General features: G+C 29.4%; 51 protein-coding genes and 1 CRISPR repeat array (1 of these 52 running past the window's edge). Of the genes, 3 read left to right on the top strand and 48 right to left on the bottom strand.

Annotation, left to right across the window (positions count from 1 at the left end; genetic code table 11):
* The first annotated feature begins 47 nt into the window (after positions 1 to 47).
* A CRISPR array of direct repeats spans positions 48 to 347; the repeat unit is 36 nt; unit sequence GTTTGAATACTATCTGAATTTACACTACTCTCAAAC.
* Positions 348 to 416: 69 nt separating this feature from the next.
* The 6 genes from csn2 to ACO5J6_RS00030 all read right to left on the bottom strand — a co-directional run bounded on the left by csn2 (position 417) and on the right by ACO5J6_RS00030 (position 8759).
* Positions 417 to 1097 (bottom strand): type II-A CRISPR-associated protein Csn2, encoded by a 681-nt coding sequence (gene csn2, locus ACO5J6_RS00005; RefSeq protein ID WP_485641233.1) that lies wholly within the window; start codon positions 1095 to 1097, stop codon positions 417 to 419.
* Positions 1094 to 1399 (bottom strand): CRISPR-associated endonuclease Cas2, encoded by a 306-nt coding sequence (gene cas2, locus ACO5J6_RS00010; protein ID WP_314114767.1) that lies wholly within the window; start codon positions 1397 to 1399, stop codon positions 1094 to 1096. The genes csn2 and cas2 (ACO5J6_RS00010) overlap by 4 nt, the downstream gene beginning before the upstream one ends.
* Positions 1400 to 1403: 4 nt before the next feature.
* On the bottom strand, positions 1404 to 2276 hold the full coding sequence (cas1, locus tag ACO5J6_RS00015) for a type II CRISPR-associated endonuclease Cas1 (RefSeq protein ID WP_485641234.1): 873 nt from the start codon (positions 2274 to 2276) through the stop codon (positions 1404 to 1406).
* A gap of 14 nt (positions 2277 to 2290) precedes the next feature.
* Positions 2291 to 6310 (bottom strand): type II CRISPR RNA-guided endonuclease Cas9, encoded by a 4020-nt coding sequence (gene cas9, locus ACO5J6_RS00020; RefSeq protein WP_485641235.1) that lies wholly within the window; start codon positions 6308 to 6310, stop codon positions 2291 to 2293.
* 614 nt (positions 6311 to 6924) lie between these two features.
* Positions 6925 to 7467, bottom strand: a complete 543-nt coding sequence (locus ACO5J6_RS00025) for a peptidylprolyl isomerase (protein WP_485641647.1) — start codon at positions 7465 to 7467, stop codon at positions 6925 to 6927.
* A gap of 311 nt (positions 7468 to 7778) precedes the next feature.
* The gene (locus ACO5J6_RS00030) at positions 7779 to 8759 is read right to left on the bottom strand and encodes a DUF4300 family protein (RefSeq protein ID WP_485641236.1); all 981 of its coding nucleotides are present in this window, start codon (positions 8757 to 8759) and stop codon (positions 7779 to 7781) included.
* 264 nt (positions 8760 to 9023) lie between these two features.
* Here ACO5J6_RS00030 and ACO5J6_RS00035 point away from each other — a divergent pair, with 264 nt between their 5' ends.
* Positions 9024 to 9515, top strand: a complete 492-nt coding sequence (locus tag ACO5J6_RS00035; protein WP_485641237.1) for a TlpA family protein disulfide reductase — start codon at positions 9024 to 9026, stop codon at positions 9513 to 9515.
* Between the two features lie 217 nt (positions 9516 to 9732).
* Here ACO5J6_RS00035 and groL read toward each other — a convergent pair whose 3' ends face one another.
* From groL to rlmB, 12 genes are all read right to left on the bottom strand, one after another.
* On the bottom strand, positions 9733 to 11361 hold the full coding sequence (gene groL, locus ACO5J6_RS00040; protein WP_485641238.1) for a chaperonin GroEL: 1629 nt from the start codon (positions 11359 to 11361) through the stop codon (positions 9733 to 9735).
* A gap of 147 nt (positions 11362 to 11508) precedes the next feature.
* Complete coding sequence (gene groES / locus ACO5J6_RS00045) at positions 11509 to 11772, bottom strand: co-chaperone GroES (RefSeq protein WP_485641239.1); 264 nt, start codon at positions 11770 to 11772, stop codon at positions 11509 to 11511.
* A gap of 136 nt (positions 11773 to 11908) precedes the next feature.
* Positions 11909 to 12733, bottom strand: coding sequence for a hypothetical protein (locus ACO5J6_RS00050; RefSeq protein WP_485641240.1), 825 nt, complete (start codon positions 12731 to 12733; stop codon positions 11909 to 11911).
* Between the two features lie 281 nt (positions 12734 to 13014).
* Entirely contained in the window at positions 13015 to 13698 is a 684-nt protein-coding gene (locus ACO5J6_RS00055) for a B3/B4 domain-containing protein (RefSeq protein WP_485641241.1), read from the bottom strand.
* A gap of 128 nt (positions 13699 to 13826) precedes the next feature.
* On the bottom strand, positions 13827 to 14909 hold the full coding sequence (locus ACO5J6_RS00060) for a M24 family metallopeptidase (RefSeq protein ID WP_485641242.1): 1083 nt from the start codon (positions 14907 to 14909) through the stop codon (positions 13827 to 13829).
* A gap of 299 nt (positions 14910 to 15208) precedes the next feature.
* Positions 15209 to 16831: an NAD(P)/FAD-dependent oxidoreductase gene (locus ACO5J6_RS00065; RefSeq protein ID WP_485641243.1), complete on the bottom strand. Its 1623-nt coding sequence runs from the start codon at positions 16829 to 16831 to the stop codon at positions 15209 to 15211.
* A 124-nt stretch (positions 16832 to 16955) separates the two neighbouring features.
* Positions 16956 to 18173 carry a BaiN/RdsA family NAD(P)/FAD-dependent oxidoreductase gene (locus ACO5J6_RS00070; protein ID WP_485641244.1) on the bottom strand — a complete coding sequence of 406 codons (1218 nt, stop codon included), beginning with the start codon at positions 18171 to 18173 and terminating at the stop codon, positions 16956 to 16958.
* A gap of 399 nt (positions 18174 to 18572) precedes the next feature.
* Positions 18573 to 19508, bottom strand: coding sequence for a branched-chain amino acid transaminase (locus ACO5J6_RS00075; protein ID WP_485641245.1), 936 nt, complete (start codon positions 19506 to 19508; stop codon positions 18573 to 18575).
* 104 nt (positions 19509 to 19612) lie between these two features.
* Positions 19613 to 20734 carry a tRNA 2-thiouridine(34) synthase MnmA gene (gene mnmA, locus ACO5J6_RS00080; protein WP_485641246.1) on the bottom strand — a complete coding sequence of 374 codons (1122 nt, stop codon included), beginning with the start codon at positions 20732 to 20734 and terminating at the stop codon, positions 19613 to 19615.
* A gap of 135 nt (positions 20735 to 20869) precedes the next feature.
* Complete coding sequence (locus tag ACO5J6_RS00085; protein ID WP_485641247.1) at positions 20870 to 21625, bottom strand: class I SAM-dependent methyltransferase; 756 nt, start codon at positions 21623 to 21625, stop codon at positions 20870 to 20872.
* A gap of 269 nt (positions 21626 to 21894) precedes the next feature.
* Positions 21895 to 24579: a leucine--tRNA ligase gene (leuS, locus tag ACO5J6_RS00090; RefSeq protein ID WP_485641248.1), complete on the bottom strand. Its 2685-nt coding sequence runs from the start codon at positions 24577 to 24579 to the stop codon at positions 21895 to 21897.
* 259 nt (positions 24580 to 24838) lie between these two features.
* The gene (gene rlmB / locus ACO5J6_RS00095) at positions 24839 to 25537 is read right to left on the bottom strand and encodes a 23S rRNA (guanosine(2251)-2'-O)-methyltransferase RlmB (protein ID WP_485641648.1); all 699 of its coding nucleotides are present in this window, start codon (positions 25535 to 25537) and stop codon (positions 24839 to 24841) included.
* 263 nt (positions 25538 to 25800) lie between these two features.
* Here rlmB and ACO5J6_RS00100 point away from each other — a divergent pair, with 263 nt between their 5' ends.
* Entirely contained in the window at positions 25801 to 26319 is a 519-nt protein-coding gene (locus tag ACO5J6_RS00100) for a hypothetical protein (RefSeq protein ID WP_485641249.1), read from the top strand.
* Between the two features lie 143 nt (positions 26320 to 26462).
* The gene (locus ACO5J6_RS00105; RefSeq protein WP_485641250.1) at positions 26463 to 28259 is read left to right on the top strand and encodes an endonuclease/exonuclease/phosphatase family protein; all 1797 of its coding nucleotides are present in this window, start codon (positions 26463 to 26465) and stop codon (positions 28257 to 28259) included.
* 79 nt (positions 28260 to 28338) lie between these two features.
* Here the strand turns inward: ACO5J6_RS00105 and ACO5J6_RS00110 are convergent, their stop codons facing one another.
* The 30 genes from ACO5J6_RS00110 to ACO5J6_RS00255 all read right to left on the bottom strand — a co-directional run.
* Complete coding sequence (locus ACO5J6_RS00110; RefSeq protein WP_485641251.1) at positions 28339 to 29133, bottom strand: DUF4198 domain-containing protein; 795 nt, start codon at positions 29131 to 29133, stop codon at positions 28339 to 28341.
* Between the two features lie 109 nt (positions 29134 to 29242).
* Positions 29243 to 29662: a hypothetical protein gene (locus ACO5J6_RS00115; RefSeq protein WP_485641252.1), complete on the bottom strand. Its 420-nt coding sequence runs from the start codon at positions 29660 to 29662 to the stop codon at positions 29243 to 29245.
* A gap of 111 nt (positions 29663 to 29773) precedes the next feature.
* Complete coding sequence (locus ACO5J6_RS00120) at positions 29774 to 30703, bottom strand: metal ABC transporter substrate-binding protein (protein WP_485641253.1); 930 nt, start codon at positions 30701 to 30703, stop codon at positions 29774 to 29776.
* Between the two features lie 26 nt (positions 30704 to 30729).
* A complete protein-coding gene (locus ACO5J6_RS00125) occupies positions 30730 to 31623 on the bottom strand; it encodes a metal ABC transporter permease (RefSeq protein ID WP_485641254.1) in 894 nt (297 codons plus the stop codon).
* Between the two features lie 129 nt (positions 31624 to 31752).
* Complete coding sequence (locus ACO5J6_RS00130; RefSeq protein WP_485641255.1) at positions 31753 to 32442, bottom strand: metal ABC transporter ATP-binding protein; 690 nt, start codon at positions 32440 to 32442, stop codon at positions 31753 to 31755.
* Between the two features lies 1 nt (position 32443).
* Complete coding sequence (locus tag ACO5J6_RS00135; RefSeq protein ID WP_485641256.1) at positions 32444 to 33343, bottom strand: metal ABC transporter solute-binding protein, Zn/Mn family; 900 nt, start codon at positions 33341 to 33343, stop codon at positions 32444 to 32446.
* A complete protein-coding gene (locus ACO5J6_RS00140; RefSeq protein WP_485641257.1) occupies positions 33343 to 33933 on the bottom strand; it encodes a DUF6162 family protein in 591 nt (196 codons plus the stop codon). Before ACO5J6_RS00140 ends, ACO5J6_RS00135 begins: the two co-directional genes overlap by 1 nt.
* Positions 33934 to 34245: 312 nt before the next feature.
* The gene (locus tag ACO5J6_RS00145) at positions 34246 to 35055 is read right to left on the bottom strand and encodes a diacylglycerol kinase (RefSeq protein ID WP_485641258.1); all 810 of its coding nucleotides are present in this window, start codon (positions 35053 to 35055) and stop codon (positions 34246 to 34248) included.
* A gap of 45 nt (positions 35056 to 35100) precedes the next feature.
* Positions 35101 to 35565, bottom strand: a complete 465-nt coding sequence (ybeY, locus tag ACO5J6_RS00150; protein WP_485641259.1) for an rRNA maturation RNase YbeY — start codon at positions 35563 to 35565, stop codon at positions 35101 to 35103.
* A gap of 1 nt (position 35566) precedes the next feature.
* Positions 35567 to 37621 (bottom strand): HD family phosphohydrolase, encoded by a 2055-nt coding sequence (locus ACO5J6_RS00155; RefSeq protein WP_485641260.1) that lies wholly within the window; start codon positions 37619 to 37621, stop codon positions 35567 to 35569.
* A 13-nt stretch (positions 37622 to 37634) separates the two neighbouring features.
* Entirely contained in the window at positions 37635 to 40097 is a 2463-nt protein-coding gene (locus ACO5J6_RS00160; protein WP_485641261.1) for a helicase C-terminal domain-containing protein, read from the bottom strand.
* 272 nt (positions 40098 to 40369) lie between these two features.
* Positions 40370 to 40648: a CRISPR-associated endonuclease Cas2 gene (cas2, locus tag ACO5J6_RS00165; protein WP_485641262.1), complete on the bottom strand. Its 279-nt coding sequence runs from the start codon at positions 40646 to 40648 to the stop codon at positions 40370 to 40372.
* A gap of 1 nt (position 40649) precedes the next feature.
* Positions 40650 to 41384: a type I-B CRISPR-associated endonuclease Cas1b gene (gene cas1b, locus ACO5J6_RS00170; RefSeq protein WP_485641649.1), complete on the bottom strand. Its 735-nt coding sequence runs from the start codon at positions 41382 to 41384 to the stop codon at positions 40650 to 40652.
* A 22-nt stretch (positions 41385 to 41406) separates the two neighbouring features.
* Positions 41407 to 41670 (bottom strand): Dna2/Cas4 domain-containing protein, encoded by a 264-nt coding sequence (locus tag ACO5J6_RS00175; RefSeq protein WP_485641263.1) that lies wholly within the window; start codon positions 41668 to 41670, stop codon positions 41407 to 41409.
* 30 nt (positions 41671 to 41700) lie between these two features.
* Complete coding sequence (cas3, locus tag ACO5J6_RS00180) at positions 41701 to 44127, bottom strand: CRISPR-associated helicase Cas3' (RefSeq protein WP_485641264.1); 2427 nt, start codon at positions 44125 to 44127, stop codon at positions 41701 to 41703.
* 99 nt (positions 44128 to 44226) lie between these two features.
* The gene (gene cas5 / locus ACO5J6_RS00185; protein WP_485641265.1) at positions 44227 to 45003 is read right to left on the bottom strand and encodes a CRISPR-associated protein Cas5; all 777 of its coding nucleotides are present in this window, start codon (positions 45001 to 45003) and stop codon (positions 44227 to 44229) included.
* Positions 44978 to 45868 (bottom strand): type I-B CRISPR-associated protein Cas7/Cst2/DevR, encoded by an 891-nt coding sequence (gene cas7i, locus ACO5J6_RS00190; RefSeq protein ID WP_485641266.1) that lies wholly within the window; start codon positions 45866 to 45868, stop codon positions 44978 to 44980. The genes cas5 and cas7i overlap by 26 nt, the downstream gene beginning before the upstream one ends.
* Positions 45869 to 45870: 2 nt before the next feature.
* Entirely contained in the window at positions 45871 to 47619 is a 1749-nt protein-coding gene (locus ACO5J6_RS00195; protein WP_485641267.1) for a Cas8a1 family CRISPR/Cas system-associated protein, read from the bottom strand.
* A gap of 24 nt (positions 47620 to 47643) precedes the next feature.
* On the bottom strand, positions 47644 to 48375 hold the full coding sequence (cas6, locus tag ACO5J6_RS00200; RefSeq protein WP_485641268.1) for a CRISPR-associated endoribonuclease Cas6: 732 nt from the start codon (positions 48373 to 48375) through the stop codon (positions 47644 to 47646).
* A 144-nt stretch (positions 48376 to 48519) separates the two neighbouring features.
* Positions 48520 to 49083: a ribonuclease M5 gene (gene rnmV, locus ACO5J6_RS00205; RefSeq protein ID WP_485641269.1), complete on the bottom strand. Its 564-nt coding sequence runs from the start codon at positions 49081 to 49083 to the stop codon at positions 48520 to 48522.
* A gap of 15 nt (positions 49084 to 49098) precedes the next feature.
* Entirely contained in the window at positions 49099 to 50589 is a 1491-nt protein-coding gene (locus ACO5J6_RS00210; RefSeq protein ID WP_485641270.1) for an aminoacyl-histidine dipeptidase, read from the bottom strand.
* Positions 50590 to 50823: 234 nt separating this feature from the next.
* Positions 50824 to 50973, bottom strand: a complete 150-nt coding sequence (locus ACO5J6_RS00215) for a hypothetical protein (protein ID WP_485641271.1) — start codon at positions 50971 to 50973, stop codon at positions 50824 to 50826.
* Between the two features lie 83 nt (positions 50974 to 51056).
* Positions 51057 to 52139 carry a DNA polymerase IV gene (dinB, locus tag ACO5J6_RS00220; protein ID WP_485641273.1) on the bottom strand — a complete coding sequence of 361 codons (1083 nt, stop codon included), beginning with the start codon at positions 52137 to 52139 and terminating at the stop codon, positions 51057 to 51059.
* Between the two features lie 185 nt (positions 52140 to 52324).
* The gene (locus ACO5J6_RS00225) at positions 52325 to 53008 is read right to left on the bottom strand and encodes an ABC transporter ATP-binding protein (protein WP_485641275.1); all 684 of its coding nucleotides are present in this window, start codon (positions 53006 to 53008) and stop codon (positions 52325 to 52327) included.
* On the bottom strand, positions 53001 to 54164 hold the full coding sequence (locus ACO5J6_RS00230; protein WP_485641277.1) for an ABC transporter permease: 1164 nt from the start codon (positions 54162 to 54164) through the stop codon (positions 53001 to 53003). Before ACO5J6_RS00230 ends, ACO5J6_RS00225 begins: the two co-directional genes overlap by 8 nt.
* A gap of 9 nt (positions 54165 to 54173) precedes the next feature.
* Positions 54174 to 55604, bottom strand: a complete 1431-nt coding sequence (locus ACO5J6_RS00235; protein WP_485641279.1) for a S1C family serine protease — start codon at positions 55602 to 55604, stop codon at positions 54174 to 54176.
* Positions 55605 to 55912: 308 nt separating this feature from the next.
* Entirely contained in the window at positions 55913 to 56419 is a 507-nt protein-coding gene (locus tag ACO5J6_RS00240; RefSeq protein WP_485641280.1) for a hypothetical protein, read from the bottom strand.
* 35 nt (positions 56420 to 56454) lie between these two features.
* The gene (locus tag ACO5J6_RS00245) at positions 56455 to 56730 is read right to left on the bottom strand and encodes an FtsB family cell division protein (protein WP_485641282.1); all 276 of its coding nucleotides are present in this window, start codon (positions 56728 to 56730) and stop codon (positions 56455 to 56457) included.
* Between the two features lie 17 nt (positions 56731 to 56747).
* Positions 56748 to 57209, bottom strand: a complete 462-nt coding sequence (gene nrdR / locus ACO5J6_RS00250; RefSeq protein ID WP_485641284.1) for a transcriptional regulator NrdR — start codon at positions 57207 to 57209, stop codon at positions 56748 to 56750.
* Positions 57210 to 57234: 25 nt separating this feature from the next.
* Positions 57235 to 57671: the 3' portion of a PTS sugar transporter subunit IIA gene (locus tag ACO5J6_RS00255; RefSeq protein WP_485641286.1), read on the bottom strand. The gene runs 31 nt beyond the window's last position; the window shows 437 of its 468 coding nt (coding positions 32-468); its start codon lies off the right edge, out of view; its stop codon occupies positions 57235 to 57237.

Consider the following 57671-nt stretch of genomic DNA (forward strand, 5'->3'; position numbering starts at 1 on the left):
TTACACTACTCTCAAACTCTCCGGTTATTTCTATACTATTTCCTAAAGTTTGAATACTATCTGAATTTACACTACTCTCAAACAAGATTATGAAGTAATAGATTCGGATGCTTGTTTGAATACTATCTGAATTTACACTACTCTCAAACTATTAATCTATCTATTTCTCTACCTCTTACGTTTGAATACTATCTGAATTTACACTACTCTCAAACATGAAAATAGTAAAATTACTGAAGCTATAAGTTTGAATACTATCTGAATTTACACTACTCTCAAACTTATATCCTGCAAAAGAAAATGAACCTGCTGTTTGAATACTATCTGAATTTACACTACTCTCAAACCTCAAATTTATTTTTAAGGGAAAACAGTTTTCGTCATTACGTAACGCTGAAATTCAGATAATATCTAATTTATGAAAGATTTATCTCACATAAATCATTATCTATAATAAATAATTTCTCTTCATTATTTATTATATCAGGTTTTTGATTTTCTACAAACAATAATTTTATTTTTTTATAAAAACATTCTCTACATAATGCTACAATATCATCTTTTTCCAAAAAAATATGAAAATTGACTAATACAAAAATTTCTTTTTTCAAAATTCTTGATACTAAATCAATATATTCTAAAATTTCTTCTATTTTATTTGAAAAACACAAAGAAAGTTTCACAGACAATAATTTAAATATTTCTTTTAAGTCTAATCCTTCTATTATTTCTAAAGGATAATCATATTTTTCTATTAAACAATAAATGTATTTTAATAAATTACTCTCCATATTTTTAGTTTCTAATAAAAATTCACTATCTATAGATAATTCTTCTAATTCATGATAAATTTTATTCAATATTTTCTTATTATTTACATCTAAATCAAAAATATCTTTTATTATATCAACTTTATTATGAATTTTCAATTCAGTATTTTTATCAAACAGAGAAAATTTACCTTCATTTCCATTAATTTGTTTAATAATTTCTTGAATAAATTCCACAAATTTTTTCTTATTTTCTACTACTAATAAATTTACTTTATTTTCTTCAAAAATTATCTCATTATTCAAATCTTCATTTATTAATTTCATAAAAACACCAGTCTTTCAGTTGTATCTAAAACTTCATTTCTATTTTCACCTAATAACATGTATAATTTTGAATATTGCTTTTCAGTTACTAATAATATTTGAATTAATCCTTCTTCAGGTTTATTCTTTTCAAGATTACTTATTAAAGTGTTTGTTGTTGTGGCATTTAAAGCTAATTTTACATAAACAGACTCCTGCAACATCATAAATCCCATTTTTATTAAAAATTTTCTGAATCTGGTATATTCTTTTCTATTTTTTTCTGTAAGAGTAGGTAAATCAAAAAATAATACTATTCTCATAAACCTATAGCTCATCTTTAGGAAACCTGATTAGAGATATGTCATTTTCATTTAATGAATCAAATATACTCTTACAGAAAATTTTTATTGCATTAGTCATATGCTGTTGTTTTCCTTCTACTATAACTTCTTTATTTAATATACCTAATATTTGGATTTTTTCTTCTTTTTCAAATTTTTCTAATTTCATTTCATAAATCAGTCTGTCAACAAAAGGTCTAAAAGGTTCCATAAAATCACAGGATAAATTAAACTGATTAAACATATTGTCATGAAAAATTCCTAACATTGTTAAATATCCATTTGAGACAATTTCTTTATTAAAACTTGATAATATTAAAGAATACCCGTAATTTAAACCATGATTTATTGAAATATCCATACTTCTGGAAAACTCAGTTCCAAATAAAGAGTTAAAATATACTTTTGCCGCATGTCCTTCTCTATTACTTATATCATCTCTTTCTACTTGTGATATATAACTATCTAACAGCTCAAAATTTTTGCATTTGAATCTTTTTAAATTATCTCTCTGATTTCTTATTTTTTCCCTTACAATTTCTTGCCAAAGTTCTCTCATATAGTCTTTTCTCCATTTTATTTGAGATTTTACTTTAGAACTTGTATCATGACTACCATAATAAGGCAGTAATTCTGAACTTGGATTTCTTTTTTCATCACAGAAAATAATTTTAATTTTTCTTTTTACCATTTCATTGAGTAGAGCTGCTGTTAATGAAACAGCAGTTGACTCAATAATTAAAGTATGTATTTCACTTAAATGAACTTTTGTAATCTTTTCATTCCTAACAACTAAATATCCTAATTTTAAATCAAGCTTTGATATACTTGATACGACCACTATTCTCCAGCTCACTTTAAAAACTCCTTTTATTTATCTAAAAATACTTTCTTCTCAAATAATCCTGTTGGTGATTGATTTATAATGCAAAAATCATTTTCAAGAATTTTTGATTTATTTAATTGCATATTATACTTTTTACTGTAATTATGTGTATATTTTGTATCAAATTCACCTTGCTGAGAATTTAAACATTTTAATATCTCTTGAATAAATCTACTCTTAGCATAACTGTCTAATACTGTAAAATCTCTTAATTTATTACAATCCTCTATATAAATAGGCAAAGTACTCTTAAATCTTGAAAAAACTCCTATTTCTATCTTTTCAATAATTTCTTTATATAATTTTTCAATCTTTTCTGATATTTCATTTTCACTTAAATCTTTGTTATTTTTATTTATTTTAAGTATTTTCGGAAGTTTTTCTAAAAATTTTTCTTTTCTTGCCTTTTCATCTTTATAAATCAACTTTAAGTGCTCCAAATTCTTATATATTTTTCTGTAAGTTTCATAATTTTCTTTTTTCAAGATAATTTGAACTCCATTTTGTTCTAACAAATTATTTCCAGTTCTCCCATTTAAATAATATTTATGTCCGTCACTATAAATTAGAGACTTATAATTCAATTTACTTATTAAAACTTTTGATTCCTGTAATTTTAAATTTTCTTTGCAGTATTTTTCTAAATCTTCTTTTCCTGCAGCTAATTTTTTTATATAAATAGGTAGTGTTTCTATACTTCTAACTCTTCTCTTCTTTTCTGTATATTCAACTATGAAAAAATAACTGTTTTTTATCTTATCATAACCGCCATATCTTGTATTACTCAAGACTCCAGATGATTTTAACGGACGTAGTTTATCCTTTTCAGAAGATATATTCTGATCACTGAATCCACCTTTCTGTTCATATGAAGCCCTTGTAAATAAAGGTCTTATTTTATAAATATATCTTTCAATTTTTGAAATCATCGTATTAGGATTCCATACATCATTTTCTCTTTCAAAAACTTTATTCAAATTATATGTTCGATTCTCTTTGTTTCTATCTTTTATAAAATTATAGGGATTATCAGTAAATAGAGTATTATATATATTTCCTGTTACTATATTCAAATATCCGTCATGAGCATGATGATAATCATTCAATTCTCTAAATTTATAAATACCGAACTTTTGTCTAAAATCAGATGTAAGTCCTGCTTTTACATAAACTATCCTTGTATCACTTCCAAATATACTCTTTAATAAATCTGCTAAAACTTTTGTAGCCTGTCTTGTTTCAACTAATTGTCTACTTATAAATCCTGCAAGTTCATCATCTGAAAATTCTTCTGTTCTCGTTAATCTTTCATATTTATTCGAAGATATAAATTCTTTTTCTTTCAATATATTCCAAAAATTCATTTGTTTTTTTTGCCAATCAAATTCAAATAAATAGCCATCTCCTTTTTCTGAATTATATTCTTTTTTTACCAAAACAGTATTATCAAAGCTATCATCTTTTATTTTAGATTGAGGATATATATGGTCAATATCATATAAATTATCATTCATCAAATCTTCCAGTCTAATAATTTCGCCGCTATACATACATCTCCCAAGCTGTAAATAGTATAAGTAAAGTTTTTTAGACTTCAAATCATCATTTGTTTTATCTTTTAAATTTTTTTCCAATTCTTTAACAAAATCATCATTTTTTATATTTTTATATAATTCCAATAATTTATCTTTTCTTTTTTCAGTCCTTTTTTTCTCAGTTTGAGTATCCCTTGCCATTTCAATAAATATCTTTTTAGGAGATTTTTTAGTTATTTTCTTTATCTCTTTTACTATTACTAAAGCTCTCCAAATCATCTTCTTTACACTGGGAGATACTTGTAAATCTTTTATTATATCTTCATATGTTATATTTTTTTCTTTTTCATTTATTCCATTATACTCCTTAATTCTATCTGAATATTCATATTTATAGCTCAACAATTCCATTATATTTTCATTTTTTCTCCATAACATCTGAATTATATTTATCAGTTCTCCTGTTTCTTCATCCATTGTTTCAATTTCTGTCAAAAACTCTTTTGATAACCTTGACCAGTCTTTATACTTTAATTTTAAAATTAGCTTTATCTGTTCAGAAGTAATTTTGTCAGAATATTTTTCTTCTATTTTTGATTTTATTAATTTTTTTTCTTCTCCGTATAATGTTATCCATAAAATAATATCTTCTATCATTTTCTTATAGCTATCTTTTACTACATTTTCTTCTCCGAATATTTTCATCATATCTATATAGGAACCTAAAGAGGTATTAAATGTCCCGTCAATTCCTGTTATTTCAGTCTTAGTAACAACTATATTCTGGCTTTTTAAAAACTCAACTAAGGTTCTCATTCCTATTTTTTTATTTTTCTGAAATAATTCTGTATATATTTTCTGTTTTAAATCTACTTGTATTTTTTCTCCTCTTATTTTTAAATTATTTAACTCATTTAATACCATGTATTTTGTATAAAGTAGAGAGTTTTTAGGTATAACATCTTTTTCAGGTAAATAAGTACATTTATTCGTCATTTTTTTTATAAATTTTTCTGCTGTTTCAGATATATTTACCATATTTTCAAAGTTCCACGGCAATATTTTTCCGTATTCCTTTCTTTCAATCCATGCAAAAGGACTTTTTGAATTTAAAGGTCCAACATAATAAGGAATTTTAAATTTAAATATTTTTATTATTTTTTCAGATACTGATAATCCAGTTTCATCTTTTCCAGTTAACCAAGAAAAATGTTTTTCAGCATTTTTCAATATTATTTCTAATTCTTTTTGATGTACCTGTCTTGGAATTACTCCATTATCTTTTATTTTTTGTTTTGGAAGAAAACTATCCAGTTCTATTTTATTTAAAATATTTTTTACAATTTCATCTGTATTTTCCTCATTAAAATACGATTTTATTTTTTTATAAAATTCTTCTTTTTCATTATTTTTTATGTATTTTTCATATAATCCATTTTCTGAAAAAATTTCCTTATAAATTTTTTTATCTAAATTTTTCAATACATCCTTTAATATTTTTAAGTCATTTTTATGTTCATTATAGAGTTTAACTTTTGAATAAGATAAATATTTATCTTCTTTCAAAATATTCTGTAATAACATCCAATCATAAATTGCTTTTGCTTTTTGAACTAATACTATTTTTTCGCCTAAAATACTTTCATATTCCTCTTCTTTTTCGTCATAATTTCCTTTTGAAAAAGATATTTTTGCCTCTTCATATTCTTTATTATCAAATATAGTAGCCATTTTTGCTTCATTTCCAACAAGTAATTTCCATATTTCCTGATATATCTTATTTTTTTCCTCTTCAAGTAATTCACTTAATTTTTCTTTCTTTTTTGTTCTATTTAGCATTTTATCAGTTAATATTTCTTTTATTATTTCTAATGATATGTCTGATTTCACTTTAAAATTTATATCCAACTCTTCATTTAAATATTTTACAAATTCATTAAAAATATCATCAAATTCAAAATTATCAGACAGTTCTCCTTCAAATAAAAAATGTCCTCTATGTGATAATATATGAGATATTGCCAAATATAACTTTCTTATCTCAAAAGCATTTTCTTCATTGTCTATCAATGCTTTTCTTAAATGGTAAATTGTAGGATACTCTGTATGATAATCTTGATCCGTATAATTTTCATCCATAAAAAGTGTATTTTTATTTTTTACAGTTTTATCTTCTATATCATATTGACTCTCTTTCAATCTCTGAAAAAATCCAAAATCTTTTTTTGATATTTCTTCACTAAATAAAGTTTGTAACAACTCTATTCTATTCTTCTTTCTTTTTAATCTTCTTCTCGATGTTCTAAAAATTCTTCTTTCTGCTGCTGTATTTCCTGTATCAAACAAATGTGTTCCCCACATAAATTTTTTATTAAATCTTAAAATATCATATTTTTCATCTGTAACTGCCCAACCAATAGAACTGTTTCCTAAATCTAATCCCAAATAATAATCACCAAATTTTTTCATTTTTCCTCCTTAAATATTATTGACTTTCGTCATTTTATGTGTTATAAATTAGTAAATCAGAATACTATCTGAATTTACATTACGAGTTCAAATAAAAATTTTTTGAAATCGTCGTCATGACTCTGCGAGTGCAGATTTAAAAGCCTAAATAGAAGGCTTTTTTATTTTAATCCGTTCAATTTGAAATTTAGATAATTACATTTTTCCTCATTTCTCTTTATTCTAATTTTAACACATTTTTTTGAAAAGTCCATACCTTAATATAAAACTTTTTATTTTAAAAATTTTTTATTCTGTGATTTTAAAACTCGAATAATATAATAAATTAAATACTTAAAAGATTATTTTTAGTTTTTATAAAAATTTAAAATAATTAAAATAGTATCATTAATGTCAAGAATACTTTATAAAAAAAGCTATCTTAAAAATTCCCATTTTCAAAATAGCTTTTATTATTTATATAATAGTAAATTCAAATCATTTTTCTAACTTCTAATAATTATAGATTTCAAGATGAATACTTTCAAATTTATAACATCTTGTGATCATTATATCTATTATTGTTTTACATTTGAAGAATATTATTTTATTTTTGATTTATGATATTATAATTATTAATACCCTAAAATTTTATTCCATTCACTTATTCTGTTTTTATGTTTATTTAAAAACTCATCTATACCGCTTCCACTAACTGTTACACTTTCCATAACATCTCCATTTGAAAGAGACTTCACTACTTCCAGATCTTTTTCCGATACTACTTCGCCAAAAATAGTATGTTTTCCATTTAACCATTCTGTAGGCACAGTTGTTATAAAAAACTGACTTCCGTTTGTTCCAGGTCCTGCATTTGCCATTGCTAATTTTCCTGACACAGAAAAATCAAGTCCATTTTTCACTTCATCTTCAAATTTATATCCCGGACCGCCCATTCCTGTTCCTGTCGGATCTCCACCCTGAGCCATAAAATCTTCTATAACTCTGTGAAATTTCAGACCGTTATAGTATCCATGTTTTACAAGATTTACAAAACTTGCCACTGTAACAGGTGATTTTTCAGGAAAAAGTTTGACATTTACCTCTCCTTTATTTGTTTTAAATTTTACTTTCATTTCCATTTTTTTAGCATATGATTCAAGACTTATTGAGAACATCATCAATAAAGCCGTCAAAATTACAGAAATATTTCTTATTTTCATTGAACCATATTTCTCCTTTCTTCAATATATTTTACGTTAATTTAGGAAAACGTATAAATCCTGTTATTTATATTACTGAATCTGTTTAATAACCTAAAATAGTCTTAGAATAATAAAATTCATTTTTATATTTTATTGGAATTTTCAAAAATATTATTTCTGTATTCTCAAATTTAATTGATAAATTTTTATTTGTAAATATTATTGAAATTAAAATACTTATACTCAAATTTTATATATTTTTATTTTAGTTTTATTTTAAATTATTACTTTTGAATATTATTCGGATTACGCCTGTAACCTTTCAACAGCTCATTATTTTCCATTATAAACGGTCTTGCATTGGGCTGATTGAATTCCACATCATATTTATTCATAAGATAATCGTTTAATTGAGTACGATTATCAAATTTTATTGCCTGATAAGGCTCCTGAAAAGCCAGCTTTTCTATAAATAATAATTTTCCGTCAGAAGTCGGCAACAGAACGCCAACATGTCCTATAAACAGGAAACTCTCTTTAGGAGTAATTTCCGAATGAAAAAATACTGAAACCAATGAAATTTTATTCCGGTTGTTAAATTTAATATTTTTCTTTTTCCAATCTTCTTTCACTTTTTCCACATGCACTGATATATCTTTTGTATTCTCCGTCTTTATAGCGGAAAATAAACTTTCAAACTGTTTCTTTTCATTATCAGTAAAAATCTTTACAGGAAAATTTTTAAGTGCATCTTCATCCATAAATAACTGTTCCGTATCTTTAATTTCAGGTTTCCCCACAGAGATAAAATCTCTCATCAGTTCAAATGATGTAATTCTGCAATTCTGACCTATAAATACAGGACTTTTTTTAGTCCAGCTTTCCTGTATCGCCACTTGGTCATAGACAGGGTTTAATTCTTCGGTTATTTTAAATCCCTCTTTTACAAGGCTCTTATTCTGAACCGTATTATTAAAATAATTTACTCCTTCAAAAAAAGATTTTATATTTTTTTCTGAAATTCCTGCACTTTTCAATACATTTTCAACTTCACTTTGAGTTGCTTTATCTACTAAATTTGAGTAAGTGATTTTTTTTAAATATTCTTCTTTTTCATTTGAAGCCGTCTTGTTTTTTTCTTCTCCATTCTTACTTTCAGAATTATTTTTGGATATATTGTTATTTTCATTCTTTTGGGAACAATTTACTAATAAAACGCTACATATCAATATAGCTATAATTTTTCTTTTTATTTTAATTTTCATTCTAATTTCCACTTTCTATAATTTATATCTGCTTTTTTATCAATTCAATATTTCATCTTATATTATCCGAAAAAAACGAATATGTCAAGTATAACGGAAATATTTAATTTAATAATTTCTATTATTTTTCTTTTTCTCTGTTTTTTATATTATTTTTCTGTTATATGAAAATATATATAAAAATTTAGTTTTACAACTCAATAAAAATGATATATAATGAATTTAGATAACTTAAAATATATTATTTAATATGAAAGGAGAAAAATGAAAAGACTGTTAATTATAATTTCAATATTTATGGTATTTATGATTGGGTATGGTAAAACTCTTGATGTAAATGTAGAACAGGGAGCTAAAATCCCTAATTTTGAATTGAAAAATTTTAGAGGCGTAAAGACAAAAAGCCGAAAAATCTTCAATAATGGAAAACCTACATTATTTGTAGTGGCTGCTGAATGGTGTCCTCATTGTCAGACCGAATTGCCTGAACTTCAAAAATTTTATGATGAAAACAAGAACAATGTAAATGTAGTAGTTGTATTTATAAGCAACAAAACATCTTTATTGAACACAAAACAATATGTCGAAAATAATAACTTTACTTTTCCTGTTTATTATGATTTTGATAAATCTATTTTAAAAGGATTTAAAGTTAAAAATGTGCCGTTTAATTTGAAAATACGAAATTCCGTAATTGAAGAAAGTAGTTCAACAATTATGAATTATGATGATTTCAATAAACTTTTCAGTAATTAAGAACATTTTTTATTTTATTTTTTCTTATATTTTTATCGTTGAATTATACAAGTTATATTATATAAAGTTATATTGTGCAAATAATAAAAATTCATATGATAATATAATTTTATTTTTTAATAATTTAACAACAGGTTAGTAATATAAAAAAAGAGTTGCATTTAGATAAAGATTTTCTCTAAATAATGCAGCTCTTATTTTATTTTTATTATTTATTTTACATCATTCCCGGCATTCCCATTCCGCCCGGCATTCCTCCGCCACCCATAGGTGTTTCTTCTTTTTCATTAGCAACTGCAACTTCTGTTGTCAACAACACTGATGATACGGAAATTGCGTTTTGGATAGCTGATCTTGTTACTTTGGCAGGGTCTATTATTCCTGACTTAACCATATCAACATATTCTTCTTTTGCTGCATCAAACCCTATTCCTGCAGCGGCATTTTTAACTTTTTCTATTACGACACCTGCATCAAGCCCTGCATTTATAACTATCTGTCTCATTGGTGAATATAAAGCTCTCTTAACTATCTCCACTCCTAAACCTTCTTCACCTTCAAGTTTGTAGTCTTCAATAGCTTTAGCTATCTGAACAAGTATTGTTCCTCCTCCGGGAACTATTCCTTCTTCTACTGCTGCTTTTGTAGCATTTAAAGCATCTTCTATTCTTAATTTTCTTTCTTTCATTTCAGTTTCTGTAGCAGCTCCCACTTTTATAACTGCAACTCCTCCTGACAGTTTTGCAAGTCTTTCCTGTAATTTTTCTCTGTCGTAGTCGGAAGTTGTGTTTTCTATAGTATTTTTAATTTGTGCTACTCTTGCTTTTATATTTTGAGATTCTCCCATACCGTCTACGATTACTGTATTGTCTTTTGTAATTCTTACTTTTTTAGCCTGTCCTAAGAAATTTATATCCGCAGTTTCAAGTTTTATACCTTTTTCTTCAGAAATCACTTCTCCACCTGTTAATACTGCTATATCCTCAAGCATAGCTTTTCTTCTGTCACCAAATGCAGGTGCCTTGACAGCTGCTATATTCAATGTTCCTCTTAATTTATTTACTACTAATGTTGCAAGAGCTTCCCCTTCAACATCTTCAGCAATTATAAGCATAGGTCTGCCTAATTCTACTGTTTTTTCAAGTATAGGCAATAATTCTTTCATACCTGATATTTTCTTATCTGTAATAAGAATGAACGGATTATCAAGCTCTACTACCATTCTTTCAGTATCGGAAACCATATATGGAGATAAATATCCGTTATCGAACTGCATTCCTTCTACAACTTCCAGTGTAGTATCAAGAGATTTAGCTTCTTCAACTGTAATTACTCCTGACTCTCCTACTTTTTCCATAGCTTGAGCTATTAATTTTCCTATTTCCTCATCTGAAGCTGAAATTGCTCCTACTTGTGCTATTTCATCATTAGATTCAATTTTTTTTGCTCTTTTCACTAATTCTTCTATTACTTTTTTGGAAGCTTTTTCCATTCCTTTTCTTATGAAAACAGGATTTGCTCCTGAAGCTACCATTTTCAGTCCTTCTTTTATTAATGCCTGAGCTAATACAGTCGCCGTAGTAGTTCCGTCTCCCGCAACATCATTAGATTTTGTCGCAACTTCTTTTACAATCTGTGCTCCTAAATTTTCAAAAGGATCTTTCAATTCTATTTCTTTTGCTATTGTAACTCCGTCATTAGTAATTGTAGGTATTCCATATCCTTTATCTAAAACTACATTTCTTCCTTTTGGTCCCAATGTTACTTTTACCGCATCAGCTAATGTATCTACTCCTATTTCCAGTGCTTTTCTTGCATCTTCATCAAATTTAATTACTTTTGCCATTTTATGTTTCTCCTCCTGTTAATTTTTAATATTTTATACTTTTTAATTATTTTTATAATAATTAATTTCCAATATAGTTATTGTTTAACAATATAATTATTATCTAATTATAGATAATGTACAACGGTTTATATATTTTTTATACTCCTACTCGACTATCCCCAGCACATTATCCATATCCAGTATCAAATATGTGTCGTCTCCGTCTTTTACTTCTGTTCCGGAATACTTTTCAAATATTACCTTATCTCCCGCTTTTACATCTTCTACGTCTTTACCTACCGCCAAAACTTCTCCTGTAATAGGTTTTTCTTTAGAAGCCGTTCCTGGTAATACTATCCCGCTTTTTGTAACTTCTTCCTGCTCAACTTGTTTTATTAAAACTCTTTTTCCTAAAGGTTTTATTTTCATTATTTCATCCTCCTGTTTATTTTATTTATAACTTAAAAGTCTTTAAATTATGACTTTCCATAATTTTTAGCACTCACACTCTCTGATTGCTAACTATATAATAATATATTTTTTGATTTTTTTCAAGTGTTTTTTTCTATTTTTTCAAATTTTTTTCAAGCACGGAATATAACTGATCCAAACGCCACTGCTCTTCATATTCCATATCAGGATTTTCAAAATAATATTTTTCAATCACGGGAATAAAGATTTCTGCCAGTTCTTTGCTGCTTATCCATGAATTTATTTGATTATTGAATTCAGGATTTGTTGAAAAAGAATAGGAATAATAAGTATAACTGTCAGTATAATAATACATCATTTCTTCAAAATGTTTCAATGCAGTTATCTTTCTGCTTTCCTCTTTCCATATATCAATATCAAATAAATGCTCTGTTTTTAGTCCACTGATATTAAACATTGTAATGTATATTGAAACATTTTCAACTCTCATTTTTTTTGGCTTCATTTTCAATATATCAATTATAAATTCTTTTGAAAATCTGTACATAAAATCAAGTTCTTTTTCATTCCAAATATCTCTTTCAAAATGACACTTATCTAAAATGAGGGAAGTATCCAGTCTTATTTCAGCACGTTTTACTGTCATTTCAAGTATTCTTGGCAGAAAATGTTTTATTTCAAAGCCCGTTTCATCATAATTGACCGCATCAAGATATTCTCTTATCAGATATTCTGAAAGCTCTTTTACAGGAGTTTTTATAAGTTTTGTTACATTTTCTTCGCTCACACAGCAGGGAGTACAAACTGATAATTTTCCGTTCAAATCATATATGAAGAGTTCATAGGCTTCTTTTATCAGTTTTTTCATTTTTTCACATATAAGCGTGTCATCAATTTCTCCATTTACCCCTATCATATCATTTTCAAAGGGTCTTGTTTTTATTTTGAATTTTTTCATCAGAAATTTTTAGAAACCTTTCTCGAATATATTTCAAATTAAATAAAACAATCTTACTTTATTTTTTCTAATTTCTATTATTATACAGTTTTATTCGGTTTAAGATTGCATAATCTGAATTTTCTATATTATTATAACATATTTTATCATCTATGATTATAATTTAATAAAAAACAGCAAACCTATTTTGATTTACTGTTCCTTAAATTACTATATTCATCTCCATTTGATTATTTAAGCCAAACAATTGTTATCTTACACTATATTTTAGTTTTTTAATCTTAATTTTCTTCATAATTTATGACGTTTGTTTCAAATTCCATATTTGGCATACATTCTGCTAAATCATTCTGAATTCGTTTGAGTGCTTCCAGACGAAATTCAACAGATGTGTTGGCATTTCCCTGAATAATAAAAATCGCATTTTTTGTCCCGTCATCAAATTTATAATTTTCTCCGTCACGGACATCTAACCATGCTAAAATTCCCGTCGTATCACGATAGATATAATCTGTTTCAGCAACATATTTTTCTGTAGATAAAATTGGAAAAAAAATATCCTCTTTTTTACTGACAGTAAACTCTATCTGGTTATGTATTTTATCGAGGTCGTGTCCACCTATGGCTAACAGTGAATGTAATGCTTCAACATTATAAATATCAATAACACTGTTAATATGCGGTATAGAACCGCGATGTTGAATATTTCGTATAAGTGCCGGAACAGTGGGAAGATTTTTCTTTATACTACGTCCCACACTTTGCAGCAAATCTTTGTAACCTTCGATAACCTTATGTTCGAGGACTTCATTAATATCGCATTTCAATGCCCAATTTTCCATTTCTTTCTGTTTTTTCAGAAACGAGTCGGATAATTTTGCATTTGGATCTATATTTTTTGCAATTCCAATTACAACACTTTTTATTCCAAGTTCTGCAATACTTTTATCAATAATAATTTTCATAACAGATATACCTCCATATTACATTACTATTTTTAAATAAGTACTTATCAGTATTATCTATTTTTTAAATCTTTTTTATTTAAATCTATTTTAGTAATTTCTATTTCAGCTTTATATTTTTTTATTTTCTACTTAGCTTCTATTATTATGAGTTCCTTATTGCTCTTATTCAAGACTTCTCTTCCGTCTTTTTTGACAACTACATCATCTTCAATTCTTACTCCGCCCCAGCCGTCAAAATAAAGCCCCGGCTCGGAAGTTACTACCATATTTTCTTTAAGTTCTATATGAGAAGCTGTTGACAGATAAGGCAATTCATGAATTTCTACTCCTATTCCATGTCCCAGTCCATGTCCGAAATATTCTCCGTAACCTTTTTCAGTAAGGAAATTTCTTACGACTTTATCCACATCGTCAGACATTATTCCTTCTTTTATAGTATTTACACCTAATATCTGTGCTTCAAGGACAAGGTTGTATATTTCTTTATGTCTTTCAGTTATATTATTTCCGTAATAAACTGTTCTTGTCATATCCGAAACATAACCGTTATAGTAGGCACCAAAATCCATTGTGATAAATTCTTCTTTTTGAATTTTTTTATCCGAAGCAACTCCATGAGGCATTGCAGATCTTACACCACTTGCAAGAATTGTCTCAAATGATTTATCTTCGGCTCCCAGTTTTCTCTGGATATATTCCATATAACCTGCTATTTCTTTTTCAGAAACACCTTCTTTTATTATCTTTAATGCTTCACTAAATGCTACATCACTTATTTCTATAGCTTTTTTTATAAATCCGATTTCTTCTTCGGATTTTATCATTCTTTCATATGTTATTTTTTCTCCTATGGGTACTAATTCAGCTTTAAACACTTCTTTTAATGTCTGATACAGGGAAAATGTAACATTATGGTCCTCAAATCCTATTTTTTTCAATCCAAGTTTTTCAGCATGTTCACCTACAAATTTTAAAGATCCTCTTGAAACTTCCTTAAATTCAAATCCCATTTTGGAAACTTGAGCTTCAGCCTGACTTCTGTATCTAAAATCAGAATAGAAAAAATTTCCTTTTCGTGTGGCAAGGGCAACTCCTGTCGTACCCGTAAATCCTGCAAAATATCTCAAATTGTATAAATCTGTAAGAAATATACCGTCTACATTAAGTTCATCCAGCAATTTTGCTAATTTTTCAGTTCTTTTTTCCATTTTTCCGCCTAAAGTCATCTTAAATAAAAATTTTAACTAAAAACTAATTATTTGTATTCATCTATATTCATCGTTTTGGCTATTATTTTTATAACTTGACTATTATTTCTATATTTATCCTGTAACTATGACAAAATATAAAACAAATATGCCTATTATAAGCATAATTATTATTTAAGACAACTTTTCTCCTTTCTTTTTATTTTGTGCTTCAATTTTTTATAGTTTCCTCTTTTATATTGATTATACCCCTTATTTTACTATTTTACAATATAAAATTGATAATAATTTGTTCTAATTTATTTAGAAATATTTTTGTAATATTCAATAACAGCTTCAGCACATTTTATGCCGTCTACGGCTGCCGACATTATCCCTCCTGCATATCCTGCACCTTCACCGCATGGAATAATTCCGTCAATGTTTGAAAAAAACTTTTCATTTCTTGGTATTTTCACAGGAGAAGAGCTTCTACTTTCTACAGCCGACAATACAGCATCATAGTTCGCAAATCCCTTTATTTTCCTGTCCATTAACTGAATTCCCTCTTTTAAAGAAATATTTATATAATCTGGAAAGCATTCATTCAGATTGGCAAATTTATACCCTTTGGCATAACTCGGCTTTACTTTTCCTAATTTTTCAGATTTTACATTTTTCACAAAATCTCCAAACAACTGAACGGGAGCTTTATAATCACTGCCTCCCAATTCAAAGGCCTTTTCTTCAAGTTTTCTCTGAAATTCAACTCCTGCAAGAACTCCGCCTTCTCCAAAATCATCGGGATACACATTTACAAGAATGGCTGAATTTGCATTTTCCAAATTTCTTTTGGAATAACTCATCCCGTTCACAACAAGTCTTCCTTCTTCGCTTGCCGCAGGCACGACTACACCTCCAGGACACATACAGAATGTATATACTCCTCTTCCATTTTCTGATTTTACACTCAATTTATATTCGGCAGCAGGAAGCTTATCGGCAAATTTTCCGTATTGAGAGTGATTTATCATAGATTGTTTATGCTCTATTCTCACTCCTACAGAAAAGATTTTTCTTTCCATTTTTATATTTTTTTCGTTCAGCATATAAAAAGTATCCCTCGAACTATGCCCTATCGCTAAGATAACTATATCAGTATCTATTTTATAGATTTCATTATGAATTTCATCTTCCGTATCGGATTTATCGGATAAAATTTCTATTATAGCTTCAGTAATTTTACTATTTTCATAAGTTATTGAAACAAGTTTATTCTGAAATCTGTATTCTCCACCTAAATCTTCTATTTTTTTTCTTATATTTTTCATTATTCCGATTAGTTTATCAGTACCCACATGCGGTTTTGACATATAAGATATTTTTTTTTCAGCTCCTGCGAGTATAAATTCCGAATAAACTTTCTGCATCCTGAAATTATTTGTATTTGTCGTCAGCTTACCGTCTGAAAAGGTTCCCGCTCCACCTTCTCCAAACTGAACATTGGAGTATTTATTGAATTTTCCGTCTTTAAAAAAATTATAAACATCTTTTTGTCTTTCCTCGACTTTTTTCCCCTGCTCGATTATTATTGGTTTCAAACCTGCTTCAGCCAGAATAAGTGCCGCAAACAGCCCTGACGGTCCGCTTCCCACTATTACAGGTCTTTTTCTATTCTTCAACTCTACTTTTTCTACAATATATTCAGATTTTTCCATTTTTCTCACATTGGGAAGATCTTTATATTTATCTTCATTAATTAAAGCAATATCAACTGAATAGACATATATTATATTGTTCTTATTTCTGGCATCTATGGCCTGTCCTGTTATTTCAAATGACTTAAATTCTTTTTTGTTTATATCCAGCATATTTTCCACTGCCTTTTTTAAATCATCATCATTATGATTTATCGGCATTTTTATATTATTTATTCTTAACATATTTCCCTCTTAATTCCTAATTATAAAATTATATGATTAAAAACATTGAAACCGGTATTTATTTATAAGTCTTTTTTATAAATTAATTTCAAATGCAAATTGTTTTTACAGACTGTTACTAAATTTATATCCCTGCATTTTTTCCTGCAATATATCCTGAAGCCCATGCCCACTGTAAATTAAAGCCTCCGCATTCTCCATACACGTCAAGAACTTCTCCTGAAAAATAAAGCCCTTTTATTATTTTTGACTCGAGGGTATCAGTATTTACTTCATCTAAGGATATCCCTCCCGCAGTTACTTGAGCATTTTTAAATCCTGTTGTTTCCAGTATATTTATTCTGTATTTTTTCAATGATGTGCAAAGTTTTTTTATTTCATTGTCATTTAAGTCTTTTACAGGTTTTGAAAGTTTCTCAATTCCTGACATTTTCGACAAAAATTGACCTAATTTCTTATTTATCATCCCGTTAAAATAATTTTCCATTGTTAAATGTGCCATTATTTTTTTTCTTTTCCTAAGTAATTCATACAATTCATTATAGTCAAATTTTTTCATAAAATCAATTTCAAATTCTACATTTTTATAAAGGGGCATTACAAAAGAGATATTAAACACTACATTTCCTGAAATTCCGTAATCAGTAAAAAGCAATTCTCCGTTATAAGTACATATTTTCTTGTTATCTCCATAAGCTGTAACCGAAGTATCAGCTTTTATTCCCTGAAGCCCTTTCACCTGATATTTTTCTGTTTTCAGCTGTACTATGGCAGGACTTAATTTCGTTATGCTATGTCCAAAATCTTTTGCCAGTTGAAATCCTGACCCGTTTGACCCCAATTCAGGATATGACTGACCTCCTGTCGAAAGTATTATTCTGTTTGCTTCAATTTTTCTTTTATCTTCTGAAAAGATTTTGAATTTAAAACCGTCTTTCTCAATTTTTCTTACATAAAACTCCGTTTCTATCTTTATCCCTAACTTTTCCGCTTCAAATCTCAAAGCATCCACTACCGAAGATGCCTGACCGCTCAGAGGATAAACTTTCCCTCTCTTTTCTTCATTACATATAATTCCCAATTCATAAAAAAAATCCATAACATTTTGGGGAGTAAAATTATTCAATATATTTTCTATTAATAATATGTTTTTTCCAAAATAATTTGATATACTTGCTCTTGCATTAGTCAGATTACATCTTCCGTTTCCTGTTACAAGAACTTTTTTCAAAATTCTTTCTTTTCTTTCCAAAATCGTTACTTTCTTTCCCGCTTTTCTTGCAGTGATTGCAGCAATCAAACCCGAAGCTCCTCCTCCTATAACTGCTATTTCAGTAGTCAATTTTTATCCTCCTTTATACACTTATAAAATTAACTCTTTTATGTAATTGTATCATATTATTTATCAAGTTTCACTAAAAAATCGGAACTTTTACAATTCCGATTTTATGATAAAAGTAAAAAACGAGCCGTGTGCTCGTTTCTTGTATGAAAGAAGTCTAAATGTAGAGATGGGGCGTCTCTCTTAGACAACATATTTATACCACTCTTTTTGATAATTGTCAATAGTAATTTTAAAATTTTTTTTCTTTTTTTGATTTTAAAATTTCAAAAACACTTCACTTTTAGAAAATATGGGCTTTCCATTTTTTGTCTTTTTTAAAAATTATCGTTTTTTAAATTTTAATTTAATTGTCTGGAAGCCCATATTTTATTATATTTGTTCATATATTCATATTTTTTAAAACTGTTCCAGCCATTTTTTAGAAAACTCATGTTCTCCTGAAATTACTTTTTCAAATTCAGTTTTCAATAATTTATAAAATTTTCCTGACTCTCCTTTAGCAGAATAATCAAGAGTTCCTATCGGTCTGCCGTCAAGAGATTCTGCGTATACTATTTTCATTGCCGTTCCCGTTACGAGCAATTCATTTGCACACAATACCATTGACCTGTCAATTTTTTCTCTATTTACTTCATATCCATTGTATTCGAGTAATTCGAGCATTGACCTTACAGTGATCCCTTCGAGGGCATCGGAACCTGTGTCAGGAACGATAATTCTATCTCTATATATTAAAATTATATTTGCAACGGACGCTTCTACCACATTTCCTGAATGGTCAAACATAAGTGCTTCGTCATAACCGTTTCTCTGGGCATCACTTGTCGCAAGAAAAGAATTTATATAAGAACCTCCAGCCTTTGCTTTTGTAGGTATTGCTGCATCACTGTATTTTCTGTATGTAGAGCTCATAAACCTGATACCTCCATTATCAGTACTTATATAGTCTGCCATAGGCATTATATATATGGCAAGTTCAAAATTTAGCCCCGCTTTTTTAGGTGATATTCTTGGTTGACTGCAAAATACAAACGGTCTCATATAAAAATCTTCTTTTATATCATTTTTTTCAATTAATTCTGCAACTATTTCTCTAAATTTTTCCCATGAAATATAAAATTCAAATCCGAGCATTTTTGATGCATTCATTAATCTTGTATAGTGGTCTTTCAGTCTGAATACACTTACTTTCCCATTTCTGTAATATCCTCTTATTCCTCCAAAACATGTCGTTCCATATTGTAAGCTGTGTGTAGCAATACTTACTGTTGCTTTTTCAAATTCGACTATTTTATTATCGAAATATGCATATTTCATAAATTCACTTTTCATTATTTCCTCCATAATATAATATTTTCTATTATTTTATCATTTTATAAATCATTAGTAAAATTAATTATAAATATAGGATTTATTTTTTTTATAAATATTTAAATTCATATTTTCTTAATTTCTCCGCCACCTACAAGCTCATCATTCAAATAAAATACTATGTGCTGTCCTTCACTATTTTCGGCATTTTTCTTTTCAAACTTGAAATATATTCTCTTTTTCTGATTTTCAGTTTTATCTTCTATTTTTGATAGTTTTCTATTTTTTTCATCAATATTTTTAATATCCGATATAAGTTTCCCTTTTAGACCCTTTGAAGAAAATCTCGGTCTTGCAATCAGTTCTTTTCCAATCAGTGTATCTATTTTATAATGAAATTTATAGTTTATTATTTCTATTTTATCTGTCAATAATTCTTCAAAATCTCCTATTACAATCTCATTTGTATCGGGTCTTATTTCCGAAATGAAAAAAGGGCGTCCAAGATTGAGTCCTAATCCTCGTCTTTGTCCTACAGTATAAAACTGATAACCTATATGTTCTCCTATTATTTCTCCTTTTTTATTTACAAAATTACCTTTTTTTGCTGAATTTCCAAGCATTTTTTTCAAAAAAGAAATATATCCGTCAGGAGCAAAGCATATTCCTTGACTGTCAGGTTTTGCATGAGTATGGATACCGTTTTCCTTGGCTATTTTTCTGACTACAGGTTTTTCATATTCGGACAAAGGAAAAAGAAATCTTTCCACAACTGATTTGTCAAGACGATATAGCATATATGACTGGTCTTTGGGATTATTTTCATCCCATAAAAGAAGATTATTCATACTTTTTTTGGAATAATGTCCCGTTGCTATGTATTTTATTCCCATTTTGTCAGCAAAATCGACTATTTTTTTTATTTTTACCTTTTCATCACAAATAATACAAGGAGAAGGAGTTTTCCCCTGATTGTACATTTGTATAAAATAATCCATAACTTCTCTCTGAAATTCTTCCACCACATTTATCGTATAATGAGGTATCCCCAAAGTGTAACATGTCATCTTCGCATCAGATATGTCATCCAGTGAGCAGCATGTTTTGCCCGGACTTTCAGACAGTTCATCAGGCAGATGTTTCAATGTTACTCCGATTACTTCATATCCCTCGTTTTTCAATAAAAGAGCAGCGACAGAACTGTCTATGCCGCCACTCATTCCTACTACTACTTTTTTATTATCCATTTTTATTCATTTTTCCCTTTTGTTTTTATTAAATAATACAACCATATTTATCGCTTTTATTTGTTATATTGCAAATAAATCCCATTTTAACTCTATTCATTGGCTGCGTTATAATATATTTATATACTTCATCACTTACATTTTCACTGCCCTTGTCATTATAAATGACGGTATATTCAGCTCATGAAGCCTTCCTTCTCCGTTTGTATCTTCTTCGATATCAGTCAGAATAAATCCTGCTTTCAGCTGACCGCCTATCTGTTCTGTCAATGAATGCGAAAACTGAATTCCTGCATCTTCTTCTTTCAGCTGTTTTCTGTTATTTTCATTGATTAGAGGATTAAAAGGCAGACTGTTAATTATCTTTTCTTCCCTTGTATCCACAATATAATTTATCCCTATATCCAAACCGCACAACAGAATTCCGCCTTTTTTCAGAATACGGTAACATTCTTTGAATATAGGCTCCACTTTTTCTACATAACAGTTACTCACCGGATGAAAAATAATATTAAAACTTTCATCATCAAAAGGAAGAGGTTTAGTCATATCAGCTTTTATTATTTCTACTTGATAGCCTTCCCTTTCTGAAACTTCTTCTTCAGATTTCAGCTGCCTGTCAGAATAATCCAAAACTGTACATTCAGCACCAAGTGCAGAAAAAATAGGTATCTGCTGTCCTCCTCCCGAAGCCAATCCTAAAAGCTTTTTTCCTCTCATTTCTCCAAACCATTCATGAGGTACAGATTTTACAGGAGTTAGCAGTACATTCCATTTTCCGTTTTTAGCATTTATATATGTTTCATGATTTACAGGTTTCCCCCATTCCCAACCTTCTTCAATCCAGCGGTCAATGGTTTTGGCATTAATATCCTGATAATTTTTATTCATAATAACCCTCTTTTTCTTTATTCTTGAAAAATTTTATCTGAAAATTTATCTAAGAGTAAATTTGATGATTTTTTTATTTTATTCTAAAAATATTTCACATATAAAAATATTTATTTATTTTAAAAAATATAAATTTATCATTAATTAAATAGCATATCTTATTTATAATTCTCTTCATATTTTTTATTATGAAAATTTCAATCAAATCAGGCAAATCAGGAAAAATACTTTTAGATATAAAAAATATTTTCAAAACAATCTATCAAAGCTTATTTAACAACGATATTCACCAGTTTATTCGGCACTACGATTACTTTGACAACTTCTTTTCCTTCAATAAACTTTTTCGTTTTTTCGGAAGCAAAAGCTAATTTTTCACATTCTTCTTTAGATATTCCTATTATTGCAGGTACTGTATCACGAATTTTTCCATTTATCTGAATGACAAGATTTATTTTATTTTCTTTTGTCAGTTCTTCTTCAAATTCAGGCCATTTTTCTTCAAAAGTAAACGTGTCGTGTCCTGTTATTTCCCACAGCTCATCAGCTATATGAGGAGCAAAAGGTGCAATCAGCAGTATAACTTTTTCAAGAACTTCTTTCCATATTTTTTTAGATTCGGTAGAAACATTATCTTTGTCAATCACTTCCTGTTTATAAGTAGTCATATCATTCAGAAGTTCCATAACTGCGGCTATTGCTGTATTGAAATGAAAATCGTCTTCTATGCTTTCAGTAACTTTCTTAACTGTCTGATGTAATTTTTTCTGTATTTCCTCATCTTTTTCATTTCTTTTATTCAAATCAATATTATAATTATTGTCTCTCACAGCGTTTTCATCTGCGAACTCCAAAGTATCTGAAATCAGTAAATATAATCTGTTTATAAATCTATATGCTCCTGCCAGTCCGTTTGCATTCCATTCGAGTTCTTTTTCAGGCGGTGCAGCAAATAGAGTAAACACTCTTGCAGGGTCCGCACCATATTCTTTTACTATTTCTTCAGGGTCTGCACCGTTATTTTTTGATTTACTCATTTTCTCAATTTTTACAATTAGCTCTTCCCCTGTTTTTTTGGAAAATGCTTTTCCATCTTTTATTTCAGTGTCTTTAGGAAAATAATATTTTCTTTCGTTTTGAGAATAGTAAGAAGGCCCTAATACCATTCCTTGAGTCAGCAATCTTTTAAACGGTTCGTCTGTTTTCACAAGTCCCATATCTCTCAGTACTTTGTGAAAAAATCTCGCATAAAGCAGGTGCATTACTGCGTGTTCTATCCCGCCGATATATTGATTTACAGGAGTCCAGCTGTCCGCATATTCTTTTTCAAAAGGCTTTTCACTGTTATGTGGATCTAAATATCTTAAATAATACCACGATGAATCCACAAAAGTATCCATAGTGTCAGTTTCTCTTCTACCTTTTTTCCCATTAGGCAGTGTTATACTTTTAAATTCTTCGGAAGTTTCGAGGGGATTACCCTTTCCGCTAAACTCAATGTCAGTAGGTAATTTTACAGGAAGATTTTCTATTTCTTCCATATGAATATTTCCCTCTTCGTCATAAATTACAGGGATTGGTGTTCCCCAATATCTCTGTCTGCTTATTAGCCAGTCGTGCAGTCTGTAATTTACCGTTTTCTTTCCTTTTCCTTCATTTTCAAGTTTTTCAGTTATTTTTATTTTAGCTTCCGTGTTCTTTGTTCCGTTAAATTCTGCCGAATTAACAAGTACTCCACCGGATGTATACGCTGTTTCCATTTCATCAAGATTTATTTTTTCAGGATTTCCGTCCTTATCGACAGGATTTATGACTATTCTCATAGGAAGACTGTATTTTTTGGCAAAAAAGAAATCTCTTTCGTCATGTGCAGGAACCGCCATAACTGCCCCTGTCCCATAGTCCATTAATACGTAATTTCCTATCCATAAAGGTACTTTTTCACTGTTTACAGGATTTATTACATAAAGCCCTGTGAATATACCCTCTTTCTCTTTATCTTCGGCAGTACGGTTTATTTTATCTTCATTAATCATCTTGTCAACCTGCTCCTTTAATGAAGGATTTTCTTTCAGTACAATCTCTTCAACAATAGGATGTTCAGGTGCTATTACAGCATAAGTTACTCCAAACAGTGTATCCGCCCTCGTTGTAAATACAGGGATTAATACTTCCCCATTATTTCCTATATTTAGATTACTTTCCTTATCCTTACTGCTATTGTCAAATTTATAATCAAGTATAAAATCTATCTCGCTTCCTGTAGACTTGCCTATCCAGTTTTTTTGCATAGCCAGCACCTGTTCAGGCCAGTACCCTCTCAATTCTTCATGTCCCTGTAGCAGTTCTTCTGCATAATCGGTAATTTTTAAATACCATTGGGACAGCTCTTTCTGAATTACATCCGTTTTACTGTGTCTCCAGCATTTTCCATTTTCAACCTGCTCATTTGCCAAGACGGTATTACACTCAGGACACCAGTTTACATAAGATCTTTTTTTATAAACAAGACCTTTTTTATACATTTCTATAAAAAACAGCTGATTCCATTTATAATATTCAGGAGTGTATGTACCTATTTCCCTGTCCCAGTCATAAGAAAGCCCCATTAGCTTCAACTGTCTTCTCATATTGTCAATATTGGCTTTTGTCCATTGCCCAGGATGAGCTCCATTATCAATAGCGGCATTTTCAGCAGGAAGTCCGAAACTGTCCCAGCCAAAAGGGTGCAACACGTTAAATCCTTTCATTTTCTTATATCTCGCAATAGCATCTCCTATGGCATAGTTTCTTAAATGTCCGACATGCAGTTTTCCTGAAGGATACGCAAACATTTCCAGAGTATAATAGTTTTCTTTTCCTTCAATTTTATTTTCACTTTTAAATACGTTTTTTTCCTGCCATTTTTCCTGCCATTTTTTTTCAATCTGTTCGGGTTTGTATTCTTTTATCATTTGTATTCACGACTATAAAAGTCTTATCTCCTTTCACTTTATATATAACACATCTTGATAACTCTATATTTGTTATACAGTATAACATTTCAGGTTTAATTTTTCAATGATTATAATCCTTTTTAGAATTTTTAAAATCTTCTCTTTCTTTAATTGTATTATTCTTTTTTTCACTTATTTTAAAGTATGAAAAACTTGAAGAAAAATATTTTTTATTTTATATCTTCTCTTTCCTCTATTTAAAGTAATTTTCCATTTTCTACTTCGCCATTTCTGCCAGTATTATTCCTCCTGCAACGGATACATTCAGAGAGTTTATATGACCTTTCAGATGTATTTTTACTATTTTGTCGCAATGTTCCCTTACTTTTTTTCTCATTCCGTTTCCCTCGCTGCCTAATACAAGACAAACTTTGTCAGGATAGTCTTCCTCATAATAATAACTTTCTCCGTCAGCTTCGGCACCATAGACTTTATAGCCGTATTTTTTAAATTTATCGATAGTATCCGAAATATTTGTAACTTTCACAACATCTATATGTTCTATTGCTCCGGCAGAAGATTTTACAACTGTTTCAGTTACTTTGACATTGTTTCTGTCCTGAATTATAATTCCGTCCGCTCCGAAACATTCGGCACTTCTTATTATCGCTCCAAAATTTCTCGGGTCCTGTATCTGATCTAAAATGACTATCAATGACTTATCTTTTACTAAAATTTTTTCGAGAAATTCGGATAATTCAAGGTAATAGTCAAATTCAGAAACCAATGCGACAACTCCCTGAGAATTTTCAGTTCTTCTGTCTGTATAAAATATTTTTATATTTCTTCTACTTGCTAAATTCAATATTTCTTTTACCGTATCTTTTTTTATCCCTTTATAAATTTCTATTTTTTCTATATTTTTATCTGATTTTAGCACTTCAATAACAGGATTTATTCCTATGATTTTTTCCATATTTTTTATGAGATGTCCTGTAAACTGAATATAATTTTCTAAATATAAATATATATTGTGTGTTTCCTTATTTACTTGACAGCTCTCTTCTCCTTTCATTTTTCATTATTTTTCTTTTTTTTATATTTATTATAATCTATTTGTTATTTTTTTTCTACTTTATTTTCAAATTTCTACTTTATTTTCAAAAATTATATTTTTTTCATCTTATTTTCAGCTACTGCGTGTATAATATAGACAACACAAAATTTTAGGAGGTATTTATGAGAAAATACGTAAGTTTACTGCTATTTACTTTATGTTTTGCCATATTTGGAGCAAATGAAAAGGAAGGCCTTAATCTTGAAATCGCACCAAAAATAAATTTTTTTATGTCTCAGAAACAACTTGAGGATTCAATTCAAAGAAAGGTAATAATGGAAACTGACAATCCTGACGGTATGCGTTATACTCTCTATACAAATGTACCCGATTTGGTAAATTATGTTCATAAAGAGGCAAGTTTTCTATTTTTTGAAGATCAGCTGATGTCCTCTGTCTTTATGACACCGACAACTACGGCAGAACATAAAAAAATCTTGGATTCCTACATAAAATTCTTTAATAAAACACCGAAAAACGTTCTGACAAAGGTTGAAAATAAAAAGGCGAATGCAATTTTATATTATAATAAAGGAATGCTTCTTTCAGTATATTATGAAAATAATTATACTTATGTTGTTATTCAGTTAGCTGACGATAGCATTATAAATTATAGGATGAAAGCTATTAACAGTTTGTAATGGAAAAACAGTAAAAAATTGGAGTTCTTTGAAAGTAGATAATTTCAAATGACTTCATTTTTTATTATAAATTTTTATTTGTTGTCAAATCAGATTTTCAGGTTATAATATATTGAATGAAAAAGTAAGGAGATGACTTTAAAATGAAAATAAAAACTGTATTTTTAGCTTTATTTACTGTTTTAGCTGGAATTTCCTTTTCGGAAACCATTTCAGAAATACAAGGAACAAAAATGTACTCGAGTTTTGAAAACAAAGTAGTAAAAAAAGTCGAAGGAGTAGTAACAGCCGTGAAAAAAAACAAAAATAATAATGGATTTTTTATGCAATCAAAAAAAACGGATAATGATTTCAGAACTTCCGAAGGTATTTATGTGGAAAATAAATCAGGTATCGAAGTCAAAGTCGGAGATTTTATAAGAGTGGACGGAACAGTAAAAGAAACTTATCTTTCCAAACCTGACAAATCACAGCCTCCTGTTACTTCCATAGAAGCCACAAAAATAAAAATTTTGAAAGAAAATGAAAAAATTGAACCCATTATACATACAGGAAAGCAAATCCCGAAAAAAGTTCATAACGGAAATATGGAAACTCTTGATATAAATAACAATGCAATGGATTATTATGAAGCTCTTGAAGGAGTTTTAATTAAAATCAAAGATCCTCTGATAACAGGGTTTAACGAGAAATACGGCGATATAACAGTTGTCCCGAGTAACGGAATGTATACGGGAACTAAAAGTATAAACGGAGAAGTAGTCTATAATAACTATGAAACGGAACAGACACAAAGAATAACAATAAATACACTTCCTTGGAATTTGACTGAAAACGGTAAATTTAAAAATAATCTTACACCTAATCCCGGAGATAAATTTAACGGAGACATCGAAGGGGTCATATATTATGAAAACGGAGAGTACAGATTATATCCCACATCAGTTTTTCCCGGAATAACTGATAATAAAACGACACCTGAAAAAAACAAATACAGATACAATAAAGATATGCTGAATGTTGTTTCTTATAACATAGAAAATTTTTCCCATGCTGATTCTCCTGAAAGAGTAAAAATCCTTGCAAATCAAGTTGCCACTATTCTTCAAACTCCCGATATTTTAGGATTAATAGAAGTAGGAGACGATGACGGTCAGAAAAAAAGCGAAATAGTATCTGCAAAAGAAAATATAAAAGCTGTTATTAACCAAATAAAAGAAAAAACAGGAATAGAATATGGATACATGACCGTTGACCCTATCGACGGAAAAGACGGAGGTTGGCCTGAAATGCATATTCGTAATGTAATTCTATATAGAAAGGATAGAATAAAGCCGATAAGATTTAATCAGGGGAATGCTCATGAAGATACAAAAATTGTAAAAAGAGGAAATAAAGTCCAACTTACATACAATCCGGGAAGAATAGGAAATAATGATGAAATATGGGTAGACGTCAGAAAACCTGTAATAGCCCAATTTGAATTTAAAGGAAAAAATATATTTGTGCTGGCAAATCATTTGAAATCAAAAAGGTCTGATGATAAAGTCTACGGAACTTCCCACCCTGTAGTCAGAAAGTCGGAAGAAGTTAGAAATCCTGAAGGAAAACAAATAAACGACTTCGTAAAAAGCATTTTGAAAAATGACCCGAAATCTACGGTAATTGTATTGGGAGATATGAATGATTTTGAATTTTCTCAAACTATAAAAAATATTAACGGAGATGAGCTCATAGACACTATATCCGAATTACCTGAAAACGAAAGATATACTTACATTTACCAAGGAGCTTCGCAAACTCTCGATAATATAATGATAAACAAGAAATATAAAGGCGATGTAAATATAGACGTGATAAGAATAAACTCTGAATTCACTATTGAACAGGGCTCATTTAGTGATCATGACCCGATATTTATACAGTTCAGAGTTAAATAAAAATGCCTCAAAAAATATCTAAAAAAATAAAAGCAGTGTCTTTTATCGGCATTGCTTTTATTTTTTCATTATTTTTATATTATTTTACTTCAATCAATAGAGTTGTATCTTCTACATATTTTTTATCTCTGTCAACAAAAGCTTTACCTCTTATTGACCAAAGCCCTTTATGCGGGAAAGACAGAACAAAATATCCATTATCATCAGTATAAGTTGACATACTTACTTTTTCTTTCTGATATTTTCCTGTAAATGTCCCTTTTGCCGTATCAAGTTTTCCGTTTACATAATTTACGGATATATCTACGTTTTTCATCGGATTACCTTTTTTATCCACAAGACGTCCTTTAAATACAGAATTTACATTTACCATTGACGGATTTGTAAACGGTATTATCTCATAATATCCATCAGCAACTCTTTTTTTCCAATCATCACCTTTACTTCCGTCTTTTGTTATAACTGTTTTTACAATTCCATTAAAAGTGTATGAGATACTGTCATCAAAAGTTTGTCCGGGAACAGCAATTATAACCCAATCTCCTGCACCTTTCAATTCACTGTCAACAACAAAATCCAACGTTCTTCCGGAAGCTTTTTCAGTTTTTAACTGACCTTCTTTCACTTTTTTTGTCAAATCAATTTTTTCTCCGTTGTGTATGGCAAATACTTTTTCGGCCAAATGAGTTTTATCTTTTACTTTTCCTACAGGTATAGGTTTATCTTCTCCTCCGTGATAAGGATGTCCGAAAATTACTTTAAACGGTACTGATGTCTTTCCTGTTACATCTAAAGTATCAGTGTAAATAAACTGATTGTGTGCATACAGATTTACGGCAGTTAATACAGCCAGAACTCCTAAAAATTTCTTCATTGAAATTACCTCCTGTTTTTGTTTTATATTGAACTATTCAAGAAAATTTATTATTTCATAAATAATTCAGACTTATATATTAATTAAATTAATATTACTTTCTTCCCCATTATTTCTGTATCATTTTTTCTTTCCATTCTCCTAAATAATGGGCTTTCCCGACATTTTCTTTCCATTTGGACATTTCACTTTCTTCGAGTTTAGGTCCTTTTTTGGAAATAATATGTCCAGGTCCTCCGTTAAATATTACTTCATATTTTGCAGTCAAAGGTTTAATTATTGTTAAGGAGCTTTTTTCTCCAAATTTTCCTTTAAATATTATGAGTTTTCCTTCATAAGTATCTTCAGGTCCATTATACGGTTTGTCCTTTACTATTATAAGCTCAAGCCCGTCAGCTTTCTCTCCGTTGGAAAATCCTGCTTCAATATATATTGTCCCGTCTTTATTGTCATCTACGGACAAAAGAGGTGCATGGGCAAAAACCATACTTGAAATCATAAATAAACATACTAATATTATTTTTTTCATACTTCTATTTTTCCTTTCTTTATAAAATTATTTGTAAAAAATTTATTATTCTCGGATTTCAGTATTTAGAATATTTTTAATCTTTCCTAATTCCTACATTTTCATTTATTTTTATTGTTTGTTTTTAGATACAGACTTTAAAATCTCTGCTAATTTTTCCAGATTTTTTTTCATCCCTTTCAAATACGCATCAGAATCCATTTTCTCATCTACTTCTCCCGGTATATTGAAAGTATCAAGAACTATAAATTTACCGCCATTTTTTTCTATTTCGGAAATTATTTCCTTTTTTAGCCATTTATCCGATACAAAAACTCTTGAATTATTTTTTTTCATAATTTCAGGAATATTTTTTGCTGTAACTTCATCATTTATAATATAATTTGTAAATATATTCAGTTCATTGAAAAGATAATCCAAATTTTCAGTAAGAGTAATTACTGCCAGAGAATTTACATTCAGCGTTTCTTTTAAATATTTATTTTCTATCTCTTTTATTTCCTGAGTAAATTTCTTCAGATTATTATTTAAAGTTTCTTTATTTTTTGGGAAAAGTCTTGACAAATCGTCAGCAATTATCTGTGCCATTTTCACGGCATTTTGAGGACTCATCCATACATACGGATTTCTCTCACCATTTTTATAGGTTAAAAGAGATAATGCAGAATAGTCATCTCCTGAAAAAGAATAACTTGCATCGATCTCAATTATTCTGATATTCTGTCTCCTTGCATATTCATAGAGATAGTCATTTTCCCAGACTTTTGCTACATCTATAACAGCTACAGCTTTTTTAGCCACAGACATATCCAGTTCCTTATTATCAAAAGCCGACTTTCCGTAATCCATAGAAACATCGGAACCGAATATTGAATAAATTTCTATATCAGTATTTCGGGATATATAACTTGCTATCGAATAAACCGACTGGATAGATGTCAAAACCTTATTACCGCTTACATTTTGATTAGCAGGTATTTTATTCTTTCCAAATATGGCATTTACTATCAGAAAGATTAATAAAATTATTGTCTTTTTCAATTTTTTCTCCTTTCATTCTTTTATATTTATTCTCCCTCACTAAATTTCTTGCTTATATTTTTTATTATCATTGTTATAAAGAATATAAGGGAAGCTGTAAGTATTATCGCTCCTCCTGAAGGTATGGATATATTGTAATGAAGAGGTACAAGCACTCCCAAAATGCAGCTTATGAGGGAAAAAAATATACTGTAAAAGAAAAAACTTTTCATTGATCTGGATAAATTTTTAGCCGATGCCGCAGGAATGAGAAGCAATGCCTCTACCAAAGCTGCTCCTATTATTTTTACGGATACTATTGTTACTACTGTTACTATTATTATAAATATATATTCAGTCAATTTTACATTTACACCTTTTACGGTCGCGATATTTACATTAAAACTGGAAAGCAGCATTTTATTGAACAAAGGTATAAGAACTATTCCCAAAACTATAATTGTAATTATCAAAACAAATATATCAAAATCACTCACGGTAAGTATTGAACCAAACATAACATTTTCAAGCATATGAGAGTTGGCTTTTGATGAAACAAAAATAAGTAGCGATCCTCCCAATGCGATAGATATCGATAGAAATATACCTATAAGAGTATCTGTAGACATTTTTGTTCTGTTTTTTGTATAATTTATAAGCAATCCGAATAATATACAGTAAGTGAACAGCATTACATAAGGAGCATTATAAGGTTCTCCTGCCAATATTCCGAGTGCAATCCCTGTAAGGGCGGCATGTCCTATTGCTTCGGAAAAAAACGCCATTTTTTTTGTAACAACCATTGTCCCGATTCCACCTAAGATTGTACCTATAAACAATGTACATATCAATGAGTTTATAACAAAAGCATATTTAAAATATTCGGGCAATATCTGCCTGTTTACCATATCTGTAAAAAAGTTTCTGATTATTTCAAGCATTTTTACAATTTCCTCCGTTTTATTGAATGTATGATTATAGACTGTTAATTATAAATTACTTCTGACATATATTGTACCTGATTTACAATATAGCAATAATTCATATGATTTATAAAAATTACGTAAAAATCAGGAAAATACAGTCAAAATTTTTTCTTCATCAAGAACTTTTTTCGGCTCTCCTGAAAACTGTATTTCTTTTTTTATACACGTTACGGTATCAGCCATTTCTATTACCTGTTTTAGATTATGGTGTATCCATAAAATAGTTACACCCTTGTTTTTCAAGTCCTTTATTACACTTTTAAAATAATCTTCTCCTAATTTATCAATCCCTGTAAAAGGCTCATCAAGTATTAACAAATCAGGTTCAGGATAAATGGCCTGTGCCAGAAGTAGTCTCTGTTTTTCGCCTCCTGACAAATTTCCTACAAGTCTTTTCTTTTTTTCATACATTCCTATTCTTTTCAGTAAATCATCTATAGTTTTTCTATATTTCCCTGAAACACCTAAAAAACAAGGTTTTTGCTGATAAACTATCGATAAAAAATTTTCCACTGTTATAGGCAGTGATTTTTCAAAATCCAAATATTGAGGAACATAACCTATTATTTTTGTCTTATCGTAGGAAATATATATTTCTCCCTCGTAAGGAACCTGTCCGAGTATACTCCTTAGTAACGATGTTTTTCCTCCTCCGTTAGGCCCTACAAGACAGTGAATTTTTCCCGGCTCTACAGTCAGATTTATATTTTTCAGTATTTTTGTATTTGATAATGTCAATGTCAAATTTTTAATTTCAATTAATATGCCTGACATATTATTTTCCTTTCGATTTTCCGACTTCGAGCATTGCAGAAGTCAAAGAATCCAGATTATATTTCATGAACTTTTCAAAACTGTCTTTTGTATAAGGTCCGCTACTCATATGGGATAGACTTTTTATCTTTACTCCGGTAGCTTTCTGTATTGTTGTGGAATATTTATTCTGTACCTGCGCATCTACAAAAAGTACATCTATTTTGTCCCTTTTCATTATATCTATCATAGCTTTTATATCTGATGCACTTGGCTCAACTCCATGAGCGGGTTCTATAACTGCTCTTACTTTCAGTCCGAATTCTGATAGCAGATAATCATACCCTGCATGAGAAGTTGCTATTCTCATATCCAGATTTTTTAGATGACTCACTTTTTTTATCGCTTCTGCTTTCATATTTCTAAGTCTTTGAGCATAGGCTTGAGCATTTTTGTTATAATAATCTTTATTGGCGGGGTCTATTTGTCCCAGTTCTCTTGCTATCGTATAGATCTGTTGTATGGAAGTAGTTATTGATATAAATGAATGAGGATTGAGTATCTTTGTTTTCCCTCTCATTCCTGAAACAGGCATTAGTGAAACCCCTTTATTTGCATTAATTATTTTTATTTTCCCATTCATTTTGGCAGCTTTTACTATGTCAAATACAAACTCATCATGCCCTATGCCGTTTACAACAAGTATATTTAAAGTCGACATTTTTTTTATATCTTCAGGTCTCGGTCTGTAACTGTGAGAATCATAAATATCTCCCCTTATTACGGGAATGACATCCATTTTATCTCCCACTATATTTGATACATAGCTGTAATATGGCTGTAATGTTACACCTACTTTCAGTTTTCCATAAGAAACTATGCTCATTAAAATCATTGAAACTACTAATAAAATCTTTTTCATTATTCATCACCTTTTCCTTCAAATTTCTGTCTTTCGTTTTCCCCTGTATAAGGTACTATCTCTTTCCAACCGGGAAAATTTTCGTCAATGGCAAATTCTATCTCATCTTTATGCAGATGAGTTTTTATAAATAAAATCTTTATATTTTCTCTATTTTTATCGTCTATCATTACGATAAAATTTCCACTTGTCATAACATTTTCACATAATCCGACATAATATGTCTTTTTATTTTTATCAATCTTTTCCCAAGTAATTTTCCCCCTTTCTTCCCATGTTATATCCTTTGTAAATGGGGGTATCAGCTCATCTTCCAGTTGTTTTATCGTCGGGAGTTTTTCATCATTTCCTTTCATTTTTATTTCACTTACAAAATTTGTCAAATCTGCATAAATACCTGCTTCGATGCTGGAAAAATCAGAATAGGAACTCACTTCACCGGATTTTATTTTCTGTTCAACTGTTTGAGGTTTCCTCATTTTTATTAGAAAAAAAGCTGCCAGAAGTATGACTATAACAGTTATACTCAAAGCTATATTTTCTTTTTTTGAACTTGACGGTTTTAATTTTTCTGTAACTATTTTAACCACCTCGTATTATCTATATTGAAAACATCGTTATATTTGTTCATTTATTCAATTATTTTGTATATCAAAATAATTTTATTTTGTTACACAAAATAATTATATTATATATTTTAATGTATGTCAATAGATTGTTTTTAATGAATTTATTTTAATTATATTATCTGTAAATGCAATCTTTTTTTCTGTTATTTTTTTATTTTAATCTTTCCTTTTTTTGAAATATTCTTTTCATAGAAAATCGGCTGTCAAAGCCGATTTTCTATATACTTATTTTATTTTTTTAAATTGAAATATGAAATTTTAAAAATTCCAAAATTAATTATATAGTATTCCAAAATGTACCATTACAAACATTATTCCCGATGCTACACAAAAGCCCAGAACTCCTCCCGCTAAAACTTCACGAAAACTGTGAATTCCTGCTTTCACTCTACTCTGAGCAACTAAAAGTGCCATTAGAAAAACTAACGCCAGTACTCTTACATCATCAGTCATAAAGACAAGTATTCCGAATGTTGCAAATGCAATAGCACTATGACCGCTTGGCATTCCTCCCTCAAGGGGTGTACCTCTTTTATAGAAAGATTTTATTATAATTACTATAATTGCTATCAGTACAAGTATTAATATCGCGATATTTCCTTTTCTTCCTGCAATAATATGAATCTGATGTTTTGTATCTATTATATTTAAAAGTTTATCATAGAATATAAGATAACCTACACAGATAGCATTTATTGCAGCAATCAGAACTGCTCCCGCCGCCACGTCTTTTGCCAGTTTTGCCAATGGATGTCTTTTTGGAGAAATCAAGTCGACTAATGCTTCTACAGAAGTATTTATAAGCTCTGTAATCATCACAAAGGAAACTGATACCGAAATTATCATTATTTCACTTTTTGCCGAATTTGTAAGGATTGCCAGAATAACTACTATTATAGCTACCAATATATGTACTTTCATATGTTTTTCATTTCTGATAGCCTCCGTCAGTCCCTCTATCGCATAGTTAAAACTGTCTACTATTCTCCTGTCCCTTTCTCTTTCTTCCTTTATATCCCATTTATAATTTTCATATTTTTTGAAAAAAAATGACTTTTTATATTTTTTATTTTCTTTTTCCATACATCACCTCGTTTTTTAAAGCCGTTTTAATTATTATTGAAATTTCTAATTTCTTGTATAATTAAATTTCTCCAATATTTCTTCTTCCCTTTTTCTCATAATTTTTTTATCTTCTTCTTCTATATGGTCATACCCTAACAGATGAAGCATACCATGACACAGCACATAGTAAAACTCTCTTTCTTCGGAATGTCCGTATTCTTTGGACTGATTTTTTACTTTTTCCAGTGAGATTATAATATCTCCCAGTACATTCAGTCCTCCAATATTTTCGGTTTCATTATATGCAAAAGAAATGACATCTGTTTCGGTATCTTTATTTCTATATTCTTTATTAATCTGCTTTATAATTTTATTATCAGCTATTAATAAAGATAAATAATAGTCATTCTTTCCATATTCTTCTTTATATTCATTTTCAAGAATAAATTTTATAAAGTTTTCGATTTTTTTTTCGTCAAGAAACTCTTCAATTTTATCAATTTCATAAGTTATATCACATTCCAGCATATTATTTCACTCTCTTTTCTGAATTTTCATCTAATTTAGGATATTTAATTCTTTCATGGTAGGCACCCTGTAAAACATTCAGAAATGCCCGTATTACTTTTTCAATTTCTCCTAAAGTCAAGTTAGAGTTACTTAGCTGGTTATCGTCTATTTTATATCTTATCAGGTATCTTATCAAATTTTCTATCCCTTCCCTACTCTTATCTTCGGAAGCCCTTACAGCCGCTTCAATAGTATCTGCAAGGAAAATTATACTCGACTCTTTTGTCTTCGGTTTCGGACCGCTATATCTGAAATCCGATTCCAGTACCTCTTCACCTTTTTCCAACGCTTTATAATAAAAGAACTGAACTAATGTCGTTCCATGATGTTCCAAAATTATATCAAGTATTTCCTTAGGAAGCTTGTTCTGCTTTCCAATTATATATCCGTCCCTTGTATGGGATGTTATTATCAATGCACTTAATGAGGGCTTTATTGTATTATGAGGATTTTTCCCGCCTTTTTGATTTTCTACAAAAAATAACGGTCTTTTCATTTTCCCTATATCATGATAATAAGACGCTACCCTTGCAAACGTGGCATTTGCGCCTATAGCCTCTGCTCCTGCTTCTGCCAATGCCCCTACCATTATGCTATGGTGAAAAGTTCCCGGAGCCGTAACAAGGAGCTGTTTCAGCAGTGTATGGGAAAAATCGCTCAGTTCCAGCAATTTTATATCGGTCAGTATATCAAAGCTATTTTCAAGATAAGGTAATATTCCCAAGGCTATCATTCCTGTAAGAATACCTGAAAATACTGAAAATATAATCATAATTATAAGTATAGGAAAGGCAAGCTGGCTTATCAATCCATAACTTAATGACATTATTCCCTGAAACATTCCCGTAAAAACGCCTAATTTTACTATATCACTCCTGTTTGTAAGTTTATCAGCCCTGTATATTGCGACAAGAGTAACTGCCACAATAACTAAAAACCATGTTTCATCTCTCGAAAGCAGTATCATATTAAAAAAAGTATACGTCAGTGCAAAAACCTTATCTCCAAGTATTGTAAGAATTATAGGGATTGTCGCAAAAGGCAGTAAATATATATAAAATTCATTGTTAAAAAACAGTACATATAAAATATTTACCATTATAATAATAAGTAATGAAGGATAAAACGCTTTTGATTCTATAACTTTTTTAGAATATTTTTTAGTCAGATAATAAAATAAAGCACTTACTAATACAAAAGTTATAATCAGTCCTGCTACTTTTCTTACTTTATCCTGACCTCTTACAAGGTTCAATTTTTCAAGTTTTTCATAATCATCAACGTCAATCACATCGCCTTTTTTGACAATTATGTCTCCCTTATATATTTTTATTTCCTTGTCTTTAAGGGAATCAAGATTGTCTTCAATTTTTTCCATAGTTTTTTTATCATTTATTTTCAAATTCGGTTTTATAAAGTTTTTTAGAAACTTTTTATCCAAATCATCTATTTTTATATTGTTTTTATCTATTATATGGTCAAAATCTTCGGTCTTGACTATTCCAACTTCGTATATTTCTTTTATTATAGTTATCAGGTTTACTACATAACCTACACTTTCCCTTTCAACTATCCCTTTAAAATCTTTCACCGTCAGATTGTATCTATTGTCTCTTATAAAATTGCTTATGCTCTGGTCGTTGGATAAATCGACTGTTTTTATATCTCTGAAAAAATTATTTATAGCAACAACTGCTTCTTCGGGTACGGAAGAAATTTTATCATACTCGGGAGTAGTATTTTTCATTATTTTTTCTTTAATCCCTTTATCTAAAATATCTACAGTATAGATAACATCTTTATAAGCTATAATGTCTGAAGGAGCTACGCTTCCCACAGTATAATTTGCTCCTAATTTAGAAAATTCTATAATTATTCCGAAAGCAAAAAATACCAGAACCGACCATATGAATCTGTTTATAAATTTTTTGTTGGATAATATTATCGAACTTTCTTTTCTGCTTTTCTCCTTTATTTCGAATACTATTTCCCGTCCGAATATATTTATTGTCATTTTTTACCTCCGATTATTCAGCTTCTATTAAATCAAGAATTTCATCTTTACTTTTTTCCACTATGTTTTTAGGCAATGATTTTAAAAATTTTTTCCCATAGGATTTTTTAATTATTCTGTTATCAAGAACAGTTATAATTCCTGTATCTTTTTTACTTCTTATAAGTCTCCCCACTCCCTGCTTGAATTTGATGACCGCCTGCGGCACCTGATAATCATTGAAAGGATTTTTCCCTTTTTTCTTTATATCTTCAATGATAGCTTCCGTTACAGGGTCATTAGGCACTTTAAAGGGCAATTTTACTATAATTACCGATTTGAGCTGCTCTCCCTGAACATCTACACCTTCCCAAAAACTGTCAGTTCCAAATAATACAGGATTTTTTGAAGATTTGAATATTTCTATCATTTCATGTCTCGGATAGTCATTCTGTTTTATAAATGTATATTCATTTTTGTTAAAATAAGTTTTCAGTTTGTTATACAGATAATTCATTGAACTGTATGAAGTAAATAACAAAAAACAGTGCCCTTCTGTACTTTTTATGACCTTTTCTATAAAATATTCGAGGTCATTTAAAAATTCAAGATTGTTTGGGTCAAGAGAATCGTTAGGAATGTATACTTTCATTTGCTTTTCATAGTCAAAAGGGGAACTTATAATTTCTTCCTCTATGTTATCTTTTTCCTCTCTGTCAAGCCCGATACTTTTTTTATAATAATCAAATTTATTTTCCACTGCTAAAGTTGCTGATGTAAAAACCATTCTGTTCATTTTATTAAAGAGATTTTCTTCAAGGGATTCAGCTACATCGAAAGGTGTCGCATAAAGTTTTATATTAGCCCTTGAAGTGTTTATATTGAGCCAATAGACATAATCTTCATCGTCAGACTGCAATATAAACTTAAAATTTGAAAAATATTGCTTCAATCTTTCAAAATATCTTGTAAAATCAAATATTACCCCATTTTCATCTTCCAATTCAAAACTGTCAATAAAATTCAAAAATTTTGCATTTTTTCTCAATAAATCTCCATATTTATCTTTTAATTCTGTCTGTAACCCTGTTATTTCTTTCCAGAACTGACTTTTCTTTATCTCAGTTCTGTCTATTCTTCTCTTTATTTCTCCACTCCCCAATTCTTGAGCGAAAGGATAGATTATCTTATCGAAAATCACATTTCCCTCGTCATAAAATTTATTGAGAGCTTCTATAATTTCTTCTTTCATTTCATCAGCTTTGATATAATCTTCCTGCTTAAGATTTTCATTCAGATATGCCATTAGTCTTGTCAATGCTCCCGCATTATTTGTCCCCGTTGCTCTCCTATTATGTATATTTCCTGCAATCCTACCCAATGTATATCTTGAGACTTCATAAGTGAAATAATTCCTTGCAGTATCTTCTATATTATGGGCTTCATCAAAAACTACAATATCATAGTTAGGCAATATGGAATACTCCGTATTAAATCCTATTTCGTTTCTAATTGCCAAATCTGCAAAAAACAGATGATGATTTACTATGAGCATATTTGCATTGCCTATTTTTTTTCTTGCTTTAAAAAAATAACAATCTGATGAGCGGCTCGATGTACATAAATCTGCTTCGCAGTTTACTTTTTCCCATATATAATTGGGAACTTCGTATTTCAGTTCGCTCCTGTCGCCTGTTTCAGTAACTTCGTCCCATTCGAGAATACTTTTCAGTATTTTCTTTTCTTTTTTTTCTTCTTCGGTATCCTGTTCATTTTCAATAACATTTATATTTTTCAGTTTTCTTTTACATAGATAATTTCCCCTGCCTTTTACTATCTCATAAGTAAAATCCTCTCCGATTATTTTTTTTACTAAAGGAATGTCCTTATTTATAAGCTGTTCCTGCAAATTTATCGTATTTGTGGATATTATCAGTTTCAGATTATTTTTTAGAGCATATAAAAGGGTAGGAAGCAGATAAGCTATTGTTTTTCCTGTTCCTGTTCCTGCTTCTATTATGAGTTTTTTATTTTCATTCATACATTTTTCAATATATTTTGACATTTTATACTGCTCTTTACGAGGTTCAAACTTTTTGATTTTCTGATGAATTTTTCCTTTTTCTCCAAAAAATTCGTCTATATTTATCCCCGTATGTTTTTTTAAAGGAACTATTATATATATATCATTAACATCATTATTTATAATATAGGAAGCTCCGCCGCTTTCGCCGTATACACTGGAAATTGCCACATCTTCATTAGACGGTATGAGTATGCCCGAGGGATGATTGTGTATTATTACCTCATTTTTTTTCATTCTGTTTAATAACGCTGCAACAGAGCTCTCATTTCCTCTTGCTATCACTTCAATCTTTGTAACAAGCCCTTCTTCATCAGGTACACCCCTGAAAAATACTTCGTTCCCGCCTGAATCTTCTATTTCTTTTCTCATTATTTCTGCTATTTCGTTATTAATAAATTCGGCAACTTTCATCTCTCCTCCTATTAGAAGATTGTACTATATATACGATTTTTTTTCAATAAATAACCTAAAATTTTTTTGTATTTGAATTACAAAATAAAAAAGGAGTGTCCCAAGAGTATTTCTTCCACTTTACGGGACAATCCCATGAATTTTATTATTTCTCATTCAAATATAAACTCAATTATTATTGAAAATCAACCTGAATATGAAATTATTATATAAATCTATATTGGAATATAGGCTCAATCACTATTGAAAATCAATAAATTGAGAATTTATCGTTAAAAAAAATTAGATGTCTTATCATCTTCCATTCCCCAAAATTCTTTTTCAAGCCACTTTTCCTGTCTACTTTTAAATAATAAAACCGAATCTTTATCCTCCCTGATATATACTCTCAATTCCAAATACAGTTTTCTTAAAAGAACAGTCGTTATCTCTCCCTCAAATATTGACTTCTGGACATTTGTCAAATATTTTTTACATATTTTAAAAACATTGCGTGAAACTCTTGCACCGTCATCATCTGTTGAAATATCATATACTAATATAATATACATACTACCACCATATTTTAAAACCTTCGTATTTTTTATCTTCCATTAAATGTTTTACTATTTTATATGCTTCTAATCTCATCAGTCTCCTATATGATACATTTCTGCCTAAATCCCTGTGTTTTATCGTTGTTTCAAGCCTTTCATTGAAAGTTTTTAAAATTAATTTTTGTGCTTTTTCTTTCATATAAAAATAATTTGAATCCTTGGCAAAATCTTTTTCAGTTATCATTTTTTTATTTAGTAAAGAAAAAATAACTCTATCAGCAAGCAGAGGTTTAAAAACTTCCGCCAAATCCAATGATAATGAAAATCTCCTATCTCCTACACTATGCAAATAGTTTATTGTAGGATTTAACTGACTGACGTATATTTCAGATAAACAGGCAGTGTAAACGAGGGTATTTAAAAAAGAAATCATAGTATTAATCATATTATCAGGAGGTCTTTTCACTCTTTTTTCAAAATCAATTTCCTGATTTACAATGATGTTCCAGCTGTCATAATACACTTTTCTGATAGTTCCCTCTACTCCCATAAGTTCTTCAACATTTTGCGTCCTAAAAATTCCTTTTTTCAGAGCTTTTATTTGCTCTATAATTTCTTCAAGGTCTTTTCCCCTTTCCTGATAATATCTTAAATTCCTCAATATATTAGAACTTGCAGCGTCAATTATTAACTGTGCCAGCTCAGTTCTTTTAGTGTTATCCGTATAATTTTCGACCTGTTTGACAAACAGTTTTCCTGAAACATTTGTTTCTTTAGGATAAAAAGTCCCTGTATAAAATTTCTATAGCCTTACTCTTTTTTATCTCATGGACAACTTTCCAGTTCCTTATAAAATCAATGTTTACAGTTTCTTCTATTGCTATCTGTTTTGTTTCAAAAGAATATCTGCTTTCATCGATTAATTTCCCCATTTTGACATTTTCATTAGTTTCTTCAAAGTTCAGATTTCTTGAAAAACACCATAATTTTCTTTTACAGATAAAATAATAATTCATCATTAATCCACTTATTCTCATAATAAATTCACCTGATTCAGTATTATCAAATTAAAAACACAAATCCTCAAAATCTTTCTTTTTTTCCTGTTTTAGTATTTCCACACCTCTTTCATAAGAGTAATCACAATTTAATATTACTATACTTTCATAATTATTTATTTTTAAAAATTCATAATCACTTTTATCAAGCTCATATTCAGGGATATTTACTTTTAATTGATTTATCTTATCTCTTGCTTTTATCTTTTCCAATTTCAACTTCTCTTTTTCTTCTTGAGACAAGTCTTTGTATGTTCTCTTTAAAATTTCTATCTTTTCGTTTATCATTTCCGCATTATCATCATACACTCTTTTAGGAATTATCTCTATTGAACGTATATTACGGAAAATCTTTCTCACTTCTTCTTTTTTAATATCATATTCAACTATATAATCTTTCAATGTGCATAATTTTTCATTTATAAGTTGAAAATATTTACTTTCCTTGAGACTCTCATAGGAATATACGTCATCTATCAAAGACAGTTTTTCTTTTTCTGTCAATATTCCGTCAATATTAACAAGTTTTTCCTTTGATTTTTCATGTATAGTTTCATCTATTATACTTTTTTTACTGCTATTTATGCCACTGCAATTTTCAATAAAGACATAGCAGTTATATTCCTCATCTGTCCTGATTATTCTCTTTCTGTAACATCTTCCCATTCTTTGAAATAATCCGTTCAAATCCGATAACTCCGTAATCAGAACATCAAAATCCAAATCCAGTGAAGCCTCCAGTACCTGTGTTCCAATCCAAATCCCATTTTCCCTTATATTTTCAATTTGTCTTTCTTTTTTAATATTGTCGGTAAATCTTTTAAGGTCAGCGAACTTGGAAATCTCAGCTTCTTTTTCTGCTCTGTCTTTTTTTATGAACTGGCTATGCAGCAGGTTTATTTCATCATCGGGAATCCCCATTTCTTTAAGTTTATTATATATTTCTTTTGATTTTCTGACAGTATTGCATACTACCAAAATTTTATTATTCTTATATTTTTCTTTTATAAATTCAGCATTTATTTCTTTATTTTCTACCTTTACTTTATGTCTTATATCGTTATTAATAAACGGTTCTGTTGTAATAAAAGGAATATTTTCCTTTTCCAGTAATGTTTTAATAACTCCCGGCAAAGTTGCAGTCATTATGGCAAATTTTCCTCCAAAATCCGTTATATATTTTATCCCGAAAATTAGCGAAGCTACTAATTCAGAGGAATACATCTGTATTTCATCTATCACTATTTTGGAATAAGACAGTATCGCCACTTTCAGTTCAAATCCCGCTGCTCTGTATACAAAGTCAAACAGCTGGTCAATGGTACAGACTGTCAACGGTAAAGACAGCTGTTTTGTCTTATTGATATATTCGTCAAATTTGTCTTCTGTCAGATTTTTTTGAATGTTTTTATCTTTTTTATTATTTTCCAGATTTTTCAAATATTCACTTCTAAAATCCGAATGAAGTATGCCAAATTTGTTTGTAACATCTCCCTGTATTATCTGTTCTTCTATTCTTTTATAGATAGAATTTATCGCTACTCTTAGAGGTAGTGTGAAAAAACCTTTATTATTTCCAATCCATAAAAGCCCTGCTTCCGTTTTGCCAAAACCCGTCTGTGCCACAACAATAACATTTTTATCCCTATTTTTTATCATAAATTTCTGTAAATCGTTCCAGTTATTATTACTGTTATATTTTTTCAATATATTTTGTAAAAAATTTTCCATACTTTTTTCTAAAAAATTATTTTTATATTCAACTTTTAATCCTGAACTTGCAGCATAATCGATTTTATTCAGCAAACCTTTCAATATTATATATTTACTAAAAATTTCTTCCGCTTCTTCTTTAGACATTGAAACATCTACTGAATATAGTCTTTCACCTAACTTATAGTATCTTTCACTTAGTTTTTTTAATTTTATATTATTGTCCTTAATATTAAATATCTCCGATTTTTCAACTAATTCATCATTATCTTTTCCGAAATAGTCTTTGTATTCTTTTTCCAGTTTTTTTAGGCTGTTTATAAAATTTTCAGTTTCATTATTCATTAGTTCTATTTCTTTTTCAAAATCATCATCTTCAATTTCGGAAATATCTCTTTCATGGTGCAGAGCCACAGCATGAGCCAATATTTTCAAATCATATTTATCGAAATTCTGATTTTTTATTAAATTTTTTGAATTTATAAAGGCCGTACTTAAAACCCCATGAGGAATTTCACTTTCATCCCTTTTCCCGAATAATTTTCCCTGAAATTTTTTATTTATTTTTCCAAGATCATGATATATACAGGCTAATAATAAAAGTTTTTTATTTACTTTGATATTAGGATAAATTTCCATTAGTAAAATAAAATTCTCTATAAGGTTTTCAGTATGTTCTATTATTGTTTCTCCTGTTGACTTTGCCAAAAATCCGTTTTTCATTTCATAAACTCCTTTTTATATTTTCTATTATAAATATATTTTTTTATATTATTTTTTAAGTTTTTCTTTTGAAATATCCTCATAAATAATTAAAATACATTATAAATCACAGAATACAATATCTCCATCACTGTCTACAGGTAATATGCTTTCTTCGTATCCTGTTATATCCGAAGAATATATCACTTCTTTTTTCTCCCATAATCGAATTTCTTTCGGTTTAGCTTTCGTTCCTATATTTTTCAGATTGTAATTTTTAGTTATCTGATATCTCGTTCCTGCAATCCGAACTCCGTCTTTTTTATCTCCAAAACCCACTAAATTTTCCTTGATAAATCTTACAGGAATATATGCATAAATATTTTTCCCGTAAGCTGTATCTTTTTCCAGCTCCTTTTCTTCAATCTCAACAACTTTCACGTTTTCAATTACGACAATATCTTCTCTTCGACCTAAAGACGGATATTCCCTCGGATTTTTAAAAGCGTCAACTATTTTTTCAATATTTTCATCAGACTGATTTTCGGGAATGATATGTATAGTCAGGTTCACATCTACAAGTAACTCTGCCGTGGCTATTCCTCTGCTTATACCAAAACCGTCCACATTAATCTGATGACGACCCTTTTCATAGGAATATCCGCTTTTAAACTCATACCTTGTATAGAGGTCATTTACTTTAGAAAAATAATTTCCGGCTACACTTATTTCCATAGGAACATATTCCTTAAAATCACATAGCGAATGAACCATTCCTATTATTGTGGAATAAGGAGGCAAGGGATAAGTTTCTTTTAGCTGAAAACTTGTTGCAGTTTTATAATTAACCATATTCTGATACAGTTTAAGCTTAATTGCTCTTATCATAATATTCATCAACTTTCTCTTTTATCTTTTTAAAAAATTCAGGAGTATCGGTTATGGTTATATTTTTCTTTTTCAATTCAGTTTCAACTTCGGTGTCATTATCAAACTGTTCTTTTACAATACCGCACAAAGTGTCTTTCTCGATATAATCATAAATTCCGCTATATAATTTTTCGATTGCAATTCTGTTATTTTTTATATCTACAATATTTTCAAAAAAAGGATTTTTTATATCGTATACTCCGCCTATTATGAATAAAGGTTTTAAATCTTCCCTTCTTCCTCTTATATCTCTATAAAGTAATGAAATTGTATCCAGAAGTTTTTTCACTCTTCTTGCTTTCTCTTTATTATCTATATTGATATTGTCCAGTTCGTCTACACCTATTTTATCCAAGTCTATTGTAAGTGTATATTTATAATATGACTTATGAATTTCAGCTTGTGCTATATTAGGAAATTCACCTGCTCTGTCTGCCAATCCTTTATTTGTCAGAAATTCCAAATCTCCCTTAAATGTTTCCAGAGAAACTGCATTTGACAATCTCACTATTGCAGAACGATTTTTTGAATTTTCTCCTTTTGTAGTTTTCATATATCCGAAAAAATCAAGTTCAGGATAATCTTTTATAGTCGTTTCTGCTGAAAACTGTACAACTTTTTTATCTCCACTCCCTTCAGCGTTCACAGGAGAAAGAGGCTCCCCTAACTGCTCTATTATATTATATCTTATAGCCTGTCTTGATATATATGTGTACTGTTCTCCTCTATTTCTGGATATTTTTTTAAGAGCTGCCACATTTCCTATTCCTTCACCATAATTTGCACTTTGTGCCAAAAACACAGCAGTAAATGTCAATCCTTTTTTCTCCATAGTTATTCATTCCCTTCTTTAATATTTTTATTTTCATCTTCATTTTTTCTTTCTCCCAGCAATCCTATCAAAAAAGCATGTCCCAATGTTTGAAAATCCTCTTCGTCAACAAGAGCTTTAGTAAATAATTTATGTATTTCCTTTCCTGCATAAGCATGAGCCGAAATCAAAGTATCCATAAACATATCTACATTATTTATTCTGAGAGAATTCTGTAATCTATACAGCAGACTTCCTATCTTTTTATCATTTCCGCTCACTTCAATATAACTTTTTCTGAAATAATAACCGTTATTTTTGATTGCATTGACATCTTCTTCTTTCAGTTTACATTTTTTTTCTTCTTTATTCTCCATTTCTTTTAACCTCCTGATATAATCAATATTTAATTTAACCAAATCAAGCAAATTACTTTCATTATAATAAGCGTATCTATTTTTTGAAATTTTATAATAACACAGCCTGTTTATCAGTGAAAATAAATTCTGATTATTTAGCAGTTCTCTAATTGTTTCATCATATAAATTAAAATATCTGTCATAATCTTTATAACTTCTGCCTAACAGTCTGTTGATTTTCTCTTTATTTGCATTCAGCAGTTGCAGCATATTTTTTGATAATATACTGAATCTGTATGTTTCATCTTCCAGTCTGACTACTTGAATATCTGCTATTTCATATTTTGTACTGTTACTTTCAACTTCAAATTCTTTTAATAAATTTCTGTATAAATTTATTTTTTTATCTTCCTGATTTTCAACATAAATATTTCTTGCTATTCCGTTATTAAGCTGCTCTATAAATTTAAAACTGAAATTGGCATTTACAAATATTCCTTTATTTATCTCAAAAACAAATCCCGCAGGCATACACGAATAAATCAAAGTTACTAAAGGAGTTACAGCTATATCATTATTAAAATTCCATACATGTGAAGGCTTTCTCGCTATATCGAACCCTGTATAATTCAGAAATCCCAGAGTATTCTGATAATTTTCCATAGGCATATCCGAAATGCTGCATTTATACTTGAATTTTGACTTTTCTTTATTAATGTATTCGATTACAGGGTTTACAAAATAGGATTTGTATTCCTCATATACATCTTTAGCCGCATTAGCTCTATTCAAAAAGGAAACCCCATTCCAGTTATTATTAACTATAAGATATATGATATTTTTTGCAGCAGGATATTTTTTTGCATTGCCTTTTTCGTCCACTACTGCTTTTTTCAAAAATATCATTATTTCTTTTAACTGATTAAAAGTTTCCTTTATTTCCTGTAATGTTTCACCTGTTACATTTTCTTTAGGCTTTTTTATTTTTTTAATTTCTTTTTCCAGTTTCAATATTTTTTCTTTTCCGCCTGTTTCCATATAATCATATGCAGACTGATAGCTGTTTGATTTCAAAGTCTTTTTTATAAAATTTATTTTTTCATTTATAACTTTTTCTATTTCATCGGACGAGATATTTTCTTTCTTTCCTGACAGAAAATCATCAATATATTGTTCAAAAGATAATATTTTCCCGTAAGGAAGAATTTTATAATATCTTTTTAAAAAGAAATCAAAATATTTATATTCAAAATTCTCAAGTACATTAGGGAAAAATTTTAACGCCTGACCGTCTTCAGAAATCTCTATTTCTCCTTTTTCTTCTGCCTGCTTTCCTCCAAGGATATTATAAAATCCCAAAAGAGCAGCATTGAAAAGCCAATTTGACAAGCGTAATTCTATCTTTTCACTCATTTTTCTTCCTCCTTTCTTTGCGTATTATGGTGTTATTTCAAGCAGTCCATATCCGCTGCCTCTTAGTGAGCCGAGTCCCGAACTGTAAATATAATTCAGCAGATAGTTTTTTCCCTCTAAACATATAGTTCCTATTGACGTATCGATAAATTTTCCATAAAATTTGACAACATTCTTTTTTAGGTTCTCCGTTTTGATTATTAAATCTTCAATATCTTTTTTAATATATTCACCATATTCGTTTTTCATTTCCAGATAAAGATTTCTTTTCAATATCGAAACAAATTTATCATCATTTCCTGTATAATATGTATCTTCCTGTGTTTCCTGATTATGATCTCTACAAACTATGGGAGACATTGTCTTTCCTTTTAAAGAAATTCCTTTAACTTCCTTAGCAGGCAGTATCGTTATATTTGCAACTTTTACTGCCAAATTATCAGAAATATCAATATGTTTACCTTTTATATTTATAAAAGCATTGTAAATATTGATTGCGTCATTATTATTCAATATTGAAAAATTGATAATAAATTCTTTTTTTTCTCCCTGTAAAATTATTCTATCTTTTTCAAATCTTGAATTTTTAAAAAATACCGACCAGCAATATTTTTTTTGTCTGTTTGAACCAAAAAATTCTTTAAATATTTCCTCATATCTATCAAGTCCTGATTTGAGCATACTCAATATATTTCTATGATAATCCTGAGAAAAACTGTCACCTTTGACTACCGTACATAATACTTTGAACCTCATTTTCTTCATTCTCCTTTCTTTAATTTTTATGCTTTCTTTTTTTAATTATACCTCAATTTTTTATTTTTGCAATTATTTTCCATAAAAATTTAATTAGAATTATTTAGTTTTATACCAATAAAATACTACAGTGTATAGAAATTTCTATTTTTCAATTTTCTCCACAGCTTTGTTAAAATCTTCTTTAGTAATATTAAAAGAATTTAAGGCATTTAATAACTGTTTTGAATTATAGTAGCCTATTTTCAGAATGTCTCCCAAAATAATTCTTCTCTTTTTGGAATCATCTTTTGAGCATAAACCGTTTTTTATCAGATCATCCAAAGTAAAAGTATCAGAAATTTTGTCTTTATTTTTATGGGTTATTATGTTGGATAATGCTTCGATTATCGCATTATCTGAAGCATTTTCAACTCCTATATTATTTTTTTTCAGAGCATTTTTTCTGCTTATAAAAGCGTGTTTTATATCAGGAATATGTTTTTCAATAGTATTTCTTATTTTTTTTCCTGCATAATCAGGGTCAGTTAGAAGTATTATATCATTTTCTTTAGACAGTTCCGATAATTTATCAATAGATTTTTTTGTAATCCCCGAAAATCCGTTCAAAGCTATGATATGACCGTCTACGACCCTTTTTAATGCTGTTATGTCATCTTTTCCCTCTACTACGATAATCTCATTTATTTTCATTTTTTTCTTTTCCATAAAAATTCCTTTTGTTTATCTGATATTATAATCTTCAAGTATTTTCAGAAGCAGATCCCACATTTCTCCTACAGATTTTATTTCCATTCTTTCTTCAGGCGTATGGGCTCCAAATATATTTGGTCCTACTGAAACTACATCTAAATCTTTAATATTATCAGCAAAAATTCCGCATTCAAGTCCGGCATGGATTGCTTTTACTTCAGGTTCTTTTCCGTTTATTTCCTTAAACTTTTTGACTATTAAATCCCTTATCAGAGAATTTTCCTTATATTCCCATAACGGAGAATTGGAATCTACTTTTATATTTGCCCCGTGTTTTCTTGCCAAATCAGTGATTTCTTCGAGTAATTTATTGAGAGCTTCATTTACGGAGCTTCTTGACAATGCTTTAAAAGAATACTCGACATTTCCTTTTACTGTCGCTGTTCTTACTACTCCAAGATTTATTGATGTCTCAACAAGTCCTTTAATTTTTTTGCTCATCGCCTGAACGCCGTAAGGAAATTCATGTATATAGGATATAATATTGGCTGTATCGGATTGAGAAATTTCTGCGGGTTTTTTCCCTAATTCTTCTACTGTAATTTCATTTACTTCTAAAATCGGAGATTTATCAACCACTTTAAAATCTTTTAATATATTTTCAAAAGCTAATTTTGCCAGTTTTTCAAACTCTTTCAAAGTGTCTCCGTCAAGATTTACGTTTAACTTTGCTATGGCTTCTCTTGGAATTGCGTTGACTTTTTCTCCGCCTTCCAAGGAAATCAATTTCATTGAATAACGTTTGCTCAGATGATATAAGATTTCTCCTAAAATTTTATTGGAATTTCCGAGATTTTTATGTATTTCTGCTCCCGAATGTCCTCCTGAAAGACCTTTTACTTCTATAGACAATAATACACTGTCATCAATTTTTATAGTTTTAGGATTTAAAATAAATTGGGTAGTCGTTCTTCCGCCTCCTGCACTACTCACATAAACTTCTCCAAATTCTTCAGTATCCAGATTTATCAGCGTTTTTCCCTTAAAAATTGAATAATCAAGATTAGCGGCACCTGACATTCCCTCTTCCTCATCCGTTGTTATGAGAATTTCCAAAGCAGGATGTTTTATATCATCACTGTCAAGGATAGCAAGAGCATAAGCTACTGCAATTCCGTCATCTGCTCCTAAAGTAGTTCCGTTTGCTTTTATAAAGCCGTTGTCCTGTATCAGTTCTATCCCCTGTTTTTCAAAATCAAATTTCGTATTTTTATTTTTTTCCCAAACCATATCCATATGCCCTTGAAGGATTAGCGGAGAATAATCTTCATAACCTTCTGTAGCATTCTTTTTGATTACAACATTCAATGAATTGTCCTGAAATACCTCAAGCCCTCTGTCTTTCGCAAATTTTACGAGCCAGTTACTAATTTTTTCCTCTTTTTTTGAGCCTCTCGGTATTTTAGAAATTTCATTAAAATAGTAAAAAACCTTTTTAGGATATAATTTTGTGATATCCATATTTATACACCTTCCTTTTTAAATTTATTATTTTTTTACTTTTAATATAATCTACTTTTAGTATATTATAATATTTACTTCGATGAAAGATATAATAGTATTTACATACATTTCAGTCTGTTTTTAGTATATTATGATATTTACTATAATTATAGTATTTTATTACAATATTTTATTATAATTGAATAATCCAAATAATTTAAATAACCTGATTTTTAAACAATCCAACAATCATCATATAATAGTATCAAAAAGTTCCTCAAGCATTGCCATTTCTTTCTGTGTCAAATCATGCCCCGATTTCAGTTTCATAAGAAGCGGATTATCTGATGCAAGACTGCTTCTTTCCAAAACTTTTATCACAAGTCTTTTATAAAATTCCATATTTAATTATAAAGCTGCTTCAAATCTGATATTTTCATTTCTGTCATATCAGTTTTTCACAGCTTATCTCCTTTCATATATATTTAGTTATCAGATTTAAAGTCATTTTTCAAGTCTTTCAAGTCATTGAAAGACAACTGAACGACATTACTCTTGGTAATTGAGCTTAAATGTATTCCTATCAGCCTTACTTCGTCTTTTTTCTTTAAAGATTGAAAAGTTTCCATTACTGCATTGAATATATTCTCAAAATTATTTGTCGCTATTTTTAGTGTTTTCGCTCTTGTATAAGTCATAAAATTTGAATATCTTATTTTTAATGTTACCGTTTTAGCAAATTCTTTATTTTCTCTCAGTCTTTCACTTAATTTTTTTGACTGGATTTTCAGTTCGTCTTTTAACTCAAGTACATCATTCATGGACTGACTGAAAGTGATTTCATGACCATAAGACTGTCTTTTCCTGTCTGTATCTATTTCAGAATATTGCATTCCCCTGATAACATTATATAAATATTCACCTCTATTTACTCCGAATTTTGCAGTAAGTTCCTTTTTTTCTATTTTATAAAGTTCCGAGACTGTCAACACTTTGAACAGGGCGAGCATTTCCCTTGTTTTTTTGCCTATTCCCGGAATGATTGACAAATTTTTATCCCATATATATTCCAGAAACTGTTCTTTATCCTGAAAAATGAAATACCCGTCGGGTTTATTAATATCACTTGCAATTTTTGCACTTATTTTACTGAACCCTATTCCTACAGAACAGGTCAATTGTGTATTTTTAAATATATATTCCTTAAATTTTTTAATAAATCTTTCCGTATTATTATTTTTTATAAATTCCGTAATATCAATGTATCCCTCATCAATAGAAGTAAATTCATATTTACTGGTAAATTTCTTTATTAATCCCTGTATTTGTTTTCCTACCGTAGAATAATAACCTTTTCTTACAGGAACAAATTTCAGATGAGGGCAAAGTCTTTTCGCAGTAATTGCAGGCATTGCAGATTTCACACCGAACTTTCTCGCTTCATAACTCGCTGTGGTTACTACACCATGTCCTACTGCAATGGCTATCCCTCTAAGTTCAGGATTATCTCTCTGTTCAATCGAAGCAAAAAACGCATCCATATCATAATGCAGGTAAATCTTTTTCATTTAATATTCTTCCCTTGTTTTCTTTGCTGATTTATCTTTTTTATTAATTTATTATCAGTCTTTTTTATCTTTTTATTTTTTATACAATTCTTTTTATATAATAATTGTATAACAATGACTTTCATTATATTCAAAATTTTAGAATTACTTTTTCTTTTTTAGAAATACTATTGTTGACATTATTATTAAATAGCAGTAAATCTGCCTTTTTCTATTTTATATTTATACGTTGCCAAGTTTGCCAGTTCCATACTGTGGGTAACTATAATAATAGATTGTTCTTTTTCTTTATTGATTTTCTTAAAAAGTCCATTTATGACATCGCTCGTTTCCGTATCGAGATTTCCTGTAGGCTCGTCGGCTAAAATAATTTCAGGGTCATTAATCATTGACCTCGCTATAGCCACTCTCTGTTTTTCTCCGCCTGATAATTCAAGGGGCTTATGAGTTGCCCTGTTTGCCAATCCTACAAGCCCGAGTAATTCTTCAGCTTTTTCCCTTATTTCCTTTTTATCTCTTTTTTTATTAATAAGAGCAGGTATCATAACGTTTTCAAGAGCTGTAAATTCGTTCAAAAGATAATGAAATTGAAATACAAATCCTATTTTTTCATTTCTTATAGTATTTTTTATTTTTTCATTTTTATAGTTTATCACATTTCCGTCTATTTTCAGCTCTCCATTTGTAGGAATATCAAGCAGTCCTAAAATATTTAGTAAAGTTGTTTTCCCGCTTCCTGATTTCCCCTGTATAGAAGCAAAATCACCTTTACCAAAAGATAAATTTACATCTTTCAGCACATGTATTTCTTCAACTTTTGTCTTGTATATTTTATTTACATTATTTAATTCTATTATTTTATTATTCATGTTTCAATGCCTCCACAGGATTCATTCTGGATGCCCTTATTGCAGGATAAATTGTAGAAATGAATACTACAATAAAAGTAACTGCATATACCATTGCCAATTCTTTCCATGATATGTACAGTGGCAACTCTTCAAGATAGTAGTAAGTATATCTCATATATATTTTAAACAGTTTTTTCAGTGCTAATAATATTAACGGTGATAAAATGCTGGCAAAAAGCATTCCCGTTATTCCGATTATAAGTCCTTCTATAGTAAATATCTTTCTAATATTGGAATTTGTATATCCTATTGACTTCAATATTCCTATATCTTTTATTTTTTCCCTCACAATCATATTTAAAATTACCGATACTGCAAAACATGCTATTATTAAAAGTAAACTTAGAATTGCAATAAGAACAAACTTTTCAAACAGCACCGCATTGAGTAAATTCTGATTTATTGTTTTCCAGCTCACTATTATAAAATCTTTTTCAGGTAATTTTGAAACGACTTCTTTTACAACATTTTCAACTTTTTGAGGATTTTCGACTTTTATTCCGACTTCAGTTGCTACTTCCCCTCTTTCGACCATTATCTGCATAGTTTCAAGGGGAACCATTACAAGATTTGAATCATAATCTAAAAATCCTGTTTTAAAAATACCTCTTATTATCAGTTTTATCTCTTTATTATCGGAAGAAATAAGACTTAACTCATCCCCTACTTTTATATCCAGCTCTTTGGAAAGCTCTTCTCCTATGAGAATGGAATTAAGCTCGGAAATATTGCTGTTTCCTTTTATAATTTTTAAATTTAGATTGTTTTTTACATTTTCGGCACTAAGTCCCTCAGCCAATACTCCTTTGGCAAATCCTTTAAATTTTATTATGGATTGGCTTCTTATCTGAGGAATAACTGCTTTTACATCTTTTATATCCTTTGTTTTTTCAATTATATCCTGATATCCCTCAAAATAACTGTCTTTGGCGTTTCTAATTAAAATATGCGGACTTAATGTCAGTAATGAACTTATCATATTTTTTTCAAGACCGTTCGATACAGTCAAAGATACCACAAAAACAGTTACAGCAATGGCAACTCCCAATACTGAAAATATACTCTGAAATTTTCTTTCGATTATATGTCTGTATGCTATAAATAATTCTACCATTTTTCTCCCCTATTTGACATCATCGGACATATCCGATGTTATATTATAATTTCTCATCAATTCAGCTTTTTCAGCCTGCACTTGTTTTACATCAAGGACAATTTCTTCTCCTTTATCAGTTTCAAATATTATAAATTCAGATTTTACACTTTCGACTTTTTTGACAAAATCTTTAAAATCTTTATATTTTTGCCCATTTACTTTTATAATTACCGCATTTTCAATATCCGTATATCCTAAATTTACATCGAAAGGTAAGACTCTCACCAAAACTGCAAGTTCCGAATAATCTTTGAACTTGTCTTCCTTTTCATAAACGGAAGCCAGTACTCCCTGAGTTACAGTCATATAATTATTAGTCAGAGGCTCAAACAGCAGTCCTCCGTATACCAAATACGATGGAGCCGTTTCCAGCGTTACATCTTTGACTATGCTGTACTTTATATTTTTGCTGTTAAGTTTTACTTGCCCTGTCTGTTTCTTTTTATCCCTTACTATTTCATATGTAATTGTATCTCCGTGTTTTTTTTGCTGATTTACATATGCAAAATCCGTTTTTTCATTTTTTCTGAATTCTATAGTTCCGTCATATTCTATAGGTTTATTATCCAGTTTCAATAGTACGTCATTTTCTTTTAAAGCTCCTTCAAAAGGAGATCCTTTGAATATTTTCTTTATAAGTATTCCCTGAGAATTTTTTTCAAGTCCCAACATTCTTCTATGAGACGGGCTTTCAAGTTTGGACCATTGCAGACCGAGACCCGGTGCTCCTTCGTAATTTCCGTCTTTTATGTCATCAAGAAAATGATATAATATATTTACAGGTATGAAATATCCTATATTATCTGCTGAAGTCAGTCCTGCAAAAGCCACTCCTACAACTTTATTTTTACTGATAACAGGTCCTCCACTATTTCCGCTGTTTATTGCGGCATCCGTCTGACCTATCAGAAATCTCTTATTCGTCAATGTGTAAGTATTATGCTCCATTCTGGATACAATTCCCTGTGTCGTACTTAGTTTATCACCGCCTAAAGGATAGCCATATACAGTAACATTATCCTGTACTTCAGGTAATGACCCTAATTTTAGCGAAGAAGTCCCGCTAAAAAAGGATTTGTCCTCAACATCTATAAGTGCCAGATCATAGTCTTCCGAAACAAATTTTACTATAGCCTTATATTTTTTTGAGTCTCCCTCTTTTCTTATTTGTAAAAATTTTGAATTCAGCACTGCGTGAGCATTTGTAATAATTTTATTCCCGTCAATTATAAATCCTGTCGCCGTAGAATTAAAACTTTGTCCATATTGCCATGGAGAAGCATAGTTAAACAACTGATGTGAAGCATAAACCTTAACCAGAGCTTTTTTAATTGTTGCATCATTTGCAAACATCATTACACTTAGTAATAAATATAATGTAAATAATAATTTTTTCATTTTACATAAAAGACTGTTTTTAATCAAAATAATTCTGTTCAGTAAATTCTATAATTCTTTTTTGAATTTATTTCATCTAAAATTTTGAAAGAACAGCTTTCTTCCTCCTTATAAATAATATTTTTTATTAATTTTTTTAATCTATAAAATAATGTTTTTAAACCCTCTGAAATTTTACAACTTAAAATAAGAAATGGACTTTCAGGAAATATCTGTCCAAGCCTTTAGGCAAGTTCTATTTTATAATTTCAACGGATATTTTCTTTAAATGAACAATACAGTCGTACCATTGCAACTTTAGAGAAGCTTTATTTTATAACTTCAACAGATAGCTTGTTCCCAATTTTATTTTGTATAATTTTTAAAAATAGTAAATCTTTTCCTATATTCAATCTATATTTTATTTTTCTCTTATCTTTTGTAATAATCTCAAGACACCTGTCAAATCTTTTTCCGCCTACTCTATCCACTTTTACCGTAGCGATTTTTATTTCACTCATATTTATTTGAGTTTTTCCCGAAAGAATAAAATTATTTTTTATAATGATTTTATAACTGAAAAGTATCCACGCAGAAACTGATACATAAATAATTAATGCTGAAATCAGTATTATTTTAAATAAAGTCAGAGTTTCTATCCCTGCCAATCCCTTATAAAGTGAATATAAAGCAACAAACAACAGCATTATAAAAAAAATAGATGATGAGATTACATATCTTTTATTTACTCTGAAAATATACGTATCTTTTTCATCTTCTATTTTATATTCTTCAAGTCTTTTTCTATAATTTTCCATATTATACAAGTCCAACATAATCCCCTTCTATACGGAATATTTCCGTAATTATATTATTCTATAATTTTATAAGTAATTTCTCCTTCTTTTTTCAGATTGAGTTTATCACGAGCAACTCTTTCTATCTTTTCTTCTTCACTGAAATTTTTAATATTGGTTTCGAGCGTTCTCTTTTTTTCAACATATTCTTCCAATTCTTTTTCAGTATTTTTTATTTCTCTGTCTACTTCTTTTTTTACTAAATACGTTTCAAAAGTCTGATAAGCAATCATACCTATCAGTGCAAAGAAAAATAAGTTGAAAAGTAAAATCATTCCTTTTTTTCCCATTTTTATTCTCCTGTTTGTTAATTTACTTTTTCATTTCTGATTTTTTCTATCTCTTTTATAAAGCTGTCCAAACTGTCAAACTCTTTATAAACAGAGGCAAATCTGACGTAAGCAATCTCATCCAAATCAAGCAGGTAAGAAATTATGATATTTCCCAAATCACTTGATTTTATTTCTCCTGAATATTCAGTCAAAATTACTCTTTCTATTTTATCGACAGTTTCTTCGACTTTCTCAGGGTCTACATTTCTTTTTTCCAACGCCCTCGTAATACCGTTATATACTTTTTTTCTCGAATAAGGCTGCTTTTCGCCGCTTTTTTTTATTACATAAAGGGCTAAATCTACAACTTTTTCATGAGTAGTAAATCTTTTACCGCAATTTTCACAGGCTCTCCGCCTTTTTATAGAGTTTCCGTCGGCATATGCCCGACTGTCTATTACTCTCGTATCTTCACTTCCACAAAATGGACATTTCATATTTTCCCCTTACTTTGACTTATTTTTAATTTTCCTCATTTCTTATTATTTCTATTATCTCTTCTTTTGTCTTTGCTTTTATAAGATTTTCTCTAAATTTATCTTCCTTTATCATTCTGGATATCCTTGCCAGAACTCTTAAATACTCCTGTGCTTCATTTTTAGGACATAAAAACATAAAAAATATATTTACATTTTCATTATCAATAGCATCATATTCTATACCGTTTTTGGAAATTCCCAATGTTACTGTAAGTTCTCTGACTGCTTCTGTTTTTGCATGAGGTACAGCGACATTTTTTCCTATTCCTGTAGACCCCATATTTTCTCTTGTGTATAAATCTTCCAGTGCCAATTCTTCATTTTCGACCTGGCCGCTCTTTTTTATATTTTCAAAAAGTTCCTTGATGATTGCATTTTTATTTTTTGCCTTTAAATTTAGGTCTATTGTTTCAACATTAA

It is taken from the genome of Pseudoleptotrichia sp. (assembly GCF_057270515.1).

Excerpts from the sequence above, each read along its gene's own strand:
- csn2 (WP_485641233.1), bottom strand. The coding sequence starts at position 1,097 with ATGAAATTAATAAATGAAGATTTGAATAATGAGATAATTTTTGAAGAA.
- cas2 (WP_314114767.1), bottom strand. The coding sequence starts at position 1,399 with ATGAGAATAGTATTATTTTTTGATTTACCTACTCTTACAGAAAAAAAT.
- cas9 (WP_485641235.1), bottom strand. The coding sequence starts at position 6,310 with ATGAAAAAATTTGGTGATTATTATTTGGGATTAGATTTAGGAAACAGT.
- ACO5J6_RS00025 (WP_485641647.1), bottom strand. The coding sequence starts at position 7,467 with ATGTTCTCAATAAGTCTTGAATCATATGCTAAAAAAATGGAAATGAAA.
- ACO5J6_RS00030 (WP_485641236.1), bottom strand. The coding sequence starts at position 8,759 with ATGAAAATTAAAATAAAAAGAAAAATTATAGCTATATTGATATGTAGC.
- ACO5J6_RS00035 (WP_485641237.1), top strand. The coding sequence starts at position 9,024 with ATGAAAAGACTGTTAATTATAATTTCAATATTTATGGTATTTATGATT.
- groL (WP_485641238.1), bottom strand. The coding sequence starts at position 11,361 with ATGGCAAAAGTAATTAAATTTGATGAAGATGCAAGAAAAGCACTGGAA.
- groES (WP_485641239.1), bottom strand. The coding sequence starts at position 11,772 with ATGAAAATAAAACCTTTAGGAAAAAGAGTTTTAATAAAACAAGTTGAG.
- ACO5J6_RS00050 (WP_485641240.1), bottom strand. The coding sequence starts at position 12,733 with ATGAAAAAATTCAAAATAAAAACAAGACCCTTTGAAAATGATATGATA.
- ACO5J6_RS00055 (WP_485641241.1), bottom strand. The coding sequence starts at position 13,698 with ATGAAAATTATTATTGATAAAAGTATTGCAGAACTTGGAATAAAAAGT.
- ACO5J6_RS00060 (WP_485641242.1), bottom strand. The coding sequence starts at position 14,909 with ATGGAAAAAAGAACTGAAAAATTAGCAAAATTGCTGGATGAACTTAAT.
- ACO5J6_RS00065 (WP_485641243.1), bottom strand. The coding sequence starts at position 16,831 with ATGTTAAGAATAAATAATATAAAAATGCCGATAAATCATAATGATGAT.
- ACO5J6_RS00075 (WP_485641245.1), bottom strand. The coding sequence starts at position 19,508 with ATGAAAAGTGAATTTATGAAATATGCATATTTCGATAATAAAATAGTC.
- mnmA (WP_485641246.1), bottom strand. The coding sequence starts at position 20,734 with ATGGATAATAAAAAAGTAGTAGTAGGAATGAGTGGCGGCATAGACAGT.
- ACO5J6_RS00085 (WP_485641247.1), bottom strand. The coding sequence starts at position 21,625 with ATGAATAAAAATTATCAGGATATTAATGCCAAAACCATTGACCGCTGG.
- leuS (WP_485641248.1), bottom strand. The coding sequence starts at position 24,579 with ATGATAAAAGAATACAAACCCGAACAGATTGAAAAAAAATGGCAGGAA.
- rlmB (WP_485641648.1), bottom strand. The coding sequence starts at position 25,537 with ATGGAAAAAATCATAGGAATAAATCCTGTTATTGAAGTGCTAAAATCA.
- ACO5J6_RS00100 (WP_485641249.1), top strand. The coding sequence starts at position 25,801 with ATGAGAAAATACGTAAGTTTACTGCTATTTACTTTATGTTTTGCCATA.
- ACO5J6_RS00105 (WP_485641250.1), top strand. The coding sequence starts at position 26,463 with ATGAAAATAAAAACTGTATTTTTAGCTTTATTTACTGTTTTAGCTGGA.
- ACO5J6_RS00110 (WP_485641251.1), bottom strand. The coding sequence starts at position 29,133 with ATGAAGAAATTTTTAGGAGTTCTGGCTGTATTAACTGCCGTAAATCTG.
- ACO5J6_RS00115 (WP_485641252.1), bottom strand. The coding sequence starts at position 29,662 with ATGAAAAAAATAATATTAGTATGTTTATTTATGATTTCAAGTATGGTT.
- ACO5J6_RS00125 (WP_485641254.1), bottom strand. The coding sequence starts at position 31,623 with ATGCTTGAAATAATCAGAAACTTTTTTACAGATATGGTAAACAGGCAG.
- ACO5J6_RS00130 (WP_485641255.1), bottom strand. The coding sequence starts at position 32,442 with ATGTCAGGCATATTAATTGAAATTAAAAATTTGACATTGACATTATCA.
- ACO5J6_RS00135 (WP_485641256.1), bottom strand. The coding sequence starts at position 33,343 with ATGAAAAAGATTTTATTAGTAGTTTCAATGATTTTAATGAGCATAGTT.
- ACO5J6_RS00145 (WP_485641258.1), bottom strand. The coding sequence starts at position 35,055 with ATGGAAAAAGAAAATAAAAAATATAAAAAGTCATTTTTTTTCAAAAAA.
- ybeY (WP_485641259.1), bottom strand. The coding sequence starts at position 35,565 with ATGCTGGAATGTGATATAACTTATGAAATTGATAAAATTGAAGAGTTT.
- ACO5J6_RS00155 (WP_485641260.1), bottom strand. The coding sequence starts at position 37,621 with ATGACAATAAATATATTCGGACGGGAAATAGTATTCGAAATAAAGGAG.
- ACO5J6_RS00160 (WP_485641261.1), bottom strand. The coding sequence starts at position 40,097 with ATGAAAGTTGCCGAATTTATTAATAACGAAATAGCAGAAATAATGAGA.
- cas2 (WP_485641262.1), bottom strand. The coding sequence starts at position 40,648 with ATGTATATTATATTAGTATATGATATTTCAACAGATGATGACGGTGCA.
- ACO5J6_RS00175 (WP_485641263.1), bottom strand. The coding sequence starts at position 41,670 with ATGAGAATAAGTGGATTAATGATGAATTATTATTTTATCTGTAAAAGA.
- cas3 (WP_485641264.1), bottom strand. The coding sequence starts at position 44,127 with ATGAAAAACGGATTTTTGGCAAAGTCAACAGGAGAAACAATAATAGAA.
- cas5 (WP_485641265.1), bottom strand. The coding sequence starts at position 45,003 with ATGAATATTATGATAAGAGCAATTAAGCTTAAACTGTATCAGAATATG.
- cas7i (WP_485641266.1), bottom strand. The coding sequence starts at position 45,868 with ATGGAGAAAAAAGGATTGACATTTACTGCTGTGTTTTTGGCACAAAGT.
- ACO5J6_RS00195 (WP_485641267.1), bottom strand. The coding sequence starts at position 47,619 with ATGAGTGAAAAGATAGAATTACGCTTGTCAAATTGGCTTTTCAATGCT.
- cas6 (WP_485641268.1), bottom strand. The coding sequence starts at position 48,375 with ATGAGGTTCAAAGTATTATGTACGGTAGTCAAAGGTGACAGTTTTTCT.
- rnmV (WP_485641269.1), bottom strand. The coding sequence starts at position 49,083 with ATGGAAAAGAAAAAAATGAAAATAAATGAGATTATCGTAGTAGAGGGA.
- ACO5J6_RS00210 (WP_485641270.1), bottom strand. The coding sequence starts at position 50,589 with ATGGATATCACAAAATTATATCCTAAAAAGGTTTTTTACTATTTTAAT.
- ACO5J6_RS00215 (WP_485641271.1), bottom strand. The coding sequence starts at position 50,973 with ATGGAATTTTATAAAAGACTTGTGATAAAAGTTTTGGAAAGAAGCAGT.
- dinB (WP_485641273.1), bottom strand. The coding sequence starts at position 52,139 with ATGAAAAAGATTTACCTGCATTATGATATGGATGCGTTTTTTGCTTCG.
- ACO5J6_RS00225 (WP_485641275.1), bottom strand. The coding sequence starts at position 53,008 with ATGAATAATAAAATAATAGAATTAAATAATGTAAATAAAATATACAAG.
- ACO5J6_RS00230 (WP_485641277.1), bottom strand. The coding sequence starts at position 54,164 with ATGGTAGAATTATTTATAGCATACAGACATATAATCGAAAGAAAATTT.
- ACO5J6_RS00235 (WP_485641279.1), bottom strand. The coding sequence starts at position 55,604 with ATGAAAAAATTATTATTTACATTATATTTATTACTAAGTGTAATGATG.
- ACO5J6_RS00240 (WP_485641280.1), bottom strand. The coding sequence starts at position 56,419 with ATGTTGGACTTGTATAATATGGAAAATTATAGAAAAAGACTTGAAGAA.
- ACO5J6_RS00245 (WP_485641282.1), bottom strand. The coding sequence starts at position 56,730 with ATGGGAAAAAAAGGAATGATTTTACTTTTCAACTTATTTTTCTTTGCA.
- nrdR (WP_485641284.1), bottom strand. The coding sequence starts at position 57,209 with ATGAAATGTCCATTTTGTGGAAGTGAAGATACGAGAGTAATAGACAGT.